This window comes from Paracoccus zeaxanthinifaciens ATCC 21588 (genome assembly GCF_000420145.1).
GTDB classification, from domain to species: Bacteria; Pseudomonadota; Alphaproteobacteria; order Rhodobacterales; family Rhodobacteraceae; genus Paracoccus; species Paracoccus zeaxanthinifaciens.
In genome coordinates this window covers 1-57247 of the sequence record NZ_ATUJ01000009.1, presented here as the reverse complement: position 1 = coordinate 57247, position 57247 = coordinate 1, and the positions used below count along the sequence as shown (strand labels likewise).

Sequence of the window (57247 nt, the reverse complement as noted above, 5' to 3'; positions counted from 1 at the left end):
ATCCGCCCGCCAATCCGCGACGAAGCGGCCCGGCCCGTCGGGTGTCAGCGTCAGCTGCTGCTCCGATCCGTCGGGCAGCGTCAGCGTGACGGGGCCGACACCCTCGGACAGGCTGCGACGGATGATCCGCATGTCGAGGCCGTCGATTTCGGCCAGAAGGGTCTCTTCCTCCAGCTCGGGTTCCTTCATCGACCAATGCGCGATCCGGCGCAGCAATTCCTGCTGCGGCCCGCCGCCGTCGAAGCCGCGCCCCCACAGCCAGACCTGGTCGGACCCCAGCATCGCGACGCGCCCCTCGCCCACGCGGTCCATGACCAGAAGGGGGCGATCCTCGGTTCCGGTCATGACGACCTGAGCGTCGGGATCGGGTGTCATTTCGGCCATGCGCAGCCAGCGGCCCCAGTCGGGATCGGCCCCGCCCTGCGGCAGATCGGCGGTCACCGGATGGCGCAAGCCTTCGTCTGTCAGGCGCGGCTGGAAGGGCGTGTCGATGATCCGGCCCGTCGGCTCGGCCGGAAGGATCCGCCCGAGGGGCGAGAGGTTCAGGCTCTCGACCGAGGCCATCTCGGGGCCCGCCGCCACGAGGATCGCGCCGCCATCCTCGACATAGCGGGCGATGTTGTCGAAATACTGCTGCGGCAGGATCCCCCGGACGCGGTATCGGTCGAAGATGATCAGGTCGAAATCGTCGATCCGTTCGAGGAACAGCTCTCGTGTCGGGAAGGCGATCAGCGAAAGCTCGGTCACCGCGGCCCCGTCGAACTTGTCGGGCGGGCGCAGGATCGTGAAATGGATCAGATCGACGGAAGCGTCCGATTTCAACAGGTTGCGCCAGGTTCTTTCACCGGCATGCGGTTCACCGGAGACCAGCAGCACGCGAAGGCGGTCGCGCACCCCGTTGATGCTGATGGCCGCCGCGTTGTTGCGGTCGGTCAGTTCGCCATCGACGGCGTCGATGGCAAGGCGGATCACGTTCTGGCCCGCGTGGCGCAGCGTGACGGGCAGTTGCAGGCTGCTGTCCAGCGGCACGGCAAAGACCTGCTCGGTCTCTCCGTCGACCGAGATTCGCAGGGGCACGCTGCCCTGCTGCATGTCGACCGGGACGCGGCCCTGATCCTCGATCCGCAGGCTGATGCGGACCTCTTCGTCGATCAGTCCGAAGCCGGGGGATTCCTCGATCACCAGGCGGCGGTCCCAGTCGTCGGGCTGTCCGGTCAGCAGCACATGCGCGGGCGCGGGCAGGTCCGAGGGCAGCATCGACGGATCGTGCAGGCGGCCATCCGTGATCGCGATGACACCGGCCAGCCGCGACTCGGGTTCGGCGGCGACGGCGCGGGCGATGGACTGGCCCAGCATCGTGCCGTCCGGATCGTCGCCAAGCGTGACGCGGCGCAGCTCGGTCCCCGGAAGGGCCGCGATGCCCGCAGCGACGGCCTCGGCCGCGTCATCCGTCTGCTGCCGCCGCCTCGGCAGGCGCTGGCTGGCCGAGCGGTCCTCGATCAGGATCACGATATCGGATAGTCCCGCCCGCGTGCCGACCTCGATGGCCGGTCCGGCGATGGCCAGCGCGGCGGCAAGGCCCGCAAGCCCGCGCCACGCCCAGCCGCGCAGCCCGCGCCACAGCGCGAAGCCGGCCACGACGGCCGCCAGCCCCGCCAGCGCGGCGATAATCCACCAAGGCAGTGCCGGATCGAAGCGCAGTTCGGTCATCGACCCACCTCCTCGGCCCGCAATCTTTCAAGCAATGCGGGCACATGCACCTGATCGGACTTATAATTTCCGGTCAGGACATACATCATCAGGTTGATCCCGAAGCGCAGGGCGGTCTCGCGCTGTTCCTCGCCCTGCCAGCCCTGACCGATGGGGAACACCGGATAGCCGTCATCGTCGATAGCCCAGGCTTCGGCCCAGGAATTGCCGCCGATCACCACGGGCGTCACCCCGTCGTTCAGCCTGCGGAAGGGCGCATCCCCCGCATCCTGCACGGTGGGCGCGGCCTCGACCCACAGGGTGCCGCCCTGCCAGCGGCCCGGGAATTCGTCCAGAAGATAGAATGTGCGCGTCAGCACGTGGTCATCGGGGATCTGCGCCAGGGGCGGAATGTCCAGCGGTGCGGCCAGCCGCTGCAGCGCGTCCGACATGTCGGGGCCGCCGACACCCGACAGATCGCCGTCGCGCGTATCGAAGAGGATCATCCCGCCCGAACGCAGGAACGCGTTCAGCCGCAGATACGCCTGCGGCGACGGTGCGGGCTGATCCGCCGTGACCGGCCAATAGAGGAAGACCAGCGGCGCAAGGTCGTCGCGGTCCAGATCCACCGCGACAGGCTCTCCGGGCTCGACCGAGCTACGCTGCCGCAGGGCCGCCGTCAGGCCGCGCAGCCCTTGGAGAGAGGCCGTGTCGATCCCGTCATCGCCGGTCTGAACATAGGCGAGTGCAACCTCCTGCGCGGCGCGGACGATCTCGGGGTTGAGGTCCTGCGCATGGGCATCCGGCGCGGTCAGGAATGCCGCCAGCACCAGTGCGGCGACCTTGCCACCCCGCGAGATCCAGGCCGAGCCTGCCGCATCCAGCGCCATCAGCAGCGCGGAGAGGGCGATCAGGAACGCGGCCAGCGGACGGCCCTGCCCCCGATCCGCCGCCTCGACCGTCGCGCCAGGCCATTGGGCGGCCACCAGCGCGCGACCGGCGTTCAGCGCCTGCCTGCGCTCTCCGGCGGCATAGATGCCCGCAGGGCGCCCGAAGGCCGGTCCCTCGGACATCGCGCGATCCGCGACGGGCGCGATGCCCTCGGGGTCGTCAGCCACGCCGAACCCGTCGATGACCGAGGCTGCGGACCAGAAGCTGGGCCTCTCGGCGGTGGTATCGAGCTGCGAGGGTTGCGCACGTGCCGTATCGACCAGCCGCCCCAGCATCTGCGGAAAGAGACCCGAGAGCGGCAGGTTCGACCAATCGGGATTGGCGGTGACGTGGAACAGCACGACCTGCCCCTGCCCCAGCCGGCTGCGCGTCACCAGCGGCGTCGCATCGTCCAGCTGCGCGAGCACATGCTCGGCCAGGTCGGGGGCGGGCTGGGCCATCAGCTGCGCACGGACCGTCACCTCGGATGGCGGCGTCAGGCCCGCGAAGGGACCGTCGGGCGGAAAGGCCGCGATGGCGCGCGGCTCTCCCCAGCTGAGGGCGCCGCCGATGTCGCGACCGCCCTGCCGCATCGTCACCGGCAGCAGCGGCTCCTGCGCAAGACCGTCGAAGGCGGCCATGCGCGGCCCCGCGAAACGGATCAGCAGCCCGCCCGCATCGACCCATTCGGCAAGCTCTCCTATCTCGGCCAGCTGGACCTGATCGGCCAGGATGACCACATCGGGTGCGGCGTCCAGCACGTCGCCCAAGGCGCCCTCGACCAGATCGGCGTCGGGGGCCAGAGCCTCGCGGATATAGTGCATCTGGGACAGCAGTTCCTGCGCCTCGGCCTGGGCATCGGGCTGGCCGACCAGCGCGACCTTGCGCCGGCGCAGGCGGTCGTCGGTCAGCACGATGGCACCGGCATGGGACTGGCCGTCGATGACATAGCGCGTGATGCGGTTGCGCAGTTCGGGCTGCAGGTCGATGGGGACGCTGCGGGCACCGTCGGGCAAGGCATCGCCCGGCGTCAGGCGTGCCAGCTCGCGTTGCAGGCCCTGCGGATCGGGGCCGATGGCCAGAACTTCGGCATCCGAATTGTGCAAGAGCAGCGAGGGACCGCCATCCGCCCCGAGCGTCAGGCTGGGCGGCAGCCCCGCGGGCGGCACGACCGTCACCGGACCGCGATCCGCAAGGGCACGCAGCCAATCGGCGCGGGTCGCGTGATCCGCGCCATCGGTGATCCACAGCGTCTGGACGCGGTCCAGGCCGGACAGGATGGGCGCGGGATCACCCGGCAGCGCGGTCGGCCACGAGGCGGGACGCGCAGCGCGCAGTGCCGAAAGAAGGCTGTCGGCTGGTTGCAGGGTCAGGGGTTCGTCCCGGCCATCGGCCATCAGAAGGGCTGCGGGCCGACCCTCGGCCGCGGCATCCGCCAATGCGCGTTCGGCCCGCGCCTGCCGCCCCGACCAGTCGGGTGCCGCCTGCCAGCCCGCATCCATGACGACCAGCAGCGGCGCATCGCCGCGAACGGTCGCGGCAGGGCGCCAGATGGGCGCGGCAAAGGCCAGGATCAGCGCCGCGATCGCGGCAAGGCGCATCAGCAGCAGCCACCACGGCGTGCGCCGCGCGACGGGCGAGCGGTCGCGCAGGCCCTGCAGCAGCGCCACGCCCGGAAAGACGACGCGGCGCGGGGCGGGCGGCGTCGCGCGCAGGATCACCCACAGCACGGGCAGCCCGATCAGCGCGGTCAGAACCCATGGCGCGGCAAAGCCGAGCGGCCCCAGAAGCAGCATCAGCGCCCTCCGCCAAGCGCGGACCACAATGCGGCAAGCCGCGTGGCCGGATCTTCGTCGGTGACGTGGCAACCGCTCTGCCAACCGCGGCGGGCCGTCTGGTCGGCCAGCCATTCGCGGCGCTCGTTCAGGCGCGCAAGATACGCCTCGCGCAGGGACCCCGCATCGCGCGACAGGTGACGCTGCCCGCCGGCCATGTCACGGAAATCGACCGCGCCGTCGAAGGGGAAATGCGCCTCGTCGGGGTCGAGGATCTGCAGGGCGATCCCGCGCACCCCCATCCCCGCTGCATGGTCCAGAAACTCAGGCAGCCAGTCCGGATCGGTCAGGAAGTCCGAGATGAGGATGACCCGCCCCTGCGGGCGCAGCGCCGATGCCTGCGCCGCATCGCTTTGGGTATCGGCCAGAAGCGCCTCGGCCATGCGGTCGGCCTGAAGCCGCCCGGCCCGCGCGGGTTGCCCCAGCAGGGCGACCTTCTCTCCTCCGCGCAGAAGCAGCATCGACAGCGCCAGCGCGATCAGCCGCGCGCGCTGCAGCTTGCTGTCGCGCCCGTCGCCGGCATAGTGCATCCCCTGCCCGCCCGAGATCCAGATCGCCGCGCTCTGGGCCGTCTGGGCCTCGCGGTCGCGCACGAATTCCGCGTCCGAGCGGGCCGAGCGGCGCCAGTCGATGGCGCGCAGCCCGTCGCCCGAAGAGGCGGGGCGATATTGCCAGAAATCCTCGCCCGGACCGGCGCGGCGCAGGCCATGGGCACCGGGCGCGACCATCGCGGCCAGCCTTTCAGCCGCAAGGATCAGCGCGGGCAGATGGCCCGAGGCGGCCTCGGCCTCGGCCCGCAGCTGCGGTGCATCCTGGACGGTCGGTTGCCTCATGCCGCGTGACGGCCCCCGAAGCGGTCATCGACCAGCTGCGCGATGATGCCGTCCACGCTGTCGCCCCGCGCCCGCGCCGCAAAGCTGAGCGCCATGCGATGCCGCAGGACCGGCGCCGCCATTGCGGCCACGTCGTCGACCGTCGGGGCAAAGCGCCCGTTCAGCACCGCGCGCGCCCGCGTCACCAGCATCAGCGCCTGCGCGGCGCGCGGCCCCGGACCCCACAGCAGCGCATCGCGCACGAAGCCCGCGGCCTCGGGGGCCTCGGGACGGCACAGCCGCACCAGGTCCAGGATCGCCTCGACCACGGTTTCGCCCACGGGCATCTGGCGGATCAGGCGCTGCGCCGCGATCAGCTCGTCGGGGGTGAAGGCCGCATGGGCCGCGCCTTGCTCGACGCCGGTGGTGGCCAGCAGGATCTCTCGTTCCGTGTCGCGATCCGGGTATCCGACATCGACCTGCAGCAGGAACCGGTCCAGCTGGGCCTCGGGCAAGGGATAGGTGCCCTCCTGCTCGATCGGGTTCTGGGTGGCCAGCACGTGGAACGGCCGCCCGAGCGCGCGGTGCTGGCCGCTGACCGTCACCTCGCGTTCCTGCATCGCCTGAAGCAGCGCGGATTGCGTACGGGGGCTGGCGCGGTTGATCTCGTCGGCCATCAGAAGCTGGGTGAAGACCGGCCCCTCAATGAAGCGGAAGGCGCGGCTGCCGTCGGGCATCGTGTCCAGCACCTCGGACCCCAGGATGTCGGCGGGCATCAGGTCCGGCGTGAACTGGATGCGCTGGCTGTCCAGCCCCATCACCGTCGCCAGCGTGTCGACCAGCATCGTCTTGCCCAGGCCGGGCTGCCCGACCAGCAGTGCATGCCCCCCGGACAGGATCGCGGCCAGCACCTGCTCGACCACGTCGTGCTGGCCGACGAAGCGACGCTCGACGCTGGTGCGGGCCGAAACCATTTTATCGGTCAAAGACTTGACTTCCTGCACCAGAATATCGTCCGACATCATGACAAGGTCCTTCCGCTGCTTTAGGAAGAGCATAGGGAACCAGAAGGGGGGCGACCAGATCGAATGCCCGATAACGGTGACAAAAGCGTGAGTGCCGAGGGCCTTGCCGCGGCTGCCAGCAAGGCGTCGAAGGGCGGGCTGCCGCCGGTGCATCTGTGGAACCCGCCCTATTGCGGCGAGATGGACATGCAGATCCGCGCCGACGGGACATGGTGGCACGAGGGCACGCCCATCGGCCGCCCCGCGCTGGTCCGGCTGTTCGCCTCGATCCTGAAAAAAGAGGATGACCGCTTCTTCCTGGTCACCCCGGTCGAGAAGGTCGGCATCACCGTCCAGGACGCGCCCTTCATCGCCGTCGATGCCGAGATCGCGCCCGACCGGATCGAGTTCACGACCAATATCGGCGACAGCGTCGTCACGGATGCCGAAAACCCGATCATCCTGCGCGGCACCGATCACGAACCTCGCCCCTATGTGCATGTGCGCCGCGGCCTCGAGGCGCTGATCGACCGCAAGACGTTCTACCGCCTTGCCGCGGCGGCGCAGCCGGGGCCGGATGGCAGGCTGGGCCTGCATTCGGGCGGCGCGTTCTTCCCGTTGGAGACGTGATGCCGCGTTTCGCCGCGAACCTGACGATGCTCTTCACCGAGATGCCCCTGCCCGCCCGCTTTGCCGCCGCGGCCGAGGCGGGCTTCAAGGGTGCCGAGGTGCTATTCCCCTATGACACCGCCGCGCCAGAACTGGCACGCGCCTGCAAGGCCGCGGGGCTGGATTTCGTGCTGCTGAACGCGCCGCCCCCGAACTGGGCCGGAGGACCGCGCGGCTTCGCGGCGATCCCCGGCCTCGAAGAACGTTTCCGCCGCGACTTCGAACGCAGCCTGCGCGTCGCGCGGGCGCTGCAGGCGCGGCACATCCACATCATGGCCGGCAAGGCCGAGGGCGACGACGCGATGGAGACCTTCGTCGCGAACCTGTCCTGGGCGGCCGAGCGTGCGCCCCATGCCAGCCTGACGATCGAGCCGATGAACCTGCAGGACAACCCCGGCTATTTCCTGCACGATTTCGACACCGCGATCGAGGTTCTGGACCGGATCGGAGCGCCCAATCTGGGCCTGCAGTTCGACAGCTATCACGCGCAGCGGATCACGGGCGACGGGTTGGCCGCGTGGCGTAGGCTCGCGCCCTATGTCCGTCATGTGCAGATCGGGCGTTCGGGCGACCGCCACGAACCGGTGGGCGGCGATTTCGACCACCCCGCCTTCTTCGAGGCGCTGGACGAGCACGGCTACAAGGGGTGGGTCAGCGCGGAATACGTGCCGGAACGCAACACCGAAGCGGGTCTTGGGTGGCTGAACGGGGGCTGATCTGCACCGGATGCGGGAACCCCGCGCGATCCTGCGTCGTTTCGCCAGCAGATGTCAGAATGCCGCAGAGGGCGGCGACCCCGAAGAACCAGCAGGAGCCAAGCTTATGAATTCCATCATCTATATCGTCGGCCTCGTCGTGATCGTCCTGTTCATCCTGTCCTTCCTGGGCCTTCGCTGAACGACGACCCTTCAGACGGCACTGCACAGAATACGGGCGCCCCGGTGGCGCCCGTTCGCATTTGTGACGTTTTCCGCAACACGTGGCGGCATTTCATTTGCGTACTGGTAATGGGGCCTCTTATCGGCTAGGGCCAGCCGCGAAGCGCAAGGAAGGCCCCTTATGGATATCCGCAACATCGCAATCATCGCCCACGTCGACCACGGCAAGACCACCCTGGTCGACCAGCTGTTGAAGCAATCCGGGGCGTTCCGCGAGAACCAGGCCGTGGCAGAACGCGCCATGGACAGCAACGACATCGAGCGCGAGCGTGGGATCACCATTCTCGCCAAGGCGACCTCGGTCGAATGGAAAGGCACGCGCATCAACATCGTCGACACGCCGGGCCACGCCGATTTCGGCGGCGAGGTCGAGCGCATCCTGTCGATGGTCGATGGCGTCTGCCTGCTGGTCGATGCCGCCGAAGGCCCGATGCCCCAGACGAAATTCGTGACCTCGAAGGCGCTGGCGCTTGGCCTGCGTCCCATCGTGGTGCTGAACAAGGTCGACAAGCCCGCCGCCGAACCCGAAGAGGCGCTGAACGACGTGTTCGACCTGTTCGCCAACCTCGGCGCCAGCGACGAGCAGCTGGACTTCCCCCATCTCTATGCCTCGGGCATCGGCGGGTGGTGCGATGACAGCCTGGAAGGTCCGCGCCAGGACATGTCGGCCCTGTTCGACCTGATCCTGAAGCATGTCGAACCGCCGAAGCAGGTCGAGAAGGCCGACGAGCCGTTCCAGATGCTGGCGACCACGCTTGGCGCCGACAACTTCCTCGGCCGCCTGCTGACCGGTCGTGTCGAGGCCGGCCGCGCCAAGGCCGGCGACACCGTCAAGGCGCTGTCGCGCGACGGCCAGCGGATCGAACAGTTCCGCATCAGCAAGGTCCTGGCCTTCCGCGGCCTGACCCAGCAGCCCATCGACGAAGCCGTCGCCGGTGACATCGTCACGCTGGCCGGCATGGCCAAGGCGACCGTCGCCGACACCATCTGCGCCCCCGAGGTCGAGGCCGCGATCCCCTCGCAGCCGATCGATCCGCCCACCATCAGCGTCACCTTCGGCATCAACGACAGCCCGCTGGCCGGTCGCGACGGCAGCAAGGTCCAGTCGCGCGTCATCCGCGAGCGTCTGATGAAAGAGGCCGAATCGAACGTCGCCATCAAGATCGAGGACACGCCCGGCGGCGAGGCCTTCGTCGTCTCGGGTCGCGGCGAACTGCAGATGGGCGTCCTGATCGAGAACATGCGCCGCGAGGGCTTCGAGCTGTCGATCAGCCGTCCGCGCGTGATCTTCGGCGAAGAGAACGGTGAGCGTATCGAACCGGTCGAGGAGGTCATCATCGACGTCGATGACGACTATACCGGTGTCGTGATCGAGAAGCTGACCGGCGACCGCAAGGGCGAGATGGTCGACATGCGCCCCGCAGGCGTCGGCAAGACCCGCATCGTTGCCCATGTGCCCTCGCGCGGCCTGATCGGCTATCACGGCGAATTCATGACCGACACGCGCGGCAACGGCGTGCTGAACCGCATCTTCCACGGCTGGACCCCCTTTAAGGGCGCGATCCAAGGCCGTCGCCAGGGCGTCCTGATCAGCATGGAGGACGGCGTGTCCGTCGCCTATGCGCTGTGGAACCTGGAAGATCGCGGCAAGATGTTCATCGGCTCGCAGGAGCAGGTGTATCAGGGTATGATCATCGGCGAGCACTCGCGCGACAACGACCTAGAAGTGAACCCGCTGAAGGGCAAGAAGCTGACCAACGTCCGCGCCTCGGGCACCGACGAGGCCGTCCGCCTGACGCCGCCGGTCCGCATGTCGCTGGAAGAGGCCATCGCCTATATCAATGACGACGAACTGGTCGAGGTGACCCCCAAGAACATCCGCCTGCGCAAGCGGTTCCTGGACCCGCACGAGCGCAAGCGCCAGGCACGCAGCGACGCCTGATCACGCGATAAAAATTGCGGCCCGATCATTATCGGGCCGCAATTCCTGATCTGTCCATTTGGACAGATCGCACATTCTCACGCATTCGTTATACTTTATTATTCGGGACCCGCTGTTCCGAGAATTAATTATTGATAATTGCGCAACCGTCGGTTGAACTTTCCCAAGGTTTGCACACATATCGAAGCCTACTGTTTTTACGCGTTCCCTGTTCGACCAGTCGAAAATATGACCCCGTCAACAAGGTCTTGATGCGATGGACGTCCTGAATTCCTCCAAGTCCCCCCTGGGGCTGCATGAACGCGCGATCGAGGCTGCCCTCGATCTGCTCGACAACATGCAGTCGATCACGCCGGGCATCTCCGACGTGGCCGAGACGCTGGATTGCGACGAGGCTCGTCTGCGCAACCTTTTCGGGTCGGATAACGGGCTGCTGATCGCGGCGGTCGAACAGGCGCTGATCCTGTTGATCGACGCATGCACGAAATCGACGGTGCGAGTCGATCCCAATGATCCGGTCGCGCAGTTCACCGCGATCGGCGACGCCTACCTGGCATGGGCCGACGCCCATCGCGCGCAATTCCGCCTGATGTCCGACGAAAGGCTGATGGCGGTCCTGAAGGAGCCGCGCCTGCGCCGCTATCTGGATGCGCTGGCCGAGTTGATGAAGCGCCTGCTGAAGCGCGCGCGCGACAACGGACAGCTGCATCCCAAGGAAGATATCGACATGATGGTCCTGTCCTCGCGCTGCTTCGCCTATGGCATGGCGCGGATGATCGTGGACGGGCGGATGCAGGAATGGGCACCGGGGCATGATCCGCTGGACATCGCCAAGGCCCTGACGCGCGACTTCGTCCGCCGCATGGCCAGAAGCAGCGTGCCGCAGTCAGTCTAGGGATTAGGCCCTTTCGGACACGCTACGCTTGAGGTATCCCCTTGACCAAACACGTTGGACGAGGGCGAAACTGATGAAGGCGAAGCCGTGACCGATTACATCATCAAGGATATCGCGCTGGCCGATTACGGCCGCAAGGAACTGGACATCGCGGAAACCGAGATGCCGGGCCTGATGGCGCTGCGTGCCGAATACGGCAACGAGAAACCGCTGAAGGGCGCCCGCATCGTGGGCAGCCTGCACATGACCATCCAGACCGCCGTTCTGATCGAGACGCTGGTCGATCTGGGCGCGGATGTGCGTTGGGCCTCGTGCAACATCTATTCGACGCAGGACCATGCGGCGGCGGCCATCGCGGCCTCGGGCGTGCCGGTCTTTGCGATCAAGGGCCAGTCCCTGGCCGAGCATTGGGACTATCTGGATCGCTCGTTCCAGTTCGAGGACGGCCCGAACCTGATCCTCGACGATGGCGGCGACGCCACGCTGTACGTGCTGCTGGGCGCACGCGCCGAGGCGGGCGAGGACATCATCCCCGTCCCGGAATCCGAGGAAGAGGAAGTCGTCAAGGCGCAGATCCTCAAGCGCATGGCGCAGTCGCCCGGCTGGTTCACCAAGACCCGCGACCAGATCCTGGGCGTGTCCGAGGAAACGACGACCGGCGTGCACCGCCTGTACGATCTGCAGAAGAACGGCCAGCTGCCCTTCCCCGCGATCAACGTCAACGACAGCGTCACCAAGTCGAAATTCGACAACAAGTACGGCTGCAAGGAATCGCTGGTCGACGGCATCCGCCGCGCGACCGACGTGATGATGGCCGGCAAGGTCGCCGTCGTCTGCGGCTATGGCGATGTCGGCAAGGGCAGCGCCGCCAGCCTTCAGGGCGCCGGCGCCCGCGTGAAGGTGACCGAGGTCGATCCGATCTGCGCCCTGCAGGCCGCGATGGACGGGTTCGAGGTCGTGACCCTGGAAGAGGTCGCGGGCACCGCCGACATCTTCGTCACCACCACCGGCAACCGCGACGTCATCCGCATCGAGCATATGCGCGAGATGAAGGACATGGCGATCGTCGGCAATATCGGCCATTTCGACAACGAGATCCAGGTCGCCAGCCTACGCAACCACAAATGGACCAACGTCAAGGACCAGGTGGACATGATCGAGATGCCCTCGGGCAATCGCATCATCCTGCTGAGCCAGGGCCGCCTGCTGAACCTCGGGAACGCGACGGGGCACCCGTCCTTCGTGATGTCGGCAAGCTTCACCAACCAGGTTCTGGCGCAGATCGAGCTGTGGACCAAGGGCGACGACTACAAGCCCGGCGTCTACATCCTGCCCAAGCATCTGGACGAGAAGGTCGCGATGCTGCACCTGGAAAAGGTCGGCGCGAAGCTGTCGAAGCTTTCGAAGGAACAGGCCGACTATATCGGCGTTACGCCCGAAGGCCCGTTCAAATCAGATCATTACCGGTACTGATACATATGACCGAATATTCGCTCTTCACCTCGGAATCCGTGACCGAGGGCCATCCCGACAAGATCGCAGACCAGATCAGCGACGCCATCCTCGACGCCATCCTGGCCGAGGATGCGCGCGCCCGCGTCGCCTGCGAGACCATGGTCAAGACCGGGGTGGCGATCATCTCGGGCGAGATCACGACCAGCGCATGGGTCGATCTGGAATCGATCGTGCGCGGCGTCATCAACGATATCGGCTATACCAGCAGCGATGTCGGCTTCGACGGCGCCACCTGCTCGGTCATCAACATCATCGGCAAGCAGTCCCCCGAGATCAATATCGGCGTGGACCGCGAAAGCCTCGAGGAACAGGGCGCGGGCGATCAGGGCCTGATGTTCGGCTATGCCTCGGATGAGACCGACGTGCTGATGCCGGCGCCGATCACCTATGCGCACCGCCTAGTGGAACGCCAGTCCAAGATGCGCCGCGACGGCACGCTGTCCTGGCTGCGCCCGGATGCGAAATCGCAGGTCACGCTGCGCTATGGCGCGGATGGCCGCCCCGAGGGGATCGACGCGGTCGTGCTGTCCACGCAGCACAATCCCGATATCGGCCTGAACGACCTGCGCGAGGCGGTGATCGAGGAGATCATCAAGCCGGTCCTGCCCTCGGAATGGCTGTCGGCGGATACGAAGTACTTCATCAACCCCACCGGCAAGTTCGTCATCGGCGGTCCGGTCGGCGATTGCGGCCTGACCGGGCGCAAGATCATCGTCGACAGCTATGGCGGCATGGCCCGTCACGGCGGCGGAGCGTTCTCGGGCAAGGATCCGTCCAAGGTCGATCGCAGCGCCGCCTATGCCGGTCGTTGGGTTGCCAAGAACATCGTGGCTGCGGGCCTTGCCAGCCGCTGCGAGATCCAGGTCAGCTATGCCATCGGCGTGGCGGAACCGACCTCGATCAGCCTCAACTGCTTCGGCACTGAGACCGTCCCGGTCGACAAGATCGTCGCGGCCGTGCGTGAGGTGTTCGACCTGCGCCCCTTCGCGATCATCCGCGAACTGGACCTGCTGCATCCGATCTATCGCCCGACCGCCAGCTATGGCCATTTCGGGCGCGATCCCTATGCGCTGAACGGCGGGACCGCGTTCAGCTGGGAACGCACCGACAAGGCCGAGGCACTGAAGGCCGCGACCACCTGATACCGAAAGGCCGCCCCTCGGGGCGGCCTTTTCTGTTCAGCCGTACAGCTTCTTGGCGCGATCCTCGAACGCGCGGACGATGCGCGACATGGCCTCGGTGAAGACCACGCCGATCAGCCGCTGCAGGATCATGTTCTTGAACTCGAAATCGACGAAGAACTCGACATGGCAGCCCCCGTCCGGGCGGTCCACGAAGGTCCAGCCGCTGCGCATGTACTTGAACGGGCCGTCCAGATACTCGGTGTCGATCTTCAGCATGCCGTCCTGATTGCGTGGCCACAGGACGACGCGGCTGCCGAAGCGTTCGCGGAACACCTTGAAGCTGATGACCAGATCGGCCGCGATCTCGGTCGCGCCGTCGGGGCGTTCGTGACGCGACCGGATGCGCGCCGCGCTGTTCCAGGGCAGGAACTGCGGATAGCTTTCGATATCGGCCACCAGATCGAACATCTGCTGGGCGGTATAGGGAAGGTTGCGGCTGTCTTCGGTATGCGGCACGGGCGAGGCTCTTGAGTTTCGAGGCAGGCTCTGGTTCGTTTCCGGAAGCACTTAGCAGGCAGGGGCCGCGATGAACAACATGATCTGGCTTCTGCGCGCGGCGAAGTGGGTTCGCAGGCCGCCAAGCGCAAGAATGGTCAAGCTGGTCTTCGGCATCATCGCAGCCGGGGTGGCACTGCTGCTTCTGGAAAAGCTGGGATGGTGGCCCGAATGGGCCACGATGGACACGAAGCGCCCCCGCATCCCGCGCTGATCAGCGACGGGCCTTCACGCGGACGGGTTCGCGGCGCGGCAGCCCCAGATGGGCGGTGATGCCGAAGGCGGTCAGCAGGCCGAGAAGGCCGAGGATCGTCGTCATGTCGCTCTCCTGTTCCTCTGTCAGACTTGGTTACGGCGTCCTGACCGAGAATGTGTCACATTGTCTCATATCGCCCGAGCGGAAGCCCTGAAGGAACCATGTCTGGCGCTGCTCGGCCGTTCCGTGGGTAAAACTGTCGGGCATCGGTGTGGTTCCGGCACTGGACTGGATCACGTCGTCGCCCACCGCATGGGCCGCGCCCAATGCCTCCTGGATATCGCCCTGCTCCAGCGTGCCGAAGCGGTCCTGCGCCCGGCGCGCCCACAGCCCGGCATAGCAGTCGGCCTGCAGTTCCGCACGGACCGAGATCTGGTTGGCGCGTGTCTCGGACCCCTCGGAGCGGGCGCGGTTCACGGCGGACAGCACGCCCGTCAGGTTCTGGACATGGTGCCCGACCTCGTGGGCGACGACATAGGCAGCGGCGAAATCGCCGCCCGCGTTCATCCGCTCGCGCATCAGGTCGAAGAAATCGGTATCGAGATAGATCTTGCGATCGCCGGGGCAATAGAACGGACCCATCGCCGATGACGCCCCGCCGCATGCCGACTGCACGACGCCGCTGAACAGCACCAGCGTCGGATCGGCATAGGCCATCCCGGCCTGTTCGGGCAGCGTGGAGGCCCAGATCTCCTCGGTATCGGCCAGCACGACCGAGACGAACTCGCCCCATTCCTGATCCTGCCGGTCCAGGGGCGCACCACCGCCGCCGCCGCCCACGATCGGGCTGACGTCGATCCCGAAGAAATACCCGACCGCAAGGACGACCAGCATGCCGCCAAGACCCAGGCTGCCCGCCCGCGCCCCGCGCGAGCCGCGCCGATCCTCGATATTGCCGCTGCCGCGTCTGCCACGCCACTTCATCGCTGCGCCCTGCATAAATCCGATCAACGCACCATCACAGCCTTGCGACATGGGCGCAAGATGCTTGACCTTCGAAGGCCCAGACCGGATGCAGGACCAAAAGTTACGAGGGATTGTTCATGCTGCGCAGGCTTTACGACTGGACGATGGGTCTTGCCGCCCACAGGCACGCCGATACGGCGCTGTTCTCGGTCAGCTTCATCGAAAGCTCGGTCTTTCCGATCCCGCCGGACGTGCTGATGATCCCGATGGTGCTGGCCAAGCGCGCACGCGCATGGATCATCGCCGGGATCGCGACCCTGGGCTCGGTCCTGGGGGCGCTGCTGGGCTACTGGATCGGGGCGCTGCTGATGGACAGCATCGGCCAGTGGGTGCTGAACCTCTATGGCAAGCAGCATGCCTATGACACGCTGGCGGCGCAGTTCGCGGCGCATGGCGGCTGGGCGGTCCTGTTCGCGGCGCTGACGCCCTTCCCGTTCAAGGTCATCACGATCTTCTCGGGGGCGGTCGGCTTCTCGTTGCCGCTGTTCATCCTGACCTCGATCCTGGGGCGCGCGGGGCGCTTCTTCATCGTGGCGGGGCTTCTCTATCGCTTCGGCCCGCCGATCCGCGACTTCATCGAGCGGCGGCTGGGCCTTGTCTTCACCATCTTCATGCTCTGCCTGATCGGCGGCTTCGCAGCTCTGAGGTTCATGTGACCGGATATCGACTCTCCATCCTTGCGGGCGCCGGATCGGCGCTTCTGCTGATCGCGGCGCTTGGTTTCCAGGCCGCCGGCTATGCCCCGTGCGAATTGTGCATCCTGCAGCGCTGGCCGCATGTCGCGGCGGTGGCGGTCGCGGTCCTCGTGTGGCTGACGGGCCGCGTGCGCGCGCTGGCCGTGCTGGGCATGATCGCTGCCGGTGCCGCGATGGGGTTCGCCATCTTTCATGTCGGCGTCGAGATGCAGCTCTGGGACGGGCCGCAGCACTGCTCGGGCAGCGTGGGCGATTTCGCCCGCATGTCCACCAGCGACCTGATGGAGCGGCTGCAATCCGCCCCCGTCACCCGCTGCGACGAGGTTTCCTGGAGCTTCCTCGGCATCTCGATGGCCGGATGGAACGCGATCCTGTCGGCAGGGCTGGCCGCGATCTGGGCAACGGCTGCGATGCGCGGCGGTCGGGGGCGCTGAGAAGCCCCTGATTCCGCACGCGCGATTGCCCCGCGCGTCGTGCTCGGCTATACGGAACTTCGACTAGATCTTGAGGAAGACCCGTGGCCGACACCCCAGAAGACGATCTGCCCGAAACCCCTGAGAACGGCGAGGAAGGCGGGACCGAGACCCGCCTCGTGATGCATCACGACGGCCCCATGATCGACATCTCGTCCGAGATGCGCACGTCCTATCTGGACTATGCGATGTCGGTCATCGTCAGCCGCGCGATCCCCGATCTGCGCGACGGCCTGAAGCCGGTGCATCGCCGCATCCTCTATGCCATGAACGAGACCGGCAACACGGCCGACAAGGCCTATCGCAAGTCGGCCCGCCCGGTGGGCGACGTCATGGGCAAGTACCACCCCCACGGCGACAGCGCGATCTATGACGCGCTGGTCCGCATGGCGCAGGACTTCTCGATGTCGCTGCCGCTGCTGGACGGCCAGGGCAACTTCGGTTCGATGGACGGCGATCCCCCCGCCGCCATGCGCTACACCGAGGTGCGCATGGACAAGCCCGCGAACTTCCTGCTGATGGACATCGACAAGGAAACCGTCGATTTCCAGGACAATTATGACGGCAAGGACCGCGAACCGACCGTCCTGCCCGCGCGCTTCCCAAACATGCTGGTCAACGGCGCGGGCGGCATCGCGGTCGGCATGGCCACGAACATCCCGCCCCACAACCTGGGCGAGGTCGTGGACGCCACGCTGGAACTGATCGCCGATCCCGACCTGCCGACCGAGCGCATCCTCGAGATCATCCCCGGGCCGGACTTCCCGACCGGCGGCCTGATCCTGGGCCGTTCGGGCGCGCGCAAGGCCTATCTGGAGGGCCGCGGCAGCGTCATGGTCCGCGCCAAGCACCATATCGAGGAGCCGCGCAAGGACCGCTTCGCCATCGTGCTGGACGAGATCCCCTATCAGGTGAACAAGGCCAGCCTGATCGAGAAGATCGCCGAGCTTGCGAAGGAGAAGAAGGTCGAGGGCATCTCCTCGGTCCAGGACGAATCCGACCGCACGGGCATCCGCGTCGTGATCGAGCTGAAGCGCGACGCGACGCCCGATGTCGTGCTGAACCAGCTGTTCCGCTTCACGCAGATGCAGACCAGCTTCGGCTGCAACATGCTGGCGCTGAACGGCGGTCGCCCCGAACAGCTGAAGCTGCGCGAGTTCCTGACCCACTTCATCAGCTTCCGCGAGGAAGTCGTCGCCCGCCGCACCGCGTTCGAGCTGCGCAAGGCGCGCGAGCGCAGCCATGTCCTGTGCGGCCTGGCCGTCGCCGTCAGCAATGTCGACGAGGTCGTGGCCACCATCCGCAGCAGTGCCGATGCCGCCGAGGCCCGCACCCGGCTGATGGAACGTCGCTGGCCGGCCCACGAAATCGCGGAATACCTGCGCCTGATCGACGACCCGCTGCACCCGGTCAACGATGACGGCACCTACAACCTGTCGGAAACGCAGGCCCGCGCCATCCTGGAACTGCGCCTGCAGCGCCTGACCCAGATCGGCGTCAAGGAAGTCACCGACGAGCTACAATCCCTGGCCGAGGCGATCCGCGAATATCTTGCGATCCTCGCCTCGCGCGACCGGATCATGGGCATCATCTGCGACGAGCTGCGCGAGGTGAAGGAGCTGTTCGCCGTTCCGCGCCGCACCGAGATCACCGAATGGTCCGGCGACATGATGGACGAGGACCTGATCGAGCGCGAGGACATGGTCGTCACCATCACCTCGGGCGGCTATATCAAGCGGACGGCGCTGGCCGAGTTTCGCGCGCAGCGGCGCGGCGGCAAGGGCCTGTCCAGCATGGCCACCAAGGAGGACGACGTCGTCACGACGCTGTTCGTCGCCAACACGCACACCGAACTGCTGTTCTTCACGACCGACGGCATGGTCTATCGCCTCAAGACCTGGCGCCTGCCGCTTGGCGGGCGGACCGCGCGCGGCAAGGCCATCGTGAACATCCTGCCGATCGACGGCGGTGTCAGCATCGCGGCACTGATGCCCGTCGACGCCCCCGAGACCGAGTGGGAGAATTACCAGGCCGTCTTCGCCACCTCCGAAGGCGATGTCCGCCGCAACGCGCTGTCGGATTTCACCAACGTGAAATCCAACGGCAAGATCGCGATGAAGCTGCCCGAGGACGTCAGCCTGATCGGTGTCCGCATGGCCACCGAAGAGGACGACGTGATGCTGATGACCGCCGCAGGGCGCGCCATCCGCTTCCCCACCACCGCCGTCCGCGTCTTCAAGGGCCGCGACAGCACCGGGGTCCGCGGCATCCGCCTGGCCGAGGGCGACGAGGTCGTCAGCATGTCGGTCATCCGCCACTTCGCGGCCGAGCCCTCGGAACGCGCCGCCTATCTGAAGATGCGCCGCGCGGTCGCGGGTGCGCTGGATGACGGCGCCGAACCCGACGAGGACGAGGACGCCGCCCCCGAGGGCCAGATCAGCCAGGAACGCTATGCCGAGATGTCGGCCGCCGAGGACATGATCCTGACCATCACCGCCAAGGGCGCGGGCAAGATCAGCAGCAGCCACGACTATCCCGTGCGCGGTCGCGGCGGTCAGGGCGTCATGGGGATGGACAAGGCCATGCGCGGCGGCGCGCTGGTCGCCAGCTTCCCCGTCGATCCCGACGACCAGATCATGCTTGCGACCTCGACCGGGCAGTCGATCCGCGTTCCGGTGGATGGCATCAGCTTCCGCTCGCGCAGCGCGGGCGGGGTGCGGGTCTTCAACACCGCGCAGGGCGAATATGTCGTCTCGGTCGCGCGGATCGCGGAACAGGGCGTCACCGATCCCCTTGTCGACGAGGCCGACGAGACCGAGGACTGATACAATCACCCGATCCCGAACACCGGGATCGGGTTTTTCAATGAACGAGGGCCGCATTGGAGCATTCTAACGAAACCGTCCTGCGCGAACGCCTGCAGACGGGTTTTCTTGGCCTCATCGCCTTTTCGCTGCTGCTGATCATGCTGGTGCAGGCGCGGTTCATCCTGATCTCGCTTGCCATCGCGATCATCCTCTTCTCGCTGACATCGGACGCGATCCACGCGATCTCGACCCGGCTGAAGGTCGCGAAATGGCTGGCCACGACGCTGGCGCTGATCGGGATCGCGCTCGGGCTTCTGTGGATATCGACCACCATCGTGGCGCAGGTCAACGAGATCGTCTTCATCGCGATCACCTATGCCGAACAGGCGCAGGCCGCCCTGCCCGCCCTGACCGAGCGTCTGGGCCCCGAGGCGCAGGAGCGGATCATGACGGCGCTGACGAATTTCAATATCACGGGCTGGATCCGGTCGCTGGCGGGACAGGCATCGGGCATCCTGTCGGGCAGCGTCCTCGTGATCCTGTTTGTGGGCTTCATGTTCGCCGAACAGGTCTGGTTCCCCGTCAAGATGGAGCGTCTGACCGGCGACAGCGTCAAGGCCGTGCAGGCACGCCGCATCATCGCCTCGATCATGCATCGGGTGAACCGCTACCTGGTGGTCAAGACCGGCGTCAGCGCGGTCACCGCGGGCATCGTCTGGCTGATCTTCCGCACGATGGGGCTGGAGCTGGCGACGGCGGTGGCGATCCTGACCTTCATCCTGAACTTCATCCCCTCGGTCGGGTCGATCGTCGCCACGGTCATCGCGATCATCCTGGCCTTCGTGCTGTCGGGCGACACCACCGTGACGCTGGCCATCGCCGTCCTGTGCTCGGCCACGCAATTCCTGATCGGCAACGTGCTGGACCCGATGCTGCTGGGCCAGACGCTGCGGCTGTCCAGCTTCGGGATCATCCTGTCGCTGGCCTTCTGGGGCGCGGTCTGGGGCGTGCCGGGGATGTTCCTGGCGGTTCCGATCATGGTGGCGCTGATGATCGTCTGCGCCCATATCCCCTGGCTGCGCACGGTCGCGGTGCTGTTGTCACGCGAGGGGCTGCCCGACGACGGCAGCGGGGACGAGGAAGCGACCCTCGCCAAGGCATGAAAAAAAGGGCGCCCGATATGGGCGCCCTTCTTCGTTTCCCGGACCTGGAACCTAGCGTCCGTCGCCATCCATGTCGTCGCTGTCGGGCAACGACCGCGCGACCTCGGACAGCGCCTCGCTCTTGGCGGGCGGGGTCGTGGCGGCGGCGGGCTTCTGTTCGCCCTGCAGCGCTTCGGGGTTGCGCAGCCAGATGTCGCGCTGCGCGAACGGGATCTCGATTCCGGCCTCGGCGAAGCGGCGCACCACCTCGTGCAGCAGGTCCGAGGTCACGCCAAGGCCCGTGCCCACATCCGCAAGGATCGCGCGGATCTCGAAGTCCAGCGAATCCGCGCCAAGGCCCCGGAACAGGACCGCGGGGGGCGGGTCGATGCTGACCAGCGGGTGATCCTCGACCACCTCGCGCAGGATGTTCTCGACCTTGCGGGTGTCGGTGCCATAGGCGACGCCGACCGGCACGATGATCCGGCCGACCTTGTTGTGGCGGGTCCAGTTGGTGACCGGCTGGCTGATCAGATCGCTGTTCGGGACGATGACCTCGGTCTTGTCGAAGGTCTCGACCTGGGTCGACCGGACCGAGATGCGCTTGACGATGCCCTGCTGGCCACCCGCGCTGATCCAGTCGCCCACGCTGACCGGACGTTCGATCAGCAGGATGATGCCGGACACGAAGTTCGACACGATGTTCTGCAGACCGAAACCGATACCGACCGACAGCGCACCTGCGACGATGGCCAGCGACGACAGGTCGATCCCTGCCGAGGTGATGGCCATGATCGCCGCCAGCACGATGCCGACATAGCCCAGCCCCGACACCAGGGCGTTCTGACCGCCCGCATCCAGCTTGGTCTTGGGCAGGATCGAGTTGCGGAATGCGCCCTGGATCCCCCGCGTGACGACATAGCCGATGGCGAAGACGATCAGGAAGGTCAGGATCGAACCCGGCGACAGCGTGATCCCGCCAAGCGAGATCCCCTCGCGGAAGGCGACCCAATACTCGGCCAGTTCTTCGCCCGAGGCGCCCCAGATCATCAGGAAGACCGGCACCGACAGGATGACCAGCGCAAAGCCGATCAGCAGCGGAGCAAGCCCGTCGCGCGCACCCTCGGCCCCGCGCTGCAGCATGTTGAACAGGTCCGCGATGAAGTCCTGCAGCAGGATCAGCAGCGCGATCAGCGCCAGCGAATACAGCCAGGGCCAGACCATCAGGTTGCCGAAGTTCACGAAGCCAGCCGCGATGGCCACGACCGCAAGCGGCGCGACGATACGCGTCAGCGACCCCGCCCACGCCACGATATAGTGGCGATAGCTGAGATCCTGGCTGCCGGAATCGCGCGGGATGCGACGCAGGATGTTGCCAAGGCGGAACATCACCAGCGCCGTGATCGTCACCACGACCAGGTGCCAGACACCCGCCGCGCCTTCGCTGAAGGCGACGGGAACGCGGCCCACCTGAACCTCGCCCTGCTCATACAGGCCCGACAGCGGCAGCACCGCGCGGGACAGGATGAAGTGCAGCGCCATCAGCCCCGCCAGCGCATTGACCCAACGGCCCGCGCCAAGGCGCGCGTTCTCGGTCATCTGCAACGAGGTATAGGCGATGGCCTGACGCGGGAACATCGCGCGCGACAGCCAGATGCCGCCGAACAGGATGACTGCCGCGACCGGAAGCGCGTTCAGGAAGGGCGTCGTCCAGGGTCCGGGCAGCCCGGTCGCCTTGATCGCGCTGATCCCCAGATAGATGCCCAGCATCGGCAGCGCGATCTGCCCGAGCGAGACGACGAATGCCAGAACCGCACGCGAATAGTCCGAGGCCCGTGCCGACAGGCGGGACGGCAGGCTCTCGATCCAGTTGCGCCCAAGCGTCAGGATCAGGGCCGCCGCGACAAGATACAGCAGCACCTTCGGCAGGTTCGGGCGCAGGTCCTCCCACACTTCGTCCGAGGCATCACTGCCCGAGACCTCGCCGCCGACACCCTCGATCAGGGCGACCCCGTCGGTCGCCGCATCCGCCCAGCTGGTGGGCAGCAGGGGCGAGGGCGACTGCTTCGTCAGCTCCAGCGCGGCGCGTTCGCGCGTGATCTCGTCGATGCGGGCGATGATCGCGCTGGCGCGGGATGCGGCCTCGTTGGCGGCGATGCGCGGTGCCTGCGCCTCGGACAGCTGTTCGTTCAGCTGTTCGCGACGGTCGGCGACGCTGGCATCCTCGGTCTCGCCCTCGGCGGGTTCCGCGCCAAGCGCGTCGATCTGGTTGCGGATCATCGAGATCCGGTCGCCATTTACGTCCTCGGCGCGGTGCAACTGCTCGCGCCAATCGACCAGTTCATCGCGCAGCTTGCCCAGCTCGGCATTGGTCGCCTGCGGGTCCGATACGACCTGTTCGGCCTTTTCTGCGGTTTCGTTCCACTGTTCGTAATCCGGCGCCTGCCCTTGCTGGGCAAACGCCGGGACAGCGCAGACAGTCATGATGGCCAGTAGGATCGTGGCCAAGAAATGTCGCATGTGGTCCTTCAGCCTTCGAATACTTGCGGAAGATCGGGCGCACCACGTTCCAGCCAATCGGGGACCGGCAGGTTCTTGGAGCGCAGGAATTCCGGGTTGAACAGCTTCGTCTGGTAACGCGTGCCGTAATCGCAAAGGATGGTGACGATCCGGTGGCCCGGACCCATTTCCCGTGCCATGCGGATCGCACCCGCGACGTTGATCCCCGACGAGCCGCCAAGGCACAGCCCCTCGTCCTTGAGCAGGTCGAAGACGACGGGCAGCGCCTCGGCGTCGGGGATGCGCCAGCTGTAATCGGGGGTGAACCCTTCGAGGTTCGCGGTGATGCGCCCCTGCCCGATCCCCTCGGTAATCGAGCTGCCGGGGCTGTCGAACTCGCCCGTGGTATAGAAGGAATGCAGTGCCGCGCCCTCGGGGTCGGCAAGGCCGATCTTGACGCCCTTGGGCTGCAACGCCTCGGCGATGCCCGCCAGCGTGCCGCCGGAACCGACCGCGCAGACGAAGCCGTCGACCTTGCCCTCGGTCTGTTCCCAGATCTCGGGGCCGGTCGTTTCGACATGAGCCTGCCGGTTGGCGACATTGTCGAACTGGTTCGCCCAGATCGCGCCGTTCGGCTCGGTCCTTGCCAGTTCCTCGGCCAGGCGACCCGAGTAGCGGACATAGTTGTTCGGGTTGCGGTAAGGTGCCGCCGGAACTTCGACCAAGGTCGCACCGGCCAGCCGCAGCATGTCCTTCTTCTCCTGGCTCTGGGTTTCGGGGATCACGATGACGCTGCGAAAGCCCATCGAGGCGCCGACAAGCGCCAGCCCGATGCCGGTATTGCCCGCCGTCCCTTCGACGATGGTGCCGCCCGGGCGCAGCTGGCCGCGCGCGATGGCATCCTTGATGATGAACAGCGCGGCACGGTCCTTGACCGACTGGCCGGGATTCATGAACTCGGCCTTGCCGAGGATTTCGCAACCGGTTTCCTCGCTGGCGCGTCGCAGGCGGATCAACGGGGTGTTGCCGATGGCGTCGGCGAGGTCAGAGCAGATACGCATGGCGATACGGCATCCCTTCGTGATTGTTCGACATTTCGTTCCTAAACATGCGCAGCCCCAAGGGGCAAGGTCGCCAGCCCCCCGGGACCGAACGGATCAACCGGCGGCCAGTTCCCGCCGTAGCCTGTCCACGCGGGCATCGAGCCACAGGGACAGGGTCGTCAGCGGACCATTGCTGATCTGCCCGCGATCCACCATGTCCGACAGCTGCGCGCGCGGCATCAGGTGCCCGCGGATATCCTCGGATTCGGTTTCCAGGCCATGGACCCCAGCCACGCCGTCGTGAAGGTCGGCGATCCCGACATATTGATACAGGTATTCGCAGACCGCGCCTGGGCTGGGATAGTAGCTGAAGGCGGGAAACAGCCGCTGCACGTCCAGCGCGGCCTCTTCCCGCGCCTCGCGCAGGATCGCGGCCTCGACCGTTTCGCCACCATCGACGCGACCCGCGATGGGTTCCAGCAGCCAGGGCTGCGGATCGCCGCGCAGCGCGGGGGCAAAGCGGAACTGCTCGATCACCAGAACGCGGTCGCGCACCGGGTCCCAGGGCAGCATGACGACCGCGTCCCCCATCAGGAACGCCTCTCGGGTCATGGGGGCGCTTTGCCCGCCGTCATGCAGGCGGTGGGTGATCTGCTGGCGCTCGCCGACGAAGAAGCCGACATAGGGCTGGTCGCGCGTGATCACGGTGACCGCATCGGTGCCCCGTTCCGGCACGACGCCCTGGCCGGTCGGCGCAGTGGCCTGTGCGCGCAGGCGACTGCTGCCCCAGATCGCCATCATCGGCAGGCGCCAGCGCAAGGTCGCGGCATCGACATGGTCCGGCGCGGCAAGGATCTGCATCGCGATCTGCGCCGCAAGCGCAGGATCGGCCTGCGCGGGGGCCGGATCGGGGTTGCCCGTTCCGGCGATGCCCATGACCCGGCGGCCCGCCACTTTGATCGGCTGAAGCCCCATCACCAGGGCATAGCGTTCCAGCGCCGCATTCGGCGCGACCTCGGTCCCCTGAACCTCGCCCCCATCGGCAAGGACCGGCCAGGCATCGGCGTCGATGCCCGCGCGGCCCTGCGAGACCAGATGCCCCGGAAGGGTCGCGTCCACGCCCCGAAGGCCAAACGCCGCCAGCATTTCGGGCGCAGCAAGGTCGCCCAGCAGAATCATCGTCAAAGCTCTCTCCCTCCGCTGCGCAGCGCAGCCGCCAGCCCCATCCGATAGGATGTCTGGCTGAATATCCTGTCGAAGCCCGCGAACATCGCGCGGGCCAGCGCACGACCGCGATCGGACACGGCGAATTCGCCATAGGCGTCAAGATCCTCGTCCTCGACGGGGGCATAGGCGATCATGAAGAACCCTTCCAGCCATGCGGCCGCCTCGGCCTCGATCTGGGGCTGCTGCGCCCACGCATCGGCCAGCATCTGCCCCTCGTCGGGCGGCATGTCGTAACCGCCCCCCTCGGCGAAGCCCTGCGAGAAGGCGACCGTCGCGTTCAACCCGCTTTCGACGTTTGGTGTGACAAGATCGGCATCGTGGATGATGCGCCGGATCGCGGCCGAGCGCGCGCCGCCGCGCGTCAGGTCGCGCATGAACGCCTCGCGGCCCTGATCCTCGATCCCCTCGGTCAGCATGGCCCGCCGCGCCGAGGCTTCGAGGTCCAAGAGCCTGCGCCCAAGGGCCGAGCGATAGAACCGCAGCCCAGCCTCGACCTGCGCCGCATCGAGGCGTTCAAGCGCCCCTGACAGCCCCTCGCGGAAGGCGGCCTCCAGTTCCTCGGGGTCGTGGATGCGGTGGACGATCTGCGGCCAGGGCTGCCCTGCCCCGGCGATCACGCCTTCGTCCTGCAATCGCGTCGCCTCTGCCACGGCCTCGTCGCGGATGATCTCCATCAGCTGGTCCATGCGCATGACCTGCCACAGCTGGTCCGCGACCTGCCGTTCGGGGGCCTGGACCTGCGCCTGAACGGGCACGCGTTCGGCGATGGCGGCGCCGGGCAGCAAGGCCGCCAGCACGAGAAGTCTGAGCATCCACAACGCCTTTCGAGAAAAAATTCATCGTCCTGCGTTTTTTTCGCCGATACCCCCTTGTGCTTCAACCCCCGTAACTTTAAACGCCGCTTCACCACACCAGAAAGCGCGGAGAGGTGCCGGAGTGGTCGAACGGGGCGGTCTCGAAAACCGTTGAGCCTTCACGGGTTCCGTGGGTTCGAATCCCACCCTCTCCGCCACTTTCTCGTGGTAAGCTTATCCCAAAAATCGAGCACGTTACGCAGGGCGATCACTCGCCATATCCGCGCGTCAGTAGCGCATCCAGATGGATCAGCGCATCGGGCAAGGCCTCGCGCCAGAACGGCCAGTCATGGCCGCCGGTGCGCACGCGAAAGATGCCGGGCAGGCCCGCGTTTCGCGACGCCAGATGCATCTCGGTCGCGCCCTCGAGGAAAGGATCGTCCGCGCCCAGATCGATCAGGATACGCGGAACGCGGCTTGGCGACGCGGTCGCGATCAGGGCACCGGGCGCAAGGTCGCCCCACGTCTTGGTCAGGCGGGCATCCGCGGCCAGATCCGCGCCCAGCACCCCCGCATATCGCGTGCGATAGGCATCGTCGCTCAGCGACAGCAGCTGCGCATCGGTGCGAAACGCCGGGCTGAGCGCCGCGACACCCGCGAACATGCCCGGGTTTTGCAGGTGATGCACGATCCCTGCAAGCCCGCCCATCGAGATGCCCAGGATCGCCCGCGCCTCGCCCGTCCCGATCGCGGGATAGCGTGCCTCGATCACCGGGATCATCTCGGTCAGGAACATCGTCTGCCAACGGACCTGCCCGTCGGCATCGTCGAGGAAATAGGTCGCGATCTCGTTCGCCTCGTCGCGGCGCCCGTCCGGCGCGATGGCGATCAGCGGCCTTATGGTGCCGCTGGCGATCAGCGCGTCCAGCATCTGGTCGATCCCCGCCAGCGTGAACCAGTCGGACGGCTGCCCGGTCCCGCCGCCATGCAGCAGCCAGACGACCGGGTAATCGCGCTTGTCCGTCCCGTATCCGGGCGGAAGATACAGCGAATATCCGACCGGGCGGCCCAGAACCTCGCTGCCGATGACGTTCTGCATCCGCACCTCGGCGCCCGCAGCCGAAGACAGCAGCAGCCCGAAGCACAGGGTCAGGAAACGCAGCATCGTCGGATCTCCTCGGTCAGAACATCAGCTTGTAGGACAGGCTGACCGACCCGCCCAGAAGGCCAGGCCCCGGGCTTGGGCCGCGATTCCACGGCCATCGGTTCGCGCTGTAGTTCGAATAGTTCAGCGTCACGCGGTCGTTCAGCCTGTAGCTGGCGGTATAGCTATAATCGGGGTTCCACGGCTTCTGCCGGTTCGCCGGATAGGCATAGAGCGTCAGCCCAACGCGCAGCTTGTCGGTCACCGACATCCCGCAGCTGAGCGATCCGGAATCGTTGCCGGGATTCGACAAACCGATGCTGACGGAACAGGCGGCCTCTTTCTGGAAGGGCAGGTGCAGCGTGGGCAGCTTGTAGGACGCGCGCAGACTGCCCTTCAGCAGCGACGAGACCAGATCGTTGCCCCCGCCGGAAAACCGCGCGCCATAGTTCGAATAGCTGAGGCCGAGCTTCTCGGTCACCCGCATGTTGACGGCATAGGTGAAATCGGGGTCCCAGGGCGCCTGCTGCCCCGAGAGCGGGAACCGGACCAGCGCCAGCGAGAGGGACACGCGGTCGTTCAGCCGGGCATTGCAGCCCAGGGTGACCCGCAGCTTGCCGAATGCGTCGTCGAAATCGACATGGTCGGTATATTTCAGCCCCGCCCCGGTCGAGAGCGAGCATGACAGGCGATACCTCTCGGCCAGCGTCATCGGGGCGGGTTCGGGCGCAGGCTGCACGGGCGCGACGGGTGCCGGAATGTCGATGGCGCGCGCGGCGACAGGCTGCGGCGCGGGGGGCGCAGGTTCCGGCGCGACAGGCTCGCAAGCATCGGGATAGAACGGGTCGGGTTCCAGGCAATCCGCATCGGTCGGCAGAAGGTTGTTCTGCGCGGGTTCGGGCGGGACGACCGCTTCGGGCTCGGGCTCTGTCACCGGCAGGACGTCCGGCAAGGGCGGCCCCTGCGGTTCGGGCGCGGGTTCGGGCTGCGGCGGCGGAGGTGGCGGCGTGCCCGTCCCGGCAAGGATCCACCGCGCTAGGTATTGCGCCACGCCAAGGCCGTCCACGTCATCGGGCGGCAAAGGCGGCTTCGGCGCGCCGATGGCAGGCACGATCAGGATGACGCCCGCATCGTTCGCGATCTCGCAGGCATCGCCCTTGCGGCAGCTCAGCATGTATTGCGCGAAGGGCCTGCCCTCGGCCGCGATGACGATGGCGGACCCATCCGGGAACAGCCGGTAATCGAACCCGCCGATGCGTCCCGACTGGAAGCGCGACCAGCTGAAGACGTTGGGCACGTCCTTCAGCACCTCGGTCGCGCCGGGCACGACATTCTCCGACGTGTCCACGCTGCGGGGGCCGGGTGTGGCCTGCTGCCAGGCGGGCAGCGTGGCGGGGCGCAGCTCGGACGGCCAGACAAGGGGATAGTCCTGGGCGAAGGCCGGCGCGGCCGTGACGATCAGCGCCAGAAGCGCCCTGCCCGCCCGGTATCCGCGCCCGACCATGCCATCACTCCTGACACAGCTTGGCGTTCAGGGCGCGGATCGCACCTTCGATCGACAGGTCCGCGGCATCGGGGTCCAGCGCCTGCACCAGCGCCGTCCGCGTCCGCTGCCCCATCACCCCGTCGTCCGGGCCGGGGTCCTGCCCCGCCTCGATCAGCAGGCGCTGAAGCGTCTGCACGGTCGAAGTGCCGGGCGTGATCAACTGCAACCCGCATTCGCGATCCGGCTGGACCGAGGGGCCCAGATCGACCAGCGCCGGGTCGGGCTGCGCCACGGGCGCGGGAACGTCGCGCACCGCGGCGGGGCGTTCGGGGTCGTCGTTCGGTGCGGGGACCGAGGGCGACGGCGCATTGGCCGCGCTTTCGATACCGGCGGCGGTGGCGATGCCCGCGACGGAGTCGATGGCGCGGTCGGGGTCGGTCACGCCCGCATCCTCGGGCAGACCCGCGATCCCGCGCGCAGTCGGGATCGCGAAATCGGCGGCCTCGACCTCCTGCCCCAGCAGGCAGCGCTGAAGGGCATCCGCGACCGGGATCGCGGCGTCGGGCGCTTCGTCGCCGCTGCGGGTGCAGCCCCCATCGTTCCCGCATTCGATGGCGATCTGCCAGCTCGGCGCGTCCAGGCTGTCGGACAGCACCGCCGAAAGATCGCTTGCCAGCTGATAGGCGAAGCCCGCCACGCGCCCCTCTTGCCAGATGCCGGGATAGCGGGCGGTCGGCACGTCCGAGCTGCGACGTTCCACGCTGCTGGCGCCTGGCAGGGGGCGGTCGAAATTCGCGCCGACGCAGGGCTCGGACAGCGCGGGTCCCGCCCAGACCAGCAGGATGGCGGCCGCCCGTCTCATGGCGCGACCCGGACCAGGGGACCATGCGCCTTGAAGGCCAGCGCGGCCAGGACGACGGCGTTGGTGTTGGCGGTGGTCGATCCGTTCACCGCACCGGTTTCCTCGTATATCCCCTCGGGCCAGCCCTTGGCGGGGTCGGCGAACTGCTCGACCGCGTCGACAAGACGGGCGGTGTAGTCGGTGCCGAACAGCGCGTCCCAGCCGAAGGCGGCCTTGGTCGCCAGCGTCCGGCGGCTGTCGATCCGTTCGCCCTGGAAGGTCATCACGGCCCAGGGTGCACCCCCGCCCCAGACGGTCGAATAGGCGAAATAGGGCGCCTCGTGCAGGTGGCTCTCGGTCACGGCGGTCAATTTGCCCGTTTCGGCAAAGCGCCCTTCTTGCGCGCGATAGATGGCGGTCGCGAAGCGGTGGGAACGGTCGTCGAAGCCGAATTCCAGCCCGTCGAACAGGTAAGGCTCGCTGACGACGAAGGCCGGGGTCGTGGCGCGGTGCAGGCGCGTGTCGACGGGAATGGGCTGCCCCTCGACCCGCTGGACCATCAGGTCGCCCGACACGTCATAGGCCCGGAACACGTCGAAGCCGAACAGCATCATCGCCTTCGCGGCATATTGCTCGTAGCCGACGCGGCCTTCCTGGTTGCGGCGGATGTTGCCGTCGCTGACATTGGTGCCGATCAGCTCTCCTCCATCGACCATCTGGTCCAGCTGCCAGCCGTTCAGCAGCGCTTCGACCGCCGGGGCCAGCTCGGGGTGGTTGCGCTGCACCAGCCCCATCGTGCCCACGATCCGCGCCACGTCCAGCGCCGACCAGCCCAGCCCCAGCTCGACCGGCTGGTTGCCGTAATCGACCAGTTGCAGCGTGCGCGTGTGATAGGCCTTGTTGGGCAGCACGTCCTGGAACAGCCGCAGGTCGGACAGGCTGGCGATGGCGCGGTCCAGCCGGTCATGCGCCTCGGGCCGGTCGATCAGGCCCAGCCGTTCCGCCGACAGGATCGCCACGACATAGGACCCCGTTTCCCACATCGTGGTCGAGGGATAGGCATGGACCGAATTCGCAAGCCCCGTCCCCTCGTCCACGTTGTTCTGGAAATAGGTCCAGGCGATCCGCGCATGCTCCATGTCACGATCCGAGCTTTCGCCACGGATCGCCAGCGGCAGCGGGTCGAGGTCGTCGAAGGGTTGCATCATGTCCGGTCCCGCACTCGCGTCGGGCTGCGGCTCGCCCAATGTCTCCAGCCACAGGACAAGCACCAGCCCCAGGATAAGCGCAAGGATCATCACGATATGCCCCCGTGCCCGAGCGAGATTTTCACGAAAGCTCATGCTGCGGCCTCCTTGGTGGCAGGCGGTTGCCAGAGCGCGGCGGCCACGATCCCGGCCATCGCCACGCAGTTGTTCAGCCCCCACAGGGCATTGGTCACGACGCCGGTCAGCGTGTGGGGTGTCCCGCCGACGGCCAGCGCGCCCAACCCCCACAGCACGCCCGCGCCGGTCAGCACCAGCACCGCAAGCTGCGGCCGGACCAGATGCAGGAACCGCCCCGACTGGCGGTCCTTGGGCGTGACGGGAAACGAGATCTTCTGCCCGCGCGCGACGGCCCAGATCGCCCGCAGCCCCACGGGAAAGAACGCGAGATAGCTGGCCTTGGCCGCATATCCCGCGATGCCCCAGGTACCGACCATCATGCTCAGTTCCAGCAAGATCATGAAGGGGATCACATGCGCGAAGAAATCGTTGGAATAGGCCGAGACCGGCGCGATCCCCGTGAACAGGTAGATCGCGGGCGCGAACAGGAAGACCACGTTCCAGATCGCGCCGAGATAGCTGTAGAAGGTCGCGCCGTACATCATGCGCTGCGGCAGGGTCAGGCCGCGCCGGAACAGCGAATTGTCGTTGAACATGATGTCCAGGCTGCCGCCTGCGTACTTGTACCTCTGGATGGTCCAGGTCAGCAGGTCCTGGGGCGACAGCATGCGGCTCTCGACATAGGGGTGCTGCCAGGACTTCCAGCCGCGTTCGCGGTCAGAATGCAGCACGATCGAGGTATAGATGTCCTCGGAGACGTGGAACCGGTACGGCGTCAGAACCTCGGCGGTGACGGCCTCGGTGCGGATCGCCTCGAGCAGCTCGGGCGAGACGCGGCGCTCGCGGCTCTCAAGCGTGATCTCCTCCTCGGCGGCGATGACGCGGCGCTCGACCGCCTCGCCGAAGCTGCGCAGCGCGGCCTCCATCACGGCCTCTCGGCGGTGGATCGACCCCGCCCCGCAACAGAAGGCGGCGTTGACGCGGTTCCGGCGGCGCTGGATCACGTCATAAAACATCTGCGGGTCGTTCACGAAGGGATCGGTGCCGACGCGCATCCGCCCGAAGATGCGGCCCAGCCGACCGGGCAGCTTGCGGCCTTCGGGCAGGTCGTAGAACCATTGCGGCGTCTGGACCCACGCCATCTTGGGATCGCGGAAATAGCCCAGGGTCCGCGACAGGATCGTCGGAAAGGGGCGCGTGTCGGCATCGCAGATCACGATCAGATCGCCCGAGGTCCGCTCCATCGCGTTGCGCAGGTTGCCGGCCTTGAAGCCCTCGTTCCCCTCGCGCGTGATATAGCCGACGCCCTCCTGCTGGGCCACGGCTTCCATCTCGGGGCGCTTGCCGTCGTCCAGCACGTGGATGCGGATGTCGATGGGATGGGGATAGTCAATCGCCTTGGCATCGACGATGCCCAGCCGCACCAGCTCGGGTTCCTCGTTATAGGTCGCGAACAGCACGTCGACCGTGATCGGACGGTCGGGATCGGGGTTGTCGGGGTCGATGTCGCGCACGGTCGCGGGCGCTTCGGGAACCCGCACCGGCTGGTCGCGCCACAGGTTGTAAACGAACAGCACGAGGCCCAGATAGGCGCAGGTCTCGGCCACGACCAGCGGGATCGCGAACCACAGCGCGTCGGGGTTCAGCGAATGCCCCCACCGCCAGATCACGTACCACGCGCCGACGACCAGCGTCAGCGTCGCAAGGAACTGCCACAGCATTTCCCGTGCCGCGGAATAGGGCAGCGGATCGGGCGGGCGGCGATCCTCAAATTCGCGGAAGTAGTCGTCCATCACGCCTTCCCTTGCCGTTTCCAGGGCACCGGCCCCAGCCCGATCGTCCAGGCCAGCGCGTCCGTCCGCTCGATCAGGCGCGAGACGCCATAAGCCGCCGGCAGGACGCAGGCAAAGCGCAGCACCACCAGCAGCGCGGGCGACAGGACGCCCGCCAGCCCGGTCTTGACCACGACGATGTCGAAGATGTCGATGACCATCGGATGCACCAGGTAGATGCCGAAGGTGTATTTCGCCATGCGCGACCAGCCGGGGGACCAGTCGGCATATTGCCGCCCCAGGAACAGGCTGAACATGAACAGCGGCATCAGGAAGTGACCGTAGTAATCCCAGCCCGTGCGCACGCCCCACTGCCCCGTCAGCAGGGCCGAGCCGAAGAAGGGGAAGGTCGCGATATAGGCCATCGAGGCGAAATACAGCGCCCCCCGCCCGACCAGCTTCGATTCACCGCGCGGCAGCCCGTCCTGCCACAGCGAATACAGCGCGAAGGCCGCGAACCCATAGCCGACATAGCCCCAGACCTTGGTGATCCGGACAAGATAGTCGCGCGTCAGCGGCGCAAGATCCAGCGAGTAGAGGAAGGTCTGCACGTGATCCATCGCGCCGAGCGTCGCGAACAGCCCCACCCCCAGGATCGGGTATCGCATCGCCAGACGCATCACCGGATAGAACAGGAAGATCGCGAACAGCGTGGGCAGGAAGTGCATGTGGTACTGCGACTTGCCCAGCAGGAAATAGGCGACCCAGGTCTTCACCTCGGATATCTGGTCCAGATAGCCGGGGGCGTAACCGAAGGCATATGCCTTGACCAGGCGGAACAGCCCGTAGAACAGCGTCCAGAAGGCGAAGGGCACCAGCAGCCGCGACGCCTGCGTGCCGATCGCCTCGCGATAGGTCGGCCTGTGCCGGTCGATCCGCAGCGCCATCAGGAACAGCGAGAAGAAGAAGAACATCTCCGAGCCCGAAAACTCGCCGAGCGAGCGGAGGAAGATCGGGACCACCCGTTCGCCCACGCTTGCATCCGGGAAGGGTCGCCCCGAGAAGTCGGTCGTGCTGTGGATCAGGACGACGCCCACCGCGGCCCAGACGCGGTTGGCATCGAACCAGACCATCCGGCCCCTTGCGCTCATGGTGCGGCCCATTCCGCGCGGCAGGCGGCAGGCAGGACGACGCGCGGTTCTGGCTTGGCGAAAGCCTGTTCCTCGGGGCGGCACTCGGTCGCGGCGATGCCGTTCTCGCGGTCCAGCGGGCGGCAGTACTTGAACTCGTCCCACGGAACGGTCGGCTGGATATCCGCGCCCGCCGCGCAGGCGCAGCAGGTGGCCTCGACCACCATCTTGTCGGGCAGGCACTTGTTCGCGCGGATGTCGGTCCCCGCATAGGCCGTGTCCCAGTAGCTGGTATTGTCGTTCTGGAACCGCATGATCGGCCCCTGCGCCTTGTAAAGAAGCGCGGCCAGGATGATGCCGTTGTTGTTCGCGGTCCGCAGCGGGATGTAGCCGTTGCCGTTCTCGTAGAGCCCCTCGTAGAAGCCGCCCTCGGGGTCGGACAGATCCGCCACCGTATCGAACAGCAGGTCGGTATAGGGCACGTCCCACAGCGCCCACATCCCCAGTGCAGCCTTGGATGCCACGGCCGCGCGGTCGGGCTGATAGACGTCGCTCGGGTCCAGCGTGTTCCAGGGATACCCGTCCGCGAAGATCGAATCGTAGACGAAATAGGGCTTGCCCTCGACCTGGTGTTCGGATCGGGCGGTGATGATGCCCGTCGCCTCGAAGCGGCGCTGCTGGACCAGGAAGATGCGATGGGCGAATTCCGCGCGCCAGCCCTGCGAGGCGACGCCCGGCCCGTCGGGATCGGGCACCGGCAGATCCCAGCCCATCTCCAGCCCGTCCAGGAGATAGCTTTCGGTCAGGACGTAGTTCTGGTTGTGGAACACCCGCGGATCGCGGCCGTCATAGGGCACGTCCACGTCATAGATGTTGGTGTATTTCAGCGGATGCGGGTCCAGCGCGCCGGTGACGTCGAAGCCCCACAGCGCAAAGCCCTTGGCGGCGTATTCCTCGTATCCCAGCCGCCCTTCCTGGACATAGCGCGTCTGGTTGTCGCCGCCCACGATGGACCCGAACAGCCGCCCGTCATCGGCCACGATGTTGCAATAGTTCCAGCGCATGGGCACGTTGTCCACGCCGTTCGCCAGATAGGGATAGCGTTCCTTGAGGATGCGCAGCCAGACCAGCATCCGCCCCATGTCCAGCACCGAGAACCCGACCTCGCCGGGCTGGTTGGCATAGTTCACCTTCTCGCCGGTCTGGGTGTTGTAGACCTTGTTCGGCGCCTCGCCGCGATAGAGGTCGAGATTGCGCAGCGTGCCGATCAGCTTGGTCGCGCGGCGGTCGAATTCGCGCTTGTCGATGATCCCCAGCTCGTGTGCCGCCACGAGGCCGCTGATATACGAGGCAGTGTCCCACAGCGTCGTCGAGGGATAGGACCCGACCGCGTTCACGAGGCCCGTATCCTCCTGGTAGCTGTTCACGAAATATTGCCAGGCGGTGCGGGCCATCGCCATCTCGCGCTCGGTCAGGGCACCGTGGCGGCCGAAGAACTCGCCTTCCTGGGCGGGGCGGGACATCAGGAAATCGGTGCGCGACTGGCGGTTCGGATCGCGCAGCGCGGGCGGCAGCAGATCGCCCACCGGCGTGTCGCCCGGAAAGAGCGGCGCGGTCACCGGCGCCGACGCCTCTTGCGAGCGGGCGGGGTCCGCCCCTTGGTCGATCACCAGTGCGCCCCCGATCAGGGCTGCCACCACTGCAAGACCGAAACGCCGCATGACCTATCCTCCTGCCGTTTCACCTTCCGGGCGGGTCAGCGCGTCCAGTTCTGCGCGCAGCAGCCGCGTTTCGGTCAGCGCCTCGTTGCGCCGCCCCTCGTCCATGCCCCCGGTACGGAAATCGTCCTGCAGGGCGCGATAGCTGTCGGCCAGCGTGACGCAGCCGATCGTGTCCAGGATGCCGATCAGCGAATGCAGCCCGCGGCGCGTCTCCTCTTCGGTCGCAGGGGCCTCGAGAAGGGCCAGGTTGCGTCCGATATCGTCCGATGCGGCGCGCAGCAGTTGCGGGACGACCATGGGGCCGACCTCGCCGCTCAGCTCCTCGATTCGGGATTGCAGTTCCTCGGGGTGGGCAAAGCGGCGTTCCACCGGCTCGGGCGTGGCGACGGGCCTGCGGCGCAGCATGATCGCCGCCCCAAGCGCCAACGCGGTCGCCGCTGCCAGAAGGACCCAGATCATGCCCCCTCCTGCCTGTCGAAGGCCAGCCGCAGCAGGTTGCGGCCCTGTGCGGGAACGAACTCGACCCCGTCGGCGCAATGAGAGATCAGCGACAGACCGCGGCCGCCTTCGGCCAGCGGATCGATCTGATCCAGATCCGCCACATCCTCGAACAGGTCGGCAGGGCTCTGGTCGCCCGCATCGACGATCTCGATCCGGACGCGCGCGGGTTCGACCGATGCGGCGATGCGGATCGTCTCGGGGGTGCCGCTGGCGCGGGCGTGACGGATGGCATTGGTCAGCGCCTCGGCCACGGCAATCTCCAGCGCGGTCAGCTTGTCGGGGGTCAGCAGATCGGCCAGCGCCCGGCACAGATCGGGCAGCACGCGGTCCACCTCGGCCTCGTCGGGGCGGATATCCTCGACCCAGGCCATCAGGGACGCTCGCTCATGGCGGCAAGGGCTGCCGCGCGGCTGGGATAGATCGCGAAGACCTTGTCCATGCGCGTGATGCGGAACATCTTGTCCACGTTGCCCGTCAGGCTGCAGATCGCGATCTCGCCCCGGTTGCCGATCTTCTTCAGCACGCCCACCATCGCGCCCACCCCCGAGGAATCGACGAATTCGACGGCGGACATGTCGACCAGCAGGCGATCCTCGCCATTGCCCAGCAGCGCGATCAGCTCGTCCCTGAACGCCGTCGCATTCGCCGCCGTCAGCCGTTCCAGGCCGGGGTCGACGACGCAGATTCCATTCTCGTGTCCGGGCAACGCCTTGATCATGGCTTGCTTCTCCTCTCGCAGACCAGCACGCTCAGGTCATCGTCAAGTGGGATGCCGTTGCGCCATTCTGTCAATGCCGCGAGCATTTTCGCGGGAATATTCGCAGGGGTTGTGGCCGATGCGCCGACGACCTCGGCAATGCGGCTGTCGTCGAAGGCGGTGCCCGCCGCGTCCTCGGCCTCGTGCGCGCCATCCGACAGCAGCACCAGCGAGGAACCCTGCGGGAAGGCGACCGATGCGTTCTGGAAATCCATCTGCCCGATCAGCGCGACGGGAAAGCCCCCTTCGCCCACGGGCGTGATCGCGCCGTCGTCCGACACCAGCAGCGCCGGGGGATAGCCCGCCTGGCAATAGTGCAGCCGGTCCGTCGCGCGGCAGATCACGCCGCAGAACATGGTGAAATAATCCTGCCCGTCCGCATCGAAAAAACGTTCGTTCAGCCGGGCCACAAGGGCCGCAGGATCGGGCGATCCGGGCTGCGTGGCCACCTGGCTGCGGAAATAGTCGCTGGTCAGCAGATGCCCGAGCGAGACCGACAGAAGGGATGCGTTCACCCCGTGCCCCGCCACGTCGATCGCATAGAAGCCGATCATCCCGTCGCCCAGATCGTAATAGGCGAACATGTCCCCCGACAGGATGTTCGACGGCTGGAAGGCGGAGTGGAACTGCGTGTCGCCCAGTTCCGCATGGGGCGCGGGCAGCAGCCGCTTCTGCGCGCGGGCGGCGATGCGGATGTCGTCCTCGATCCGCTGCTTGGCCTCGGCGATGGTGCGGTTGCGTTCGGCCAGCAGCTTCTCATGCGCCAGAAGGCGGGTCACGCTGCGGACGCGCGCGGTCAGGCTGGCGGCATCCAGCGGCTTGGCCATGAAATCGTCGACCCCGGCCTCGAGCGCGCGGTCCCGTTCGCCCCGCTGCCCGCTGCCGGTCACCATCAGGATGTGGACATAGGCCTCGGACCGATCGGCGCGGATCTGCCGGACGACCTCGTGGCCGTCGAGGCCCGGCATGTCCAGGTCGCAGATCAGCAGCTGCGCGCCGGCATTGCGCACCAGCGCCAGCGCCTCGACGCCGTCCGCGGCCTCGATCGGGATGAACCCCAGCTTGCGCAATATGGCCGAGGCATAGCTGCGCTGGAACGCATCGTCATCGGCCACGACCACAAGCCAGCCGTGAACCTCTTCCCCCTGCATCGGTGTGCTGATCGGCATCCAATACCTCATCACGACCTCGTTACGGGTTCAGGGTAATCACTTTCACGCCAAGCACAACCTGTGGTTTCAAGGACTTCCTATTCGGCGCCCGTGATCCGGTCCAGCTGCCAGATGCTGCGCGAATAGGCGATCTCGGTCTGGTATTCGGGATCGCTGTCGAAGGGATAGACGACCCAGAGCGGCCCCTTGTCGCGCGGCGACAGGATCTCGCCGTCCTGCATGTAGGCGATGATGGGGGCGTCCTCGGTCACCTCGGCGACGGGGATCTCGACGGCATAGTCGTTGATCGCGGTCGCCATGACGCTGCCATCCTCGACCCCCGCCTCGGCCAACAGGGTTGCAAGCGCGACGCCCGTGAAGGTCACCTCGCCCTCGGTCCAGTTGGTCGAGGTGGTGAATTCGGTCACGGGAAGCTCTTGCAGGGCCTCCAGGTCGTAGTGATGGGTGCTTCCTCCGGCAGTGACCGTCAGAAGCACGTCCTGGGCCATGGCGGGCATTGCCATGGTCGCAAGGAATGCGGCGGCGATGACTTCGGTACGGGGTGACATGCAAGGGGCTCCGGCGATGTTGGTGGATATGCTGTCCAACATACCGCCAAAGCCCCCCGGCTTGCAGCGAGCATGGGGCTAGGGCCCCTGTCCAAAAGGTCAGGCCCGGTGACGCGCGGGTCAGGATTTGCTGACCGAAATCGCGACCGCGGACAGGCCCGCCAGCCCGACCGAGACCGCAAACAGCGTGCCGAAACCCGCCTGCTGCGCGACCACGCCCGCGACCGTTCCCATGCCCATCCCCAGCATGCCGTCCATGCATTGGAACAGGGTGAAATCCACCCCGCCCTGCGCCTTGTCCGACCAACGCATGAACTGGGCGTAAAGCGCGGTGAACCCGAAGGACAGCATCGCCGATCCGGACAGAAGGCAGACGCCCGCCAGCGCCATCACAGGCAGCGGCGCCCATGCAAGGACCGCCATCAGCGCGCCCTGCCCCGCAAGCGCCGTCAGAAGCGTCGCGCGGATCCCGTTGCGCCGGACCGAGGCCCCGCCGACCAGCGCGCCCAGCAGGCCCAGAACCAGGCTGCCGAAACCGCTGAGGATGCCGATTGTCGTCAGCGGCAGCCCCAGGTCGATCAGGAACGGGCCATACATCCCCATGGCGAATTTCTGCGCCAGCACGAAGCTTGCGGCCAGCGGCAGGCCCTTGCGGATCTCGGGGCGGGCGAAGGCGCGGCGCAGGCTGGGGGCCGGGGCGGCCTCGGGTGCCGGGGGTGCGTTCCGGGCGGTCAGCGCGAACCAGCCCAGCAGCAGCGCCACCAGCGCCGCCAGCAGCCAGACCGAGTTCCGCCAGCCCGTCGCCGCCACCAGCACCAGGACCAGCCCGCCACCGATCGCGGACCCGACATAGGCCCCCCCGACCTGCGCCGCGTTGCCCCATCCCTGCTGATGGCGCGCCAGCGTGCCGACCGCGTGGCCGTCTACCGCGATATCCGCCGTGGCCGTCGCGATGGCGACCAGCATCAGGCAGGCCAGCACCGGCAGCAGCGGCACCAGGCCCAGCCAACCGGTCAGGATCAGCCCCGCGACGGCAATGGTCCCGGTCGCCAGCACCACCTGCGGGGTGCGCGGGGCAAGGCCCGGCCTGATCCGCAGACGCTCGACCCGCGGGGCCCAGAGGAACTTCAGCGCCCAGGGCGCGATCAGCAGCGACAGCAGGCCGATCCGGTCAAGCGGCAGCCCCTGGTCGCGCAGGACGGCCGGCAGGCCGCCCCATGTCAGCCCGCCGATGACGCTCTGGGCGGCATAGGCCGCCCAGAGGCCCGACAGGACCCTCGTTCCGTCGCCCGGACGCATCAGAAGCGGCGGCTGATGCTGGCGGTCCAGGTGCGCCCCTCGTCGCGATAGCAATAGCCTGCGGTACAGGTCTGCTTGTCCTGGTCGAACAGGTTCTTGACGTTCAGCTGCATCTCGACGCCCTCGGCCTGCGGCATCTCGTAGCTGACGGCCAAATCGACGAAGGTGCGGTCGTCATTCTCGAAGCTGTTCTCGTCATCGCCGTAGCTGCTGCCGACATGGCGCAGCCCCGCGCCCAGGCCAAGGCCCTGCATCGGCCCCGCCTGCACGTCGTATTTCGCCCAGACCGACAGGGTGTCGTTGGGGCTGGCGGACAGCTCGTTCCCGTCGGTTCCGGTGGCACCTTTCTCGATCGTGACCTTCTGGTGGGCATAGCTTGCCAGAAGCGACCAGCCGTTCGACCAGCTGGCCTGCGCCTCGACCTCGAAGCCGCGGCTGTTCAGGTCCAGCTGGCGCTTGCGGTTCACGCCGGTCGAGGCATCAAGAACCACGCCGTCGCGCTGGTCGATGTCGAACATCGCCGCCGAGATCAGCAGGTTCGTGCCCTCGGGGGCGTATTTCACGCCGATCTCGCGTTGGGTGGCCTGCGTGGCCTCGGCGGGGGTGCCGTTCTCGTCGTCGCCCACGGCATAGACGAAGCCCGTATTGGGCGAGAACGAGGTCGAGACGCTGCCATAGGCCATCACCCCGTTCCCGAAGTCATAGCTGAGCGCGGCCCGACCCGAGCGGCCGTTGTCGGTGCTGTCGGTCACGGTGCCATCATCGGCGGTCGAGCTGCTTTCGACCCGGTCGAAGCGTGCGCTGACGAATGCCTGCCAGCTGTTCCAGCTCAGCTGGTCATGGACATAGATGCCCGCCTGCTCGGTCACCTGCGACCCGTCGAAGACCAGCGAAGCCGCCGCAGTTTCCGCAGCCGACACATAGCCGAGCGTCGCCGCGCTGTCGTAATCCGTGCGGCTGATGTCGATGCCCGCCAGCACCTCGTGATCGACGCCGCCGGTCGCGACGCTCCAGCGGATGCCGCTGTCCAGGGTCTGGGTCTCGACCTCTTCGCGGTAATGGCCCCAATACCGCGCCAGCGCATCGCCCGAGGCATAGTAGCCGCTGTATTCTAGGTCCGCCGCGACGCGGGCCGCGCGGAAGCTCTGGCGCAGGGTCAGGTCGGGCGTCAGGTCGTGTTCGACCTCGTAGCCGATGCGCCACTGGTCCTGGTCGAAATCGTTATAGTCGGGATCCCCGTTGTAGATCCGCGACGCCACGCCATAGGACGGGTTGTAGAAGGCCGCCGTGCCGCCCGTGGTCGAGGTCGAATACTCGGCCAGGATCGTCGCGCGGGTAAAGCCGTTATCCCAGCTGAGCGCGGGTGCAAAATAGGTCTTGTCGTCCTTGTAGCCCGCCAGATCGCTGTTGGCGTCGCGATGCAGCCCCGTCAGGCGATAGCTGAAGTCGCTGCCCTCGGATACCGGGCCCGACCAGTCCGCCGCGATCTCGGCGCGGTCGTTCGCGCCGGTCGTCGCGCGGATCTCGCGATAGGTTTCGTCCTTGGGGCGCTTGGTCACGAGGTTCACGATCCCGCCCGGACCGCTGACACCATAGAGCGACGAGTTCGGCCCCTTCAGCACCGCCACGCCTTCCAGCCCGTAGGGCTCCGTCTTGAACCACGCCGTCGGAGAGTTCACCTGCTGCAGCCCGTCGCGGAAGAACCCGTTATAGCTGGTCGGGAAGCCCCGGAGGAAGAACGCGTCGAAGCGGTTGTCGAAGCCGTAATTGTTCGGGTTCGCCCCGGCGGTATAGCTCAGCGCCTCGTTCAGGAAACGCGGGGCCTGATCCTCGACCTGGTCCTGCGTGATGATCGACACGGCCTGCGGGATGCGGGCAACGGGCGTATCGAGGCGGGTCGCCTGCCGGCTGCTGATCGCGACATAGCCGTCCTGGACCAGCGTGGTGTTGCTTTCGGCCTGAAGCGTGATGCCGTCCAGCATGTAGGGGGCGTCCTGCGCCGATGCGGCGATCGCGGCGCAATTCGCCAGCAGGAATGCGATCAGGGGTCGTTTCATGGGGCCATCCTTCGGTGCGGGGCTTGCCGGAAGACAGGCGCAACCGCCCCGCGAAGCGCTGTTCGCGGGTGGGGTTCTGGCTGCCCTCGGGGCTGATTGGTGCCGGATAACTGATCGAATCTATCGGAATTGTCAATTGTCCGACTGAAAGACTATGCTATAGCTGCCGAAAGAGACAGGGGCAGCCATGGCACATCTTCGCACTTACCGCAGCACGGGCCTGATCGCGCAATCATCGGGTGCCGCGATCGCCGCATTGAAGGCCCGCGCCGCCGCGTGGGAGGTGCCGCTGACCGAGACGCATGACGAACTGACCATGTCGGTCTGGGGCTGCGAACTGCGCCTCGTGCCGCATGTGGACGGCATGTCTGTCGACCTGTCCGCCCCCGAGGAAAGGCTGATCGGAAACCTGCGTGACAGCGCAACCGAGATCTTCGCCGAGGTCGGGCTGGGCATCTCCTGGGATCACGTCGATGCGGGCGCGCTGGCGCCCGGCCTGTCGCTGATGCGCGTGCTGCGCGTGACGCGGCCCAGCCCCGGCTTCGTCCGGGTCCGCATCGCCGCGCCGGATGCCGCGCGCTTTACCGAGGGCTCGATGCATTTCCGCCTGCTGCTGCCTCCAAAGGGGCGAGAGCCCGTGTGGCCCCGCGTCCAGCCGACCGGGCGCGTCGGATGGCCCGAAGGTCCCGACAGCCTGCACCGCGCGGTCTATACCGTGGCGGATCACGGACCGGGCTGGCTGGATTTCGACATCTTCCGCCATGATTGCAGCCCGACCTGCGACTGGGTGAACGGCGATCCGACCGGACAGACCGTCGCCATCATCGGCCCCGGCGGAGGCGGCATCCCCACCGCCGCGCGTGTCCATCTGTTCGGGGACCAGACCGCCCTGCCCGCCATCCGCCGCATCCTGTCCGAGGCACCAGGCCAGGTCACCGCGACCATCCGATGCACCAGCGCCGATCTGGGCGACACGGCCAGCGATCCGCGGGTGACCGTTTCGGACGACCTGACCGCAGCCCTGTCCGCCACCGCAATCGCGCCAACCGAGTTCGTCTGGTTCGCCGCCAGCGCCGACGAGGCCCGCGCCGCGCGCAAGCACCTGCAATCGCGCGGGCATGAAAAGAAGGACATGACGGTCGCCGCCTACTGGTCCTGAAACCGCCGCCAAGTCATGCATCTGACGAAACCCTGCCATGCAAGCGCCAAAAATTTCGCGGATGCGGTTTCTGGCGCAGTTTTGTTCCGCTAGGGCGTGGGTCCGATTTGCGGGAGCCTTCCCGCGGCTACAACTTGGACGAATGACATGACCGACGCTTCCTCGACCGGGGGCATGGCCGAGCCTTCGGCAGCCCCGACCCCATTGAACAAGCCGAGCAGGGTCCTGCTGGCCAGCCTGATCGGCACGACGATCGAGTTCTTCGATTTCTACGTCTATGCCACCGCGGCCGTGCTGGTCTTCCCCGCGCTGTTCTTCCCGGGCGAGGATCCGACGACCGCGCTGCTGGCCTCCTTCGCCACCTTCTCGATCGCGTTCTTCGCGCGCCCCCTGGGCGCGGTGGTCTTCGGCCATTTCGGCGACCGCGTGGGCCGCAAGGCGACGCTGGTGGCGGCGCTGCTGACCATGGGCATTTCGACCGTGATCATCGGCCTTCTGCCGACCTACAGCCAGATCGGCGTGCTGGCGCCGCTGCTGCTGGCGCTGTGCCGTTTCGGTCAGGGCTTCGGCCTTGGCGGCGAATGGGGCGGCGCGGTGCTGATCGCGACCGAGAACGCCCCTCCGGGCAAGCGCAGCTGGTACGGCATGTTCCCGCAGCTGGGCGCGCCTGTCGGGCTGTTCCTGTCCTCGGGGATGTTCCTGCTGCTGCTGACTTTCATGTCGCGCGAGGATCTGCTGGCATGGGGCTGGCGCGTGCCGTTCCTGTTCTCGATCGTGCTGATCGCGGTCGGCCTGTGGGTCCGCCTGTCGCTGGCCGAAACCAAGGCCTTCCAGAAGGCCATCGACAGCCATGACCGCGTGTCCGTGCCCTTCGTCGAGGTGTTCCGCAACCACAAGCGCAGCCTGTTCCTGGGCACCTTCGTCGCGCTTGCCACCTTCGTGCTGTTCTATATCGGCTCGGCCTATCTGCTGTCCTACAACGTCAAGGTGCTGGAGATGACCCTGCCCGAGGCGCTGGAGGTGCAGGTCTGGGGTGCCGTGGTCTTCGGCGCGCTGATCCCCTTCGCAGGCAAGATCGCCGACCGCTGGAGCCGGAGGAACCTGCTGATCCTGGTCACGATCCTGATCGGCGCGTTCTCGTTCGCGCTGGACCCGCTGCTGTCGGGCAGCCGGGCGGGCGTCTTCACCTTCGTCACCATCGGCATGGCGCTGATGGGCGTCACCTATGGCGTGATCGGCGCCGCGCTGGCCGCGCCCTTCCCGACGCATGTGCGCTATACCGGCTCGTCGCTGGCATTCAACTTTGCGGGCATCGTCGGCGCATCGCTGGCGCCCTATATCGCGACCTGGCTGCAGGCGACCTACGGGATGGCCTATGTCGGCTACTACGTCCTCGTGGCGGCCGTGATCTCGTTGATCTGCATCCTGGCCTCGGGCCGGAACGAGGTCTGACGAACGCGCGCCCTGCCGGTTCCGAACCGGCAGGGCGCATCCTTATTGGCCCGTCGCGGCAGCGGTCGGGCGCATCGCGCGGCTGCCGAAGAACAGCCCGGAGGCCGCCAGCGACGGCACCAGCAGTCCCATCGCCATCGGCATGGCAGACCCGCTGCCCCCAAGCGCCACCAGCAACGACACGGCAAACGCGATGGCGAACTGGATCGCGCCCAGCAGGGCCGAGCCGATCCCCGCACGGTCATGTGCGACCTCCATCGCCATGGACATGGCATTCGCCGACAGCAGCCCGACCATCCCGATCGCGATCCACAGCGGCACCACGAACAGCCACATCTGCGACGTTCCCGACATCGCGACCAGCACGGCAGACGCCGCGACGAAGACCGGCAGGCCCCGCGACAGGATGCGCGCGGGCGAATGCCTGCGCAGCAGGATCGTGTTCACGCGACCGAACACGACAAGCGCGGCGGCGATCAGCGCGAAGATCAGGCCGAAGGACAGCGTGTCCTGTCCGAACCGGCCCTGGAAGACGCCCGAGGATCCGGTGATGAAGGCGAACATCCCGCCCTGCACGAAGCCCGCGACCAGCGTCATCGACAGGAACGACCCCCGCGCCAGCAGGCGTGCCGCGCTGACGGCACCGTCACGGAACGGGCGGCGCTGACGCCCGGGCGCGGGCAGCGTCTCGGGCAGGACCAGCAGCGTCAGGACCAGCGCGACGGCACTGACCGCCGCCATCGCAACGAAGATCGAGCGCCAGCCGAATGCCTGAAGCAGCAGGCTGCCAAGGGTCGGCGACACGATCGGACCGACCGTCAGCAGCATGACCAGAACCGTCATCACCTGGGCCGCCTGCTGGCCGCTGTACAGATCCTTGACCACCGCGCGACCCACGACCATGCCCGCGCTGGCCCCGATCGCCTGAAGGAAGCGCAACGCGTTGAAGCTGGCGATATCGTCCATCATCGGCAGCAGGACCGAGGTCGCAAGGAACAGTACCGTCCCCGCCAGCAGCGGAAGCCTGCGCCCGAACCCGTCCGCCAGCGGTCCGATCAGCAACTGTCCGACGCACAGGCCAAGGAAGAAGATCGACAGCGACAGCTCGGCCCCCGCATGGTCGGTCGCCATCGAATCCGCCAGATCTCCGATGGCCGACAGGTACATGTCCGTCGCCAGTGGCGGAAACAGCGACAGCAGCCCCAGGGTTGCGGTTATCGCCGCCGCATGTTTCGAGGAGAGTTGGATTTGAGGCATGTGGCGTTCCTTGTCTCGCATAGTGGACTTCAGTCCATTTGCAATTAGTGGACGGCAGTCCATATATCAAGAAGGGCCAAGGCAGGAGGACAGGATGACCGAAAAGACTCGCAGAACGGGCCGCCCGCCCAATGCCGAGGCGGGCGAGGCGCTGAAGGCTGCCGCGCTGCGGCTGATCAGGGAACAGGGTTATGACGGCGTGTCCATCTCGGCCATCGCGACGGCTGCGGGGGTGGCGCGTCAGACGCTGTACAACCGTTGGGCCACCAAGGCCGACCTCGTCCTGGAAGCCGTCTTCGAGGAGACGGCAAGATACGCCGACAGACCGGCCCCCGATCCGCAGGCACCCGCCGCCGATCAGCTGCGGGTCTTCCTGACCGGCGTCTTCGCGCATCTGGGTCGCGACGGCGACACCCTGCGCGCCCTGATCGCCGCTGCCCAGCAGGACGCCTCGTTCGGCGAGGCCTTCCGCACCCGCTTCGTCCAACCGCGAGAGGAGATGGTGACCGAGATCCTGAGCCGCGCACGCGAGCGGGGCGAGCTGCCCGAAGGCCGGTCCCCCCGCCTGATGTCCGAATTCATCCACGGCGCGTTCTGGTACCGTCTGCTGAACGGCCAGCCCGTCGATGACGCGCTGGCGCAAGAAATCACGGACTCGGTCTTCGCCTGATCTCCGTCATCCGCATTTCGAGTGGCCGCAGGACGGGCAGGTCATGCAGCCCTCGACCATGCGCATGCCGAACTCTCCGCAGGCCGGGCATGCGGGACCGCGCGGTGCCTCGCCCACGGCCATCACCTCGGATTGCGGGTCGGATTTGAGGCCCAGCCCCTCGCCCGCAAGGAACCCCGTGGCGATCATGTGCTGTTCGATCACGCCGCCGATCGCGGCCAAGATCGAGGGGACATAGCGTCCCTTCATCCACGCGCCGCCGCGCGGATCGAAGACGGCCTTCAGCTCCTCGACGACGAAGCTGACATCGCCCCCGCGCCGGAACACCGCCGAGATCATGCGCGTCAGCGCGACGGTCCAGGCGTAATGCTCCATGTTCTTGGAATTGATGAACACCTCGAACGGGCGGCGGTGGCCGCCCTGCACGATGTCGTTGACCGTGATGTAGATCGCATGCGCCGAATCCGGCCATTTCAGCTTGTAGGTCGACCCTTCCAGCGCGGCGGGACGGTCCAGCGGCTCGGTCAGATAGACGACATCGGCACCCTGATCGGCCTCGGGGGCGGCCTCGGTCGTCTCGCTGACCGACAGGACGCTGCCGGTGACATCGTTCGGACGATAGGTGGTGCAGCCCTTGCAGCCCAGATCCCAGGCGGCAAGATAGACGTCCTTGAACGCCTCGAAATCGATATCCTTGGGGCAGTTGATCGTCTTGGAAATGCTGCTGTCCACCCATTCCTGCGCGGCTGCCTGCATGGCAACATGATCGCGCGGGGCCAGCGTCTGGGCGTTCACGAAGTAGTCCGGCAGGGGCGCGTCGCCCTTCAGGTCGCGCCACATCTGGACGGCGTAATCGACGACCTCCTCCTCGGTCCGGGTGCCGTCCTTCTGCAGGACCTTGCGCTTGTAGGCATAGGCGAAGACCGGCTCGATCCCCGAGCTGACATTCCCGGCATAGAGGCTGATCGTGCCCGTGGGCGCGATGCTGGTCAGAAGCGCGTTGCGGATGCCATGCGTGGCGATGGCGCCGCGAACGTCGGGATCCATCCGGGACATGAAGCCCGATTGCAGATAGGCATCCGCGTCGAACAGCGGAAACGCGCCCTTCTCCTTGGCCAGATCGACCGAGGCCAGATAGGCCGACCGCGCGATGGCCTTCATCCACACCCGCGTCTGCGCGACCGCATCCTCGGCGCCGTAACGCAGGCCCAGCATCAGCAGCGCATCGGCAAGGCCCGTGACGCCCAGCCCGATGCGGCGCTTGGCCTGCGCCTCGGCCGCCTGGCTGTCCAGCGGAAAGCGCGAGGCATCAACCACGTTGTCCATCATCCGCACCGCCGTCCGCACCAGGTCGTCCAGTGCCTCGGGGTCCAGCCGCGCGGCATCGGTGAAGGGATCGCGCACCAGCCGCGCAAGGTTCACCGACCCCAGCAGGCAGGCGCCATAGGGCGGCAGGGGCTGTTCGCCGCAGGGATTGGTGGCCGCGATGGTTTCGGCATAATGCAGGTTGTTGGCCTTGTTGATCCGGTCGATGAAGATCACGCCGGGTTCCGCGTAATCATAGGTCGCCCGCATGATCCGGTTCCACAGGTCGCGCGCCTTCACGCTGCGGAAGGTCTGACCCTCGAACTTCAGATCCCAGTTGCCGCCGGACTTCACCGCCTCCATGAAGTCGTCGGTCACCAGCACGGACAGGTTGAACATGCGCAGGCGGGCGCTGTCCTGCTTGGCCTCGATGAAGCTTTCGATATCGGGGTGGTCGCAGCGCATCGTGGCCATCATCGCGCCGCGCCTGCTGCCCGCCGACATGATCGTGCGGCACATCGCATCCCAGACATCCATGAAGGACAGCGGCCCCGAGGCATCCGCCGCCACGCCCTTGACCAGCGCCCCGCGCGGCCGGATCGTCGAGAAGTCGTAGCCGATGCCCCCGCCCTGCTGCATGGTCAGCGCGGCCTCCTTCAGCATGTCGAAGATGCCGCCCATGCTGTCGGGAATGGTGCCCATGACGAAGCAGTTGAACAAGGTCACCGTGCGCCCGGTGCCAGCCCCCGCAAGGATGCGACCGGCGGGCAGGAACTTGAAATCCGCAAGCGCGCCGTAGAACTTCTCCTCCCACGCGGCGGGGTCGGCTTCGACCCGCGCAAGGTCGCGGGCCACGCGCCGCCAGCTGTCCTCGACCCCCGCATCGACAGGCTGCCCCTCGGCATCCTTCATCCGGTATTTCATATCCCAGATCTGTTCGGCGATTGGGGCGGCAAAACGGGTCATCGGACGTTCCTTTGTGGCAGCAGGGACGGAAAACACGATATGCAGTATGTCGGATCGCGCTAGGTCAGCACCGCCCGAGCGCTTCGGTCAAGCCCTTCCTGATCGCCGCTTCTGATTTTGCTGCCAAAGTTTTTCGCGTCTCGGCGCGGATCGGCAGAGGCGCGTGCAGGCGCACGGTCACGCGGCCCTGATGGCGCACCGACAGCACCGCCAGAAGATGCGAGCCAAGCTCCATATCCGCCCACCAGCCATAGAATCGGGGATCCTGCCCCGCGGGCGCGTGATAGGTCGCGCTGATCGGCTGGATCGCCAGACCCTGCGGCAGCCCCGGATCGAGGAAGCCCTGGAACAGCGTCGGCTTGAAGGGCAGCACCCGCCGCCCGTCGGTCGAGGTGCCCTCGGGGAAGAACAGAAGCCGGTGGCCGGCCCGGATGCGCGCGGCGAATTCCTCGGCCTGCTGGCGCGCAAGCCTGGGATCGCGGGTCACGAAATGCGTGTTCGTCACGCGGGTCAGGATGTTGATGCCCGGCCAGCCCGCGACCTCGGACTTGCTGACGAAGAAGACCGGCATCGCCGCGTTGAAGACGAGGATGTCGAGCCAGCTGGAATGGTTCGCCACGACCGCCCCGGGGCCCTGCATGGGCACGCCCTCGCGCTGCCAGCCGATGCCCATGACCCACAGGACCAGGCGGCAGACGATCTGCACATGCGGTCCGGTCCATGGACGGCGGGGGCCGTGGAACAGCCGCTCGACCAAGCGCAGGGGCAGGATCAGCAGGACGCCGATCAGCAGCATCAGGATGGCGGGAACCCCGCGCCGCAGAACGCGCAGCCAGTCGCGCGGGCCGCGCGGACGGCGCAGCGCGATCGGCTCGGCCTCGCGCCAGGTCACGGGTGTCATGTCGCCTGCTGCCAGCGGCTTTCGTAGAACTGGCGGTGCTTGGCCGACATGGCCGCCGTGTCCATCAGCAGGAACACGTCGGTCGTGTTGAACTCGTGGTCGATGAAGGCCCCCTCGCCCACCTGACCGCCAAGCCGCAGATACGCCTTGATGAGCGCGGGCATCGCGACCATCGCCTCGCGGCGGTCGATGTCCTCGGGCGCGATCAGGTCCATCCGCTGGAAGCCGGCATCGCGGGCGCGCGGGCGCAGATCCTCGGGGGCAAGGTGCTTGTGGTGCAGCCAGCTGAGCGAGGGCGCAAGCATCTGCGCATCGGTGCCGTGAAAGCTGGCAACGCCGAACAGGATCTCGATCCCGTGGTCCAGCACGTAATCGGCCAGCGCGTTCCACATGATGAACATGCCCGATCCGCCGCGATACTCGGGATGGACGCAGGACCGGCCCAGTTCCAGCAGGGGCCGCCCGCAATCGCGCAGGGGCTGCAGATCGTATTCGCCGTCGCAATAGAAGCGCCCGAAGCCCGCGGCACGATCGCCCGGCAGCAGGCGATAGACGCCGACCACGTGGTCCAGCGCCTCGGCGTCGCGGCGTGTGTCGATCAGGCAAAGATGATCGACGACATCGTCGAACTCGTCCTTTTCCAGACGGGCGTCGTGATCGACCAGGGGACCGGTGCCGCCAAGTTCTTCTATGAACACCTGATAGCGCAGCCTTTGCGCGGCCATCAGGTCCTGCGGGTCCTTGGCGATGCGGATCTGGAAGAAGCTGGTATCGACGCGGTTCACGGGGCCTCGGGCAGTCGGTCTGGGTTGGGCACTGTCTAGGTGCGGGGCGTCATCATTGCAACATCGCAGGTCCGGGCGATGCGCGTTAACAAAGTTTTGCTTGCCATGTGCAACCTGGGGTTGCAATCTGCATCAATGATAACAGCAACTTACGCGCCGTCGAAGCGCAGGATTTCCAATGCCACATGACGGCCGTCCAGGACGCGCTTGCCTGCCTCGGTGAAATTCACCGTGATGCGGTCCCCGATGCGGGACTGTACCTGCCCCTCGCCCCATTCGGGTGCGTCGGGGTGACGTACGATCATTCCGGGTTCGAGGATCTCGTTCAAGGCAACCGCTCCGCTTGGTTCAGCAGAGGTTAATCGAACATGTCCCAGGTGACAACGCCGCCCCGGGGGGGCGATCTTGCCGCACTTCTCGGATCGCGGCTGTGCCACGACCTCGTATCTCCGCTTGGCGCCATCGGGAACGGGGTGGAGCTGCTGGAGATGTCGCCCGACTTTCCGGGCATCGCCAAGGCACCCGAGATCCAGCTCATCGCCGAGGCCGTCGCATCCGCCCGTTCGCGGATCCAAGCCTTCCGCATGGCCTTCGGCACCGCGCAGGACGATCAACGCGTCTCGCGGCCCGAACTGCAGAAGCTGGTGGACGGCATGTCGGCGCATGGCCGCATGAAGATCCAGCTGGAGGCCGAGGGCGATTTCCCCCGCACGCAGGTCCGGCTGGTGATGCTGGCCCTTCTGTGCCTTGAGACGACGATGCCGTGGGGCGGGCGCGTGCTGGTCATCCGCAACGCGCCGGGCTGGCGGCTTGTCGCGGAATGCGAACGGGCGCGGCTGGACGGCGATCTGTGGGCGTGGCTGTCGCAGGGCAAGGGCCGCGAGGCCGCCCCGTCCGAGGTGCAGTTCCCGCTGCTGGCCGATGCGCTGCGCGGTCGCGACCTGACGGCCGAGTTCGACGAAACCGGGGGCGAGATCGCGTTCTGACCCGCCCCCGCGCTGTCACGTCCGGATGGTGCCGTCGCCGGTGACCAGGTACTTGAAGCTGGTCAGCTGCTCGGCACCAACGGGGCCGCGGGCATGCATCTTGCCCGTCGCGATCCCGATCTCGGCGCCCATCCCGAACTCGCCCCCATCCGCGAACTGGGTCGAGGCGTTGCGCATCAGGATCGCGCTGTCGAGACCCGCGAAGAAGCGGGCGGCGGTGGCGTCATCCTCGGTCAGGATGGATTCGGTGTGCTGGCTGCCGAAGCGCCGGATATGCGCGATGGCCTGATCCACGCCGTCCACCGGCTTGGCGGCGATGATCATGTCGAGGAATTCCTTGCCGAAATCCTCGTCCCCTGCGGCGACCGTGCCGGGGGTCTCGGCGAGCTCGTCGGCTGCCCGCACCTCGACCCCTGCCTCGATCAGGTCGCGCAGGATCGCATCGCCATGCGCGGCAAGGAAGGCACGGTCGATCAGCAGGCACTCGGCCGCGCCGCAGATGCCCGTGCGCCGCGTCTTGGCGTTCACGACCACGCGCCGCGCCTTCTCCGGATCGGCGGCGGCATCGACATAGATGTGGCAGATCCCTTCCAGATGCGCGAAGACCGGCACGCGGGCTTCGGCCTGGACCAGCCCGACCAGCCCCTTGCCGCCGCGCGGAATGATCACGTCGATCAGCCCCTGCGCGCCCAGCATCGCCGAAACCGCAGCGCGGTCGCGGGTCGGCACCATCTGCACGGACGCCTCGGGCAGGCCGGCAGCGCGGAGGCCCTGAACCATGCACGCGTGGATCGCCGCACTGCTGTGCAGGCTCTCGCTGCCGCCGCGCAGGATCACGGCGTTGCCGGATTTCAGCGCCAGCGCCGCCGCGTCCGCGGTGACGTTCGGACGGCTTTCATAGATCACGCCGATGACTCCGATGGGCGTGCGCACGCGCTGGATATGCAGACCGTTCGGGCGGTCCCATTCCGCGATGACCTGCCCCACCGGATCGTCCTGGGCCGCAACCTCGCGCAGCGATGCGGCGATCGCGTCGATCCGCGCATCGTCCAGCCGCAGGCGGTCCAGCATCGCATCGCTGAGCCCCTTCCGGCGGGCGAATTCAAGGTCCTGTTCGTTTGCGGTGATGACATCCGCCTTGCCCGCGACCAGCGCGTCGGCGGCGGCGTTCAGCGCCTTCGTCTTCTGCGGTGCTGGGGCCTGCGCAAGCTCGATTGCGGCCATGCGGGCCGCTTCGCCCAAGGTCACGATCAATTGCTGCGCGTCGGATGTGGTCATCGTCATTCCCCAGTTGCAAGATCGACCGGTCGGCCCGGTCGGGCACCCTTCTAGCGTCGTCCTTCGGACGATGCGAGGGTCATTTCCACTGGAGGGAAGGGATGGAATGGCGCGGTTGACGGGGCTCGAACCCGCGACCCCCGGCGTGACAGGCCGGTACTCTAACCAACTGAGCTACAACCGCGCAATCCATGGCGACTGATGAGTTGTGGCGCGGTTGACGGGGCTCGAACCCGCGACCCCCGGCGTGACAGGCCGGTACTCTAACCAACTGAGCTACAACCGCCCAACTCATCCCCCAGCCGTTCGCCTGCTGGGGTGAGGCGGGGTTTACGCACAGCCATCGTCGCCGTCAATAGCCCATGCGACATTTTTGAGAAGAAAACGCAGAAACTTTCAAATCGGCTTTCGAAACCCAGCAATCGCAGGGGGTTACGACATATCGGCCTGCGGGGATTCAGGGATCTCGGCCAGCCGGTCCGAGGGTTGCGCGATGAATGCGCGAACCTGGCCATCGGGCTGCTGCTGGAATGCAAGCTTCGACAGGGGCAGCACCGCCTTGCGTTCGCCAAGCCCCAGGAAACCGCCAAACCCGATGGTCGCCGTCCCCTCCGAGGGGTTCAGCCGCTCGACATGCCCCACCTCGACATCATCGGCCGAGATGACGGCCATCCCCTCGATCCCTGCGGCCATCGCCGCGCTCAGATCCACGAGCACGTTGTCCTGGCGCAGCGCGACAGAGTTCACCTCGGACGTGGCGACAAGCGTTGCGGGGGCGTTCTCGAACGGGGCCTGCTGGGCGAAACCGATGCCTGCGGGCAGGATTGCGGTCAGGGCGACAAAAATGGGTCGAACGGTCATCACGTGGTCCTTCCGATGGGGGCGCCAAAGCTGGTGACGGGTCACAACCCCCTTGGCGCGGCTTTGTTCCCATGCCCGCTCGGATGGCTGATGCGCCCGCCGCAGACCGGTTCGGGAACATTGGTCGTCATCGGCCCCGAGATCGGCAACCCCTTTAGCACGCGCACCGCCAGCCACCCGAAGGCCTGCGCCTCGAGCATGTCGCCGTCCAGGCCGACAGCCTCGACCGGCATCACATCGGGCGCAAGCTTGGCGGACAGCGCCTGCATGATCGCGCGATTGTGCCGCCCGCCCCCGCAGACCAGCACCGAGCCTGGCGCTTCGGGCAGCCATTCCATCCCCGCCCGGACGGCGCTTGCCAGCGCATCGACCAGCGTCGCGGCGGCATCGGCATCGGACAGCGGCGCGACCGCATACGACAGCGCGGTAAAGCGGTCGCGGTCAAGCGATTTCGGCGGCGGCCGCCGGAAGAACGGATCGGCCAGAAAGTCACGGACGATGGCCTCATTCACGCGACCGGACAGCGCCAGCGCGCCGCCCTCGTCCCGCGACATGCGCAGGCGCGCGCGCAGAAGGTCGTTGATCGGCGCATTGGCAGGGCCCGTGTCGAAGGCAAGGCAGGCCCCCTCGGCCTCGGGGGCGGGCAGCCGCGTATCGACCCAGCTGATATTGCCGACCCCGCCGAGGTTCAGGAAGGCGACCGGCCCGCGTTCCAGCAGCCCCTGCCCGACGGCCCAATCCGCGCAGGCCCAGTGGAAGAACGGCACCAGCGGCGCACCCTCGCCGCCGCGGCGCACGTCCTCGGTGCGGAAATCCCAGACGACGGGGCGACCTGTCATCTGCGCAAGCCGCGCGCCGGACCCCGCCTGATGCGTGCCGCGCCCGCCCGGATCATGCGCGAAGGTCTGCCCGTGATAGCCCAGAAGCTGCGCCTCGGGGAAATCGGCGGCAAGTTCCGCATGCGCCGCCTCGGACAGGGCCGCGCCTTCGGCCACGCCCTCATCGCCATGCCACTTGCCCAGAAGCGAATGCAGCAGGCCGGATTCGTTGTCGCCATAGGCGCGGAACCCGCTGCGGCCAAAGCCCTCGATCCGGCGGCCATCCGTGCGGATCAGCGCCGCGTCCACCCCGTCGAGCGAGGTTCCCGACATCATTCCAAGGGCCGTGATCATCGCGCCTTCCCCTTTTATCGCCGCACCTGTATATCGCCCCGCAATAGAAGGATGAAGCCCATGACCTACCTGCCCAAATCCGACTTCCTGCGCATCATGTCCGAGCGCGGCTATCTGGCCGACTGCACGGATTACGAGGCGTTGGACAAGGCTTTGCTCCAGGGACCGGTCACGGCCTATATCGGCTATGACGCGACGGCGGCCAGCCTGCATGTCGGCCACCTGCTGAACATCATGATGCTGCGCTGGTTCCAGAAGACCGGCAACAAGCCGATCACCCTGATGGGCGGCGGCACCACGAAGGTCGGCGATCCGTCCTTCCGGTCCGAGGAACGTCCCCTGCTGGACGATGCCGCGATCCAGTCGAATATCGACCGCCTGCAGACCGTCTTCGCGCAGTACCTGCATTACGGCGATGACGGCGCGCTGATGCTGAACAATGCCGAATGGCTGGACGGTCTGAACTATCTGACCTTCCTGCGTGATATCGGCCGGCATTTCAGCGTGAACCGCATGCTGTCCTTCGAATCGGTGAAATCGCGCCTGGACCGCGAACAGTCGCTGAGCTTCCTCGAATTCAACTACATGATCCTGCAGGCCTACGACTTCCTGGAGCTGAACCGCCGCTATGGCTGCCAGCTGCAGATGGGCGGCTCGGACCAGTGGGGCAACATCGTGAACGGGATCGACCTGACCCGCCGCGTGGACGACCGTACCATCTGGGGGCTGACCTCGCCGCTGCTGTCCACCTCGGACGGGCGCAAGATGGGCAAGTCGGCGGGCGGCGCGGTCTGGCTGTCCTCGGACATGCTGTCGCCCTATGAGTTCTGGCAGTTCTGGCGCAACACGACCGATGCCGATGTGGGGCGGTTCCTCAAGCTCTATACCGAGCTGCCGGTCGACGAGTGCGAGCGTCTGGGCAAGCTGGAAGGGTCCGAGATCAACGAGGCCAAGGTCCTGCTGGCCAACGAGGTGACCACCCTGCTGCACGGCGCGGATGCCGCCGCCTCGGCCATGGAGACCGCGCGCAAGGTCTTCGAGGAAGGCGGCGCGGGCGGCGACCTGCAGGTCGCGACCCTGCCCGCCGACACGCAGGACGGGCTGAGCATCGTGCAGGCGCTGGTCCAGTCGGGCATCGTCGGCAGCGGCAAGGAGGCCAAGCGCCTGATCGCCGAAGGCGGGCTGCGCGCCGACAACGAGGCCGTGACCGATCCGCAGCTGGCGCTGTCGCGCGATGCGATGGCGGCGGGGATCAAGATCTCGGTCGGGAAGAAGAAGCACCGGATGCTGAAACTGGCCTGAGCCAGACGCAAGGCTGCCATGCAACCGCCCTGACGTAGCGTCGGGGCGGTTTATCTTTGATCGGCGGGTCAATATATGCCCCGCCGTGGGAGGGATGGACCCGAACCCGGAGATTGAAGATGTCGAAAGACGACAAGACCACCAGCATCGCCGCACGCAAGCGCAGCCTGGAAGCCGACGCAGTGCTGGACCAGATGTACGGCTATTTCACGCGCGAGGACGAATCGCGCAAGGTCGTCAGCGAATTCGACGCGCAGAAGGCCGCCTGAGCCACCGCGTCACACGCCGATCACGGGGCCCTGCGGGGCCCCTTCTCATGCGGCCTTGTCGACCGCGATCCGCGCCATCTGCAGGATCGCATCCCGGTCCGAGGCCACCGCGATGAAGCGCGCATTGTGGCAGAACCGCGCGCCCTTCACGCCCGAAGCTTGCTCCAGCGCCTCGTCGGTCAGGCCAGCCCATTCGGCGGGCAGATCGGCACGCAGTCCGAAGCCGTCATCGTCGACGCGGATGCCCGTCAGCGCCCAGTCGCCGCCGTCGCGGGGATGGACGACGAACAGCAGGTGATCCGCCCCCGACGCCACGATGGCCGAGCGGTAGGGCATGCCCATCGGCAGTTCCAGCACGCGCCCCTGCCCCGCCTGCGCGATCGCCTGCCGCACGACGCCGTCAGCACGCCGGCGCGACGCCTTGCGCGCGATCGCGGCCTCGACGAAGGCGCGGGCGATGACCAGCGCCCGATCGAAGGCGCGATCGTCGGCACCGGGCGCCGGGTCGTCGAAGACCGGTTTCAGGCTCTCGAGCAGCATCGGCAGCGTAAGGCCCGACAGCGGCCCCGCCACGGCAGGGCTGACCGCGCCATTGTCCAGAAGGTCGATGGGCAGCACGAAGTCCTGGTCGAAGGCGCGGTGGATATCCTCGATATCGGCATCGGGCACGTCCAGCGCCCGCAGGTAGTCGCGTCCGAAATGCCGCCAGACCAGCCCGAACGAGCTGAACGGCTGCCCGTCGTCACGCAGCGGCGCATCCTTCTGGTGGTGATCGAAGATCCCCCGCCCGGCGTCATAGTCGCGCCCGACATCGTAGATCACGCGCCCCTCGGCCGGGGTGATCCATTCCGACGCGCGGGTGCGCTTCAATTCGGCATCGGGATGCAGGCGTGTCAGCACGACCGAGGACAGAAGCTCGTCCGCGTGGAAGCCGCCGTTATGGGTCACGAGATATTGGATGGTCATCGGCGTAATCCGTCAATTGGAACGACCGCCCAAGGGGGCGGCCATCATGGTCTGCGTCTGCTGGGCGGGCGGATTGTGGCTTCGAGCATAGTTTGTCCCGAAGGTAGCGATTTACACCATAACTACAATGATCATCAATGACCGCCGATCAAAGGCTTTGCAGCCTCGTAGCAAATATCTGTCTGCGCGTCAGTTCTGCTGACGAAAAACGGCCCGCTTTCGCAGGCTTTTCGGCAAAGATAACCACAAAGGCGCCGGAGCTCTAGGCTCCAGACTCATTGATGGTCACAGCCAGAACATGACGGTGGCAGCGAGAGCGACGGCGGAGAGGAAGACCTTTGGGCATCTATCGTAA

At 66.8% G+C, this 57247-nt stretch carries 51 protein-coding genes and 3 tRNA genes (1 of these 54 cut by a window edge); 19 read left to right on the top strand and 35 right to left on the bottom strand.

What is annotated here, in order from left to right:
* The 4 genes in view from F804_RS0110025 to F804_RS0110010 are tightly spaced (each overlapping or abutting the next) and all read right to left on the bottom strand, a layout consistent with a single transcriptional unit that may run on beyond the window.
* Nucleotides 1-1710 carry the 5' portion of a membrane protein gene (locus F804_RS0110025; RefSeq protein WP_022707616.1) on the bottom strand. It extends 369 nt beyond the left edge of the window, so only the first 1710 of its 2079 coding nucleotides appear in the window; it begins with the start codon at nt 1708-1710; its stop codon lies beyond the left edge, outside the window.
* Nucleotides 1707-4415 (bottom strand): DUF4159 domain-containing protein, encoded by a 2709-nt coding sequence (locus F804_RS0110020; protein WP_022707615.1) that lies wholly within the window; start codon nt 4413-4415, stop codon nt 1707-1709. Before F804_RS0110020 ends, F804_RS0110025 begins: the two co-directional genes overlap by 4 nt.
* Entirely contained in the window at nt 4415-5287 is an 873-nt protein-coding gene (locus F804_RS16205) for a DUF58 domain-containing protein (protein WP_022707614.1), read from the bottom strand. The genes F804_RS0110020 and F804_RS16205 overlap by 1 nt, the downstream gene beginning before the upstream one ends.
* On the bottom strand, nt 5284-6291 hold the full coding sequence (locus F804_RS0110010) for an AAA family ATPase (protein WP_022707613.1): 1008 nt from the start codon (nt 6289-6291) through the stop codon (nt 5284-5286). Before F804_RS0110010 ends, F804_RS16205 begins: the two co-directional genes overlap by 4 nt.
* Before the next feature lie 63 nt (nt 6292-6354).
* Between F804_RS0110010 and F804_RS0110005 the strand changes: the two genes are divergently transcribed.
* The 7 genes from F804_RS0110005 (at nt 6355) to metK (ending at nt 13371) form a co-directional block, all read left to right on the top strand.
* Nucleotides 6355-6900, top strand: a complete 546-nt coding sequence (locus F804_RS0110005; protein WP_022707612.1) for a DUF1285 domain-containing protein — start codon at nt 6355-6357, stop codon at nt 6898-6900.
* On the top strand, nt 6900-7655 hold the full coding sequence (locus tag F804_RS0110000) for a hydroxypyruvate isomerase family protein (protein WP_022707611.1): 756 nt from the start codon (nt 6900-6902) through the stop codon (nt 7653-7655). Before F804_RS0110005 ends, F804_RS0110000 begins: the two co-directional genes overlap by 1 nt.
* 10 nt (nt 7656-7665) lie before the next feature.
* Nucleotides 7666-7836, top strand: coding sequence for a hypothetical protein (locus F804_RS17375; RefSeq protein WP_022707610.1), 171 nt, complete (start codon nt 7666-7668; stop codon nt 7834-7836).
* 162 nt (nt 7837-7998) lie between these two features.
* A complete protein-coding gene (typA, locus tag F804_RS0109990; protein WP_022707609.1) occupies nt 7999-9819 on the top strand; it encodes a translational GTPase TypA in 1821 nt (606 codons plus the stop codon).
* A gap of 256 nt (nt 9820-10075) precedes the next feature.
* Complete coding sequence (locus tag F804_RS16965; protein WP_022707608.1) at nt 10076-10714, top strand: TetR/AcrR family transcriptional regulator; 639 nt, start codon at nt 10076-10078, stop codon at nt 10712-10714.
* 87 nt (nt 10715-10801) lie between these two features.
* A complete protein-coding gene (gene ahcY, locus F804_RS0109980; protein WP_028725846.1) occupies nt 10802-12187 on the top strand; it encodes an adenosylhomocysteinase in 1386 nt (461 codons plus the stop codon).
* A 5-nt stretch (nt 12188-12192) separates the two neighbouring features.
* Entirely contained in the window at nt 12193-13371 is a 1179-nt protein-coding gene (metK, locus tag F804_RS0109975) for a methionine adenosyltransferase (protein ID WP_022707606.1), read from the top strand.
* 36 nt (nt 13372-13407) lie between these two features.
* Here the strand turns inward: metK and F804_RS0109970 are convergent, their stop codons facing one another.
* Nucleotides 13408-13869 (bottom strand): type II toxin-antitoxin system RatA family toxin, encoded by a 462-nt coding sequence (locus tag F804_RS0109970; RefSeq protein WP_022707605.1) that lies wholly within the window; start codon nt 13867-13869, stop codon nt 13408-13410.
* 79 nt (nt 13870-13948) lie between these two features.
* Here F804_RS0109970 and F804_RS0109960 point away from each other — a divergent pair, with 79 nt between their 5' ends.
* Entirely contained in the window at nt 13949-14122 is a 174-nt protein-coding gene (locus F804_RS0109960) for a hypothetical protein (RefSeq protein WP_342662160.1), read from the top strand.
* A 135-nt stretch (nt 14123-14257) separates the two neighbouring features.
* Here F804_RS0109960 and ypfJ read toward each other — a convergent pair whose 3' ends face one another.
* Nucleotides 14258-15088, bottom strand: a complete 831-nt coding sequence (gene ypfJ, locus F804_RS0109950) for a KPN_02809 family neutral zinc metallopeptidase (RefSeq protein WP_022707602.1) — start codon at nt 15086-15088, stop codon at nt 14258-14260.
* A gap of 119 nt (nt 15089-15207) precedes the next feature.
* On the opposite strand from ypfJ, the gene F804_RS0109945 reads away from it, so the two are divergent.
* The 4 genes from F804_RS0109945 to F804_RS0109930 all read left to right on the top strand — a co-directional run bounded on the left by F804_RS0109945 (nt 15208) and on the right by F804_RS0109930 (nt 20268).
* A complete protein-coding gene (locus F804_RS0109945) occupies nt 15208-15786 on the top strand; it encodes a YqaA family protein (RefSeq protein WP_022707601.1) in 579 nt (192 codons plus the stop codon).
* The gene (locus tag F804_RS0109940; protein ID WP_022707600.1) at nt 15783-16259 is read left to right on the top strand and encodes a disulfide bond formation protein B; all 477 of its coding nucleotides are present in this window, start codon (nt 15783-15785) and stop codon (nt 16257-16259) included. Before F804_RS0109945 ends, F804_RS0109940 begins: the two co-directional genes overlap by 4 nt.
* A 161-nt stretch (nt 16260-16420) precedes the next feature.
* The gene (gene gyrA, locus F804_RS0109935; RefSeq protein WP_051142357.1) at nt 16421-19123 is read left to right on the top strand and encodes a DNA gyrase subunit A; all 2703 of its coding nucleotides are present in this window, start codon (nt 16421-16423) and stop codon (nt 19121-19123) included.
* 56 nt (nt 19124-19179) lie between these two features.
* Entirely contained in the window at nt 19180-20268 is a 1089-nt protein-coding gene (locus F804_RS0109930) for an AI-2E family transporter (protein WP_022707598.1), read from the top strand.
* A 51-nt stretch (nt 20269-20319) separates the two neighbouring features.
* Here the strand turns inward: F804_RS0109930 and F804_RS16195 are convergent, their stop codons facing one another.
* The 4 genes from F804_RS16195 to F804_RS0109910 form a co-directional block, all read right to left on the bottom strand.
* Nucleotides 20320-22731 carry a DUF3772 domain-containing protein gene (locus tag F804_RS16195; protein WP_245540343.1) on the bottom strand — a complete coding sequence of 804 codons (2412 nt, stop codon included), beginning with the start codon at nt 22729-22731 and terminating at the stop codon, nt 20320-20322.
* Nucleotides 22732-22775: 44 nt separating this feature from the next.
* The gene (locus F804_RS0109920; protein ID WP_022707596.1) at nt 22776-23807 is read right to left on the bottom strand and encodes a cysteine synthase A; all 1032 of its coding nucleotides are present in this window, start codon (nt 23805-23807) and stop codon (nt 22776-22778) included.
* Nucleotides 23808-23903: 96 nt separating this feature from the next.
* Complete coding sequence (locus F804_RS16960) at nt 23904-24968, bottom strand: NUDIX domain-containing protein (protein WP_051142350.1); 1065 nt, start codon at nt 24966-24968, stop codon at nt 23904-23906.
* A 2-nt stretch (nt 24969-24970) separates the two neighbouring features.
* Entirely contained in the window at nt 24971-25828 is an 858-nt protein-coding gene (locus tag F804_RS0109910) for a DUF2059 domain-containing protein (RefSeq protein WP_156845229.1), read from the bottom strand.
* A gap of 110 nt (nt 25829-25938) precedes the next feature.
* Between F804_RS0109910 and F804_RS0109905 the strand changes: the two genes are divergently transcribed.
* Nucleotides 25939-26028: transfer RNA gene (locus tag F804_RS0109905), tRNA-Ser, on the top strand.
* 50 nt (nt 26029-26078) lie between these two features.
* On the opposite strand, the gene F804_RS0109900 is transcribed toward F804_RS0109905, so the two are convergent.
* The 14 genes from F804_RS0109900 to F804_RS0109835 all read right to left on the bottom strand — a co-directional run bounded on the left by F804_RS0109900 (nt 26079) and on the right by F804_RS0109835 (nt 41563).
* Nucleotides 26079-26975, bottom strand: coding sequence for an alpha/beta hydrolase (locus F804_RS0109900; RefSeq protein WP_022707593.1), 897 nt, complete (start codon nt 26973-26975; stop codon nt 26079-26081).
* 16 nt (nt 26976-26991) lie between these two features.
* Complete coding sequence (locus tag F804_RS16955) at nt 26992-28458, bottom strand: hypothetical protein (RefSeq protein WP_022707592.1); 1467 nt, start codon at nt 28456-28458, stop codon at nt 26992-26994.
* Between the two features lie 4 nt (nt 28459-28462).
* Complete coding sequence (locus F804_RS16950; protein ID WP_022707591.1) at nt 28463-29302, bottom strand: peptidoglycan-binding domain-containing protein; 840 nt, start codon at nt 29300-29302, stop codon at nt 28463-28465.
* A complete protein-coding gene (locus tag F804_RS0109885) occupies nt 29299-30624 on the bottom strand; it encodes a DUF3131 domain-containing protein (protein ID WP_028725844.1) in 1326 nt (441 codons plus the stop codon). The genes F804_RS16950 and F804_RS0109885 overlap by 4 nt, the downstream gene beginning before the upstream one ends.
* Nucleotides 30621-32399: a glycosyltransferase gene (locus F804_RS0109880; RefSeq protein WP_022707589.1), complete on the bottom strand. Its 1779-nt coding sequence runs from the start codon at nt 32397-32399 to the stop codon at nt 30621-30623. The genes F804_RS0109885 and F804_RS0109880 overlap by 4 nt, the downstream gene beginning before the upstream one ends.
* Nucleotides 32399-33529 (bottom strand): acyltransferase, encoded by a 1131-nt coding sequence (locus F804_RS0109875; protein ID WP_084686584.1) that lies wholly within the window; start codon nt 33527-33529, stop codon nt 32399-32401. The genes F804_RS0109880 and F804_RS0109875 overlap by 1 nt, the downstream gene beginning before the upstream one ends.
* Nucleotides 33526-35229 carry a DUF3131 domain-containing protein gene (locus tag F804_RS16175; RefSeq protein WP_022707587.1) on the bottom strand — a complete coding sequence of 568 codons (1704 nt, stop codon included), beginning with the start codon at nt 35227-35229 and terminating at the stop codon, nt 33526-33528. Before F804_RS16175 ends, F804_RS0109875 begins: the two co-directional genes overlap by 4 nt.
* Before the next feature lie 3 nt (nt 35230-35232).
* Nucleotides 35233-35688, bottom strand: a complete 456-nt coding sequence (locus F804_RS0109865) for a hypothetical protein (RefSeq protein WP_022707586.1) — start codon at nt 35686-35688, stop codon at nt 35233-35235.
* Nucleotides 35685-36101, bottom strand: a complete 417-nt coding sequence (locus F804_RS0109860; protein ID WP_022707585.1) for an ATP-binding protein — start codon at nt 36099-36101, stop codon at nt 35685-35687. The genes F804_RS0109865 and F804_RS0109860 overlap by 4 nt, the downstream gene beginning before the upstream one ends.
* On the bottom strand, nt 36101-36448 hold the full coding sequence (locus F804_RS0109855; RefSeq protein ID WP_022707584.1) for an STAS domain-containing protein: 348 nt from the start codon (nt 36446-36448) through the stop codon (nt 36101-36103). The genes F804_RS0109860 and F804_RS0109855 overlap by 1 nt, the downstream gene beginning before the upstream one ends.
* The gene (locus F804_RS0109850) at nt 36445-37656 is read right to left on the bottom strand and encodes a PP2C family protein-serine/threonine phosphatase (protein WP_022707583.1); all 1212 of its coding nucleotides are present in this window, start codon (nt 37654-37656) and stop codon (nt 36445-36447) included. Before F804_RS0109850 ends, F804_RS0109855 begins: the two co-directional genes overlap by 4 nt.
* A gap of 80 nt (nt 37657-37736) precedes the next feature.
* Nucleotides 37737-38207, bottom strand: a complete 471-nt coding sequence (locus F804_RS0109845) for a putative pterin-binding protein (RefSeq protein WP_022707582.1) — start codon at nt 38205-38207, stop codon at nt 37737-37739.
* Between the two features lie 120 nt (nt 38208-38327).
* Nucleotides 38328-39506 carry an MFS transporter gene (locus tag F804_RS0109840; RefSeq protein ID WP_022707581.1) on the bottom strand — a complete coding sequence of 393 codons (1179 nt, stop codon included), beginning with the start codon at nt 39504-39506 and terminating at the stop codon, nt 38328-38330.
* A complete protein-coding gene (locus F804_RS0109835) occupies nt 39506-41563 on the bottom strand; it encodes a TonB-dependent siderophore receptor (protein WP_022707580.1) in 2058 nt (685 codons plus the stop codon). The genes F804_RS0109840 and F804_RS0109835 overlap by 1 nt, the downstream gene beginning before the upstream one ends.
* Before the next feature lie 187 nt (nt 41564-41750).
* Here F804_RS0109835 and F804_RS0109830 point away from each other — a divergent pair, with 187 nt between their 5' ends.
* Entirely contained in the window at nt 41751-42722 is a 972-nt protein-coding gene (locus tag F804_RS0109830; protein ID WP_022707579.1) for a siderophore-interacting protein, read from the top strand.
* 147 nt (nt 42723-42869) lie between these two features.
* Nucleotides 42870-44174 (top strand): MFS transporter, encoded by a 1305-nt coding sequence (locus F804_RS0109825; protein WP_022707578.1) that lies wholly within the window; start codon nt 42870-42872, stop codon nt 44172-44174.
* Between the two features lie 42 nt (nt 44175-44216).
* Here F804_RS0109825 and F804_RS0109820 read toward each other — a convergent pair whose 3' ends face one another.
* Nucleotides 44217-45431: a multidrug effflux MFS transporter gene (locus tag F804_RS0109820; RefSeq protein ID WP_022707577.1), complete on the bottom strand. Its 1215-nt coding sequence runs from the start codon at nt 45429-45431 to the stop codon at nt 44217-44219.
* A 94-nt stretch (nt 45432-45525) separates the two neighbouring features.
* Between F804_RS0109820 and F804_RS0109815 the strand changes: the two genes are divergently transcribed.
* Entirely contained in the window at nt 45526-46101 is a 576-nt protein-coding gene (locus F804_RS0109815; RefSeq protein WP_022707576.1) for a TetR/AcrR family transcriptional regulator, read from the top strand.
* 6 nt (nt 46102-46107) lie between these two features.
* Here the strand turns inward: F804_RS0109815 and F804_RS0109810 are convergent, their stop codons facing one another.
* The 4 genes from F804_RS0109810 to F804_RS0109795 form a co-directional block, all read right to left on the bottom strand.
* Nucleotides 46108-48372 (bottom strand): adenosylcobalamin-dependent ribonucleoside-diphosphate reductase, encoded by a 2265-nt coding sequence (locus tag F804_RS0109810; RefSeq protein ID WP_022707575.1) that lies wholly within the window; start codon nt 48370-48372, stop codon nt 46108-46110.
* 64 nt (nt 48373-48436) lie between these two features.
* Nucleotides 48437-49273 carry a lyso-ornithine lipid O-acyltransferase gene (olsA, locus tag F804_RS0109805; protein ID WP_022707574.1) on the bottom strand — a complete coding sequence of 279 codons (837 nt, stop codon included), beginning with the start codon at nt 49271-49273 and terminating at the stop codon, nt 48437-48439.
* The gene (olsB, locus tag F804_RS0109800) at nt 49270-50058 is read right to left on the bottom strand and encodes an L-ornithine N(alpha)-acyltransferase (RefSeq protein ID WP_022707573.1); all 789 of its coding nucleotides are present in this window, start codon (nt 50056-50058) and stop codon (nt 49270-49272) included. The genes olsA and olsB overlap by 4 nt, the downstream gene beginning before the upstream one ends.
* A 149-nt stretch (nt 50059-50207) precedes the next feature.
* On the bottom strand, nt 50208-50363 hold the full coding sequence (locus tag F804_RS0109795; RefSeq protein ID WP_084686581.1) for a DUF3553 domain-containing protein: 156 nt from the start codon (nt 50361-50363) through the stop codon (nt 50208-50210).
* A gap of 63 nt (nt 50364-50426) precedes the next feature.
* Here F804_RS0109795 and F804_RS0109790 point away from each other — a divergent pair, with 63 nt between their 5' ends.
* Nucleotides 50427-51044 carry a histidine phosphotransferase family protein gene (locus tag F804_RS0109790; RefSeq protein ID WP_022707571.1) on the top strand — a complete coding sequence of 206 codons (618 nt, stop codon included), beginning with the start codon at nt 50427-50429 and terminating at the stop codon, nt 51042-51044.
* Nucleotides 51045-51059: 15 nt separating this feature from the next.
* Here F804_RS0109790 and F804_RS0109785 read toward each other — a convergent pair whose 3' ends face one another.
* From F804_RS0109785 to F804_RS16170, 5 genes are all read right to left on the bottom strand, one after another.
* Entirely contained in the window at nt 51060-52322 is a 1263-nt protein-coding gene (locus tag F804_RS0109785) for a glutamate-5-semialdehyde dehydrogenase (protein ID WP_022707570.1), read from the bottom strand.
* 107 nt (nt 52323-52429) lie between these two features.
* Nucleotides 52430-52506: transfer RNA gene (locus F804_RS0109780), tRNA-Asp, on the bottom strand.
* 25 nt (nt 52507-52531) lie between these two features.
* Nucleotides 52532-52608 (bottom strand) — tRNA-Asp (locus F804_RS0109775).
* Nucleotides 52609-52754: 146 nt separating this feature from the next.
* On the bottom strand, nt 52755-53183 hold the full coding sequence (locus tag F804_RS0109770) for a hypothetical protein (protein WP_022707569.1): 429 nt from the start codon (nt 53181-53183) through the stop codon (nt 52755-52757).
* A gap of 41 nt (nt 53184-53224) precedes the next feature.
* Entirely contained in the window at nt 53225-54355 is a 1131-nt protein-coding gene (locus tag F804_RS16170) for an anhydro-N-acetylmuramic acid kinase (RefSeq protein ID WP_022707568.1), read from the bottom strand.
* 60 nt (nt 54356-54415) lie between these two features.
* Here F804_RS16170 and tyrS point away from each other — a divergent pair, with 60 nt between their 5' ends.
* Complete coding sequence (tyrS, locus tag F804_RS0109760) at nt 54416-55657, top strand: tyrosine--tRNA ligase (protein ID WP_022707567.1); 1242 nt, start codon at nt 54416-54418, stop codon at nt 55655-55657.
* Between the two features lie 119 nt (nt 55658-55776).
* On the top strand, nt 55777-55926 hold the full coding sequence (locus F804_RS17370) for a hypothetical protein (RefSeq protein WP_022707566.1): 150 nt from the start codon (nt 55777-55779) through the stop codon (nt 55924-55926).
* A 45-nt stretch (nt 55927-55971) separates the two neighbouring features.
* Here F804_RS17370 and F804_RS0109750 read toward each other — a convergent pair whose 3' ends face one another.
* A complete protein-coding gene (locus tag F804_RS0109750; RefSeq protein ID WP_022707565.1) occupies nt 55972-56892 on the bottom strand; it encodes an MYG1 family protein in 921 nt (306 codons plus the stop codon).
* Nucleotides 56893-57247: the final 355 nt, after the last annotated feature.

Bases quoted from the DNA above. Each gene is read 5' to 3' on its own strand.
- F804_RS0109810 (WP_022707575.1), bottom strand. From the start codon at position 48,372: ATGACCCGTTTTGCCGCCCCAATCGCCGAACAGATCTGGGATATGAAA.
- F804_RS17370 (WP_022707566.1), top strand. From the start codon at position 55,777: ATGTCGAAAGACGACAAGACCACCAGCATCGCCGCACGCAAGCGCAGC.
- F804_RS0109820 (WP_022707577.1), bottom strand. From the start codon at position 45,431: ATGCCTCAAATCCAACTCTCCTCGAAACATGCGGCGGCGATAACCGCA.
- F804_RS16965 (WP_022707608.1), top strand. From the start codon at position 10,076: ATGGACGTCCTGAATTCCTCCAAGTCCCCCCTGGGGCTGCATGAACGC.
- typA (WP_022707609.1), top strand. From the start codon at position 7,999: ATGGATATCCGCAACATCGCAATCATCGCCCACGTCGACCACGGCAAG.
- F804_RS0109885 (WP_028725844.1), bottom strand. From the start codon at position 30,624: ATGAGCTTTCGTGAAAATCTCGCTCGGGCACGGGGGCATATCGTGATG.
- F804_RS0109875 (WP_084686584.1), bottom strand. From the start codon at position 33,529: ATGAGCGCAAGGGGCCGGATGGTCTGGTTCGATGCCAACCGCGTCTGG.
- F804_RS16195 (WP_245540343.1), bottom strand. From the start codon at position 22,731: ATGACTGTCTGCGCTGTCCCGGCGTTTGCCCAGCAAGGGCAGGCGCCG.
- F804_RS0109790 (WP_022707571.1), top strand. From the start codon at position 50,427: ATGTCCCAGGTGACAACGCCGCCCCGGGGGGGCGATCTTGCCGCACTT.
- F804_RS0110000 (WP_022707611.1), top strand. From the start codon at position 6,900: ATGCCGCGTTTCGCCGCGAACCTGACGATGCTCTTCACCGAGATGCCC.
- F804_RS0109815 (WP_022707576.1), top strand. From the start codon at position 45,526: ATGACCGAAAAGACTCGCAGAACGGGCCGCCCGCCCAATGCCGAGGCG.
- F804_RS0110010 (WP_022707613.1), bottom strand. From the start codon at position 6,291: ATGATGTCGGACGATATTCTGGTGCAGGAAGTCAAGTCTTTGACCGAT.
- F804_RS0109900 (WP_022707593.1), bottom strand. From the start codon at position 26,975: ATGCTGCGTTTCCTGACCCTGTGCTTCGGGCTGCTGCTGTCTTCGGCT.
- olsA (WP_022707574.1), bottom strand. From the start codon at position 49,273: ATGACACCCGTGACCTGGCGCGAGGCCGAGCCGATCGCGCTGCGCCGT.
- F804_RS0109845 (WP_022707582.1), bottom strand. From the start codon at position 38,207: ATGTCACCCCGTACCGAAGTCATCGCCGCCGCATTCCTTGCGACCATG.
- tyrS (WP_022707567.1), top strand. From the start codon at position 54,416: ATGACCTACCTGCCCAAATCCGACTTCCTGCGCATCATGTCCGAGCGC.
- F804_RS0109785 (WP_022707570.1), bottom strand. From the start codon at position 52,322: ATGACCACATCCGACGCGCAGCAATTGATCGTGACCTTGGGCGAAGCG.
- F804_RS0109795 (WP_084686581.1), bottom strand. From the start codon at position 50,363: ATGATCGTACGTCACCCCGACGCACCCGAATGGGGCGAGGGGCAGGTA.
- F804_RS16955 (WP_022707592.1), bottom strand. From the start codon at position 28,458: ATGGTCGGGCGCGGATACCGGGCGGGCAGGGCGCTTCTGGCGCTGATC.
- F804_RS0109920 (WP_022707596.1), bottom strand. From the start codon at position 23,807: ATGCGTATCTGCTCTGACCTCGCCGACGCCATCGGCAACACCCCGTTG.
- F804_RS0109825 (WP_022707578.1), top strand. From the start codon at position 42,870: ATGACCGACGCTTCCTCGACCGGGGGCATGGCCGAGCCTTCGGCAGCC.
- F804_RS0109750 (WP_022707565.1), bottom strand. From the start codon at position 56,892: ATGACCATCCAATATCTCGTGACCCATAACGGCGGCTTCCACGCGGAC.
- F804_RS0109855 (WP_022707584.1), bottom strand. From the start codon at position 36,448: ATGATCAAGGCGTTGCCCGGACACGAGAATGGAATCTGCGTCGTCGAC.
- F804_RS16950 (WP_022707591.1), bottom strand. From the start codon at position 29,302: ATGAGACGGGCGGCCGCCATCCTGCTGGTCTGGGCGGGACCCGCGCTG.
- F804_RS0109860 (WP_022707585.1), bottom strand. From the start codon at position 36,101: ATGGCCTGGGTCGAGGATATCCGCCCCGACGAGGCCGAGGTGGACCGC.
- F804_RS0110005 (WP_022707612.1), top strand. From the start codon at position 6,355: ATGCCCGATAACGGTGACAAAAGCGTGAGTGCCGAGGGCCTTGCCGCG.
- F804_RS0109770 (WP_022707569.1), bottom strand. From the start codon at position 53,183: ATGACCGTTCGACCCATTTTTGTCGCCCTGACCGCAATCCTGCCCGCA.
- F804_RS0109910 (WP_156845229.1), bottom strand. From the start codon at position 25,828: ATGCTCAGACTTCTCGTGCTGGCGGCCTTGCTGCCCGGCGCCGCCATC.
- F804_RS0109850 (WP_022707583.1), bottom strand. From the start codon at position 37,656: ATGCCGATCAGCACACCGATGCAGGGGGAAGAGGTTCACGGCTGGCTT.
- gyrA (WP_051142357.1), top strand. From the start codon at position 16,421: ATGCATCACGACGGCCCCATGATCGACATCTCGTCCGAGATGCGCACG.
- F804_RS16175 (WP_022707587.1), bottom strand. From the start codon at position 35,229: ATGCGGCGTTTCGGTCTTGCAGTGGTGGCAGCCCTGATCGGGGGCGCA.
- F804_RS16205 (WP_022707614.1), bottom strand. From the start codon at position 5,287: ATGAGGCAACCGACCGTCCAGGATGCACCGCAGCTGCGGGCCGAGGCC.
- F804_RS0109880 (WP_022707589.1), bottom strand. From the start codon at position 32,399: ATGGACGACTACTTCCGCGAATTTGAGGATCGCCGCCCGCCCGATCCG.
- metK (WP_022707606.1), top strand. From the start codon at position 12,193: ATGACCGAATATTCGCTCTTCACCTCGGAATCCGTGACCGAGGGCCAT.
- F804_RS0109835 (WP_022707580.1), bottom strand. From the start codon at position 41,563: ATGAAACGACCCCTGATCGCATTCCTGCTGGCGAATTGCGCCGCGATC.
- F804_RS0110020 (WP_022707615.1), bottom strand. From the start codon at position 4,415: ATGCTGCTTCTGGGGCCGCTCGGCTTTGCCGCGCCATGGGTTCTGACC.
- F804_RS0109840 (WP_022707581.1), bottom strand. From the start codon at position 39,506: ATGCGTCCGGGCGACGGAACGAGGGTCCTGTCGGGCCTCTGGGCGGCC.
- F804_RS16170 (WP_022707568.1), bottom strand. From the start codon at position 54,355: ATGATCACGGCCCTTGGAATGATGTCGGGAACCTCGCTCGACGGGGTG.
- F804_RS0109960 (WP_342662160.1), top strand. From the start codon at position 13,949: ATGATCTGGCTTCTGCGCGCGGCGAAGTGGGTTCGCAGGCCGCCAAGC.
- F804_RS0109945 (WP_022707601.1), top strand. From the start codon at position 15,208: ATGCTGCGCAGGCTTTACGACTGGACGATGGGTCTTGCCGCCCACAGG.
- F804_RS16960 (WP_051142350.1), bottom strand. From the start codon at position 24,968: ATGATTCTGCTGGGCGACCTTGCTGCGCCCGAAATGCTGGCGGCGTTT.
- F804_RS17375 (WP_022707610.1), top strand. From the start codon at position 7,666: ATGCGGGAACCCCGCGCGATCCTGCGTCGTTTCGCCAGCAGATGTCAG.
- ypfJ (WP_022707602.1), bottom strand. From the start codon at position 15,088: ATGAAGTGGCGTGGCAGACGCGGCAGCGGCAATATCGAGGATCGGCGC.
- F804_RS0109830 (WP_022707579.1), top strand. From the start codon at position 41,751: ATGGCACATCTTCGCACTTACCGCAGCACGGGCCTGATCGCGCAATCA.
- F804_RS0109865 (WP_022707586.1), bottom strand. From the start codon at position 35,688: ATGATCTGGGTCCTTCTGGCAGCGGCGACCGCGTTGGCGCTTGGGGCG.